This window comes from Vibrio wakamikoensis, assembly GCF_050337275.1.
Lineage (GTDB): Bacteria > Pseudomonadota > Gammaproteobacteria > Enterobacterales > Vibrionaceae > Vibrio > Vibrio chaetopteri.
In genome coordinates this window covers 1-57,671 of sequence record NZ_JAKJST010000036.1, presented here as the reverse complement: position 1 = coordinate 57,671, position 57,671 = coordinate 1, and the positions used below count along the sequence as shown (strand labels likewise).

Here is a 57,671-nt window from a genome sequence, read left to right as displayed (position 1 = left end):
ATCGTCTGAACTGATTGGTGCTATGCGGTCTAATCGATATATTGAATGCCTATTGTATAGCGTGAAAATTAGGAACAAGTATGGAAATAAGAAAAGCATATATTTACTACAGAGCATCACCTATTGGCTAATGACTCCCAGAGATAGGAGTGAAGTTGAGTACTATCTGGTGCTATCTCGGGATGAACAAGCAGTAGACTTTAAGTTCATTTCGAAAGAATGGGCTGACTTTTTGCTAGAAAAGTGGAGATAGTGCTTCTTTGTAAGTCTTCTGCGTGACGAGGATACATAAGCTGATTAGGAACGACCTCGCAAGCGCAATATGGTAGATCACCACATGGGATAGGGAGTTTCTTTTGTTATGAAGGCAGTAAAGACAATACATTGATTTATACTAATATAATAATGTTAGTTCTATGTTGCTCAGTCCAGCGTTACATGTTTTGCTTACTTAGAGTTTGGTTGGAGACCATTATGAAAAAGATGATCGTGTTATGCTTGCTCTTTCTCTCTATGGATGGAGAAACGTCTGAAAAGCAACTGGTTTATCTTGTTTCAGATTTGAGAATACCCTTTTGGGAAATTATGAGGAGAGGAGTTACTTCGAAAGCAAACGTCTATGATTACGACGTGCTTGTCCTCTCTGCCAACAATGATGCTAAACAAGAATTAGAAAATCTTGTATTGGCCATCGATATGAAGGCTGATGCCATTATCATGTCTCCAACGAATTCTTCTGCCGCGGTGACCTTGCTTAATTTGGCAAAACAAGCCCAGATCCCTGTTGTCATTGCCGATATTGGAGCAGAGAGTGGCGACTACTTGTCCTACATAAAATCAAACAATCTCCAAGGAGCCTATGATTTAGGAAAAATGCTTGCAGCTAAGATGGAGCGTAGCTCAAGTGTTGACGGCACCGTAGGTATTATCGCTATTCCCCAGATGAGAGTGAATGGTCAACAGAGAACACAAGGTTTCATTGCTGCTCTTGATGAAAGTGGTATAGATGTTAATGGTCTTTATCAGCAAGTGGATTTTAGTTATCAGGAAACATTTGATTATACAATCGAAATCTTAACAAAAAATCCTAGAACGCGTGCTATTTGGCTACAAGGTTCGAACAGGTATCAAGCTGCTCTTGATGGTATCGCGAAAATGGGTAAAGGGAAGGAGGTTTTGTTGATTTGTTTTGATGCAGAGCCAGAGTTTCTGGAGTTGCTCAGAACGGGTGTTATTGTTGGAGCTGCGATGCAACAACCTTTTAAAATAGGAGAGCGTTCAGTCGAGACTGTTTATGAGTTTTGGCAAGGGACGAAGATTGAATCAACACAAGAACTTAAGGTGCTTGCTGTGGACAAAAACTCCCTTGATAGCCAAGAAGAAGAAATTAAAAGAAATGTCCTCGGTTTGGATTAGAAAGGAACCTGATGGGGAAAATGAACGCTTCTTCCAAGTCCGTCGCTCTCATTAGAGTGACCATGCTAGTTATCATGCTTAGCATCAGTCTCGTGATAGCTATCTATACAACGATTGCTCTTTCAATTGAAAAACAAGCACTCTCAAAGCACATCAATAAACAAGTTGAAATGAGCTTAATTACACTGAGTAATAATATTGCTCCTTTGATGCAAGCGTATGCTATTAATGAATATAAAAAAATCATCTTAAATGAAGCAAGAGAAAGAAATTACCAAGCTATTGTGGTTTATGACAATCAGTTCGCCAAAATTATTAACCGAGATAACTATGTTTCGGGTGTAACAAAAGTTAATGGTGAAATTTCAGAGTGTGACGAGGAAAAGGGCTATTTGTTTGGTGATGAGTTTGTCATAACAAGCATGCCTATTGAATCACCAAACGGTGAGGAGATTGGCAAAGTAAAGATCAGTGTTTCTGATAGCATTATTAAGGATAAGATGTATGAGTCGCTTTTTCATGCCGTACTCTCAGGTCTAATACTTAACGCTGTTATCTTATCGATATTATATTTTCTTTTACAACGGTTTGTATCGAAACCCTTAGCGAGTTTAAAGCTTCAGTTAGAAGTTGATGAAGTCAATACCATTCCCAATCAGGAGTTGAAGCTCAGTGGGTATAATGAAATTGATGGTTTTATTCGGGTTGTAAACCAGATGTTTTCAACAATCAAAGCAACGCGAATGAAGCTGCTGGAAGAACAGAGAGATTTGAATAGTGTTATTGCAGCAACCAAAATTGGCACTTGGTACTGGAATATAAAGTCGGGTGAAGTTAAATTTAATGAAAGATGGGCAGAGATGCTCGGCTATCGCTTAGCAGAGCTTGAACCACTCACTTTCAAGACTTGGGAAAAGCTCTGTCACCCAGAAGATTTTGTTCAATCAGAAGAACAATTAAAGCGCCACTTTGAAGGTTCTCTTGAAGTTTATGAATGTCAATGTCGTGTTCAACATAAATCTGGACAATGGCTTTGGATACTCGCTCGAGGACAGGTGGTGAAATGGGAAAAGACTGGTGAACCGATAGAGATGTTTGGGACATATCTAGACGTAACGGAAAAGAGCCATGCAGAAGAAGAATTGAGAATGTCAGCGAGTGTTTTTGACAACACGAGAGAAGGTATTTTAATTCTTGATAATTTGGGGTTAGTTCGAAGAGTTAATGAAGCGTTTATTTCAGCTAATGACTACAGTAGAGAAGAACTATTGGGTCACTCTTTAGAGTCAATGATAGATGAAAGTGAATCTCAGGTTCGCTATGCCGAACTTAAACAAAAAGTGTTAAGAAGTGGGTTTTGGCGTGGTGAATTATGGCTCGTAAGAAAAGATGGTAAAGCTCATCCTGAACTTGTTAGCCTAACAGCAGTTAAGGATTCTCAAGATAAGCTATCTAACGTTGTTGCCCTGTTTACAGATATATCACGCCTGAAAGAGCAAGAAAAGCAACTAGAGTTACTTGCACTCTATGATCCCCTCACGAAACTGCCTAATCGTAACTTATTGGTGACCAAAGTCAGTGAGTTACTAAAATTCAATGAATTCGGTCGATATATGGCAGTTCTGTTTATTGACCTCGATGAGTTTAAAAAGATTAATGATTCTTTTGGACATGAAGTTGGCGATGAGGCACTAAAGTTACTCGCTTCTACCTTGAGTAAAAATATTCCTTCAAACGATATTCTAGTAAGGTGGGGGGGAGATGAATTTATTATTATCCTTAATAATGTTCGGAATAAAACTAAAGTAAAATCGTACGCTTCAAAGCTACTCAATATAATTTCTACGATGAGATTTAAAACAGATTTGATTCACCCTCAGCCCTTCTCTGCGAGTATTGGTGTGACTATGACGGAGGCGGATAGTGTCACAGATATAGAGCACCTTATTCGACAAGCTGACCTAGCTATGTATGAATCGAAACTGCAGGGGGGGAATAGTATGTCATTCTTTAACCCTGAGCATGATAGAAGTAAGCGAAAACGACATGCTAAAAAGCGACAGTTGGAACAAGCCGTTTCTGAAAATGAGCTGGAACTATACTTTCAGCCAAAAATGAACCTGAGAAGCAATGAGCTGATAGGAGCAGAAGCCCTTCTTCGTTGGAATCACCCCGATAAAGGAGTGTTAACCCCCGAGCAATTTTTGTTTGATATAGAAACTCCCGCGCTACAATGTGAGATTGGTGACTGGGTAATGACTCAAGCCGTTCATCAAGTGTCCGAGTGGATGAAATGTGGCATGGATATACAATTGTCTATTAACGTATCTAGCTATCAATTGGATGATATCAATTTTACCAGTCGCCTAAGAGCGCTATTGTATCAATATAAGGTTCCTCCAAGCTATGTGCAGATAGAAATTCTTGAATCGAGTGCTCTAGAACTGGTAGAAAGAGCTCAGGCGGTGATTGAGCGTTGTCAGTCGTTTGGGGTGAGTGTGGCAATTGATGATTTTGGAACTGGCTATTCAACCCTCTCTTATTTAAGAGATCTTCCCGCTGACGTGTTGAAAGTCGATAGGAGCTTTATTATTGGCTTGCAAAAAGATAGTAAGAATTGGGGGCTTTTGAAGGCTGTGATGAGTTTGGCCTCAACCTTCGACAAAACGGTTGTGGCAGAAGGTTTAGAAGATTGGGAAGCAAAGGAGTTGTTATTGGAAGTAGGATGTGAAATTGCCCAAGGTTATGCGATAGCGCGGCCAATGAAGATAGAGCAATTTAACCGTTGGTATCGACAAGAACAGGTAGCGGTATGAGAAAGAAGAGCCATTGTTGCGTATGACTAAATGGAGAAATGATTTCGAGTTGCCTTTCTGCACCCTATTTCGCAATTTTCATTACTTTAGATATTTTGAAAATATCCATTTTGAGTTGGTGCTCTAACTGACTTCTGTCCAATAACGAGCTAGAAGCTACGCTCAGACGCTGACTTTGAACCTTGAAGGTTAGGAGTGCGCGTTGGGTAGATTCCGCATCGAGTGCGGAATGACGAAAACTGGGACCTAGCGTACTAACGTCCAATCAACTGACATTACTCAATGCCGAAGTATCATGAAAGTACTTTCGGCTTCAAAAAACGCCTCAATAGATCCAGAGAGACTGTCTATTGAGGCGCTTGAGTTCATTTGTTAGTTCAAAACCGCAGAAAAGGACAAGGCCAACCTAGCTTCGTTTCTACGCTTATTAGAGACCACTACTTACCAAAATAAGCAACAATCACCTTGTCTTTATCAAGCTCTCTAGAGAACACATAAGCCTTGTCGTTAGCAATCTCAGTATGTTTACCTGCACCAACAGCCGGATGACGGTCTCTGAATTGACCAACAGTTCGCCAATGTTCGAGCAACGCTTTCTTATCATCACTTAGTGTCCACACCATGTCTGAGCGGGTGCCTTGGTGGAAGTCGTCGGCATATGGGCCAATATTTCGACCTACTTCGTCACCGTAATACACCTGAATCGCACCTGGGCTTAGAAGTAGAGCATTCGCCGCGTTTTTCTGCATGGTGTAGTCTTTGAAACGGCTGAAGAAAAGCTCGGTATCATGAGAAGACATGTAGCTTACTGGGTTAAAGTCTTCCGACTCTTGAATTGAGTTGGCGTAACTTTGGTAGGTGTCCGCCATTTGGCTGAAACACGCGGCGCCTTTATCCAGCTTCTTCTGCATATCAAAGTTGATGAGTGCATTGAAGCCGTCGTCAAAATATGGGCTGCGATACGCACTGTGTCCCCAGACTTCACCCATCATCCAGAAAGGTTGCCCGGATTGATTGTTGTCTTTTCGCCATTGCTCTAGGCTGTGCGTGGCTTGTGCTTTTAGCCTCTTCCAAATTTCGCCTTCTACGTGTTTCACGGTATCGACACGATAGCCGTCAACACCAAATCGTTTTACCCAATCCGTTTGCCATTCAATCAGATAATCGGCGACGGTGTAATTATCGTGTTTGGCAACACGAGTTCCGGGATTATCAAGCAGCCACTGCGGAGGGGTTACTGCTTTAGTGGACTCGGTTTTAAAGTCAGGAAGGCCTGCGAGCGATAGGGTAATGTCACTCGAACCTGGTTTTTCGTAGCCTGGCAAACCGGTACGAACCCAATCCGCTCCCCACCATTGACTCCATTCTTCGCTTTGGTAGTCGATATTGCTGTGATAGCTGTGCCAGTTTTCAGAGGGTTTGGGTTGCCACTTGGCAAACATCGTTGGTAACTGGTGCTCTGGCTTGAGTACATTTAGGTCATCATATTGAAGGTCGGCGAGTGTTGAATAGCCAGGGTGGTTAATGACTGCATCCAGCAACACTTTGATGCCGCGTTTGTGTGCTTCATCAATGAGGCGTTTTAAGTCATCGTCGTTACCGAAGCTTTCATCGATCTTGGTGAAGTCACGAGTCCAGTAGCCATGGTAGCCATAGAATGGGAATGAACCGCTGTCGCCGCCGCCAACAAATCCATGCACTTGCTCCACAATCGGTGATAGCCAAATTACATTGGTGCCAAGAGATTGGATGTAATCGAGTTTTTCGGTGATGCCATTTAGATCCCCGCCGTGAAAAGTGCCGATGTTGTCTTTACCATCAGATTGACGCCCATATGGCTGCGGCTCACCCGGATTGGAATTGTTGAATCTATCTACCATCACAAAGTAGATGTTGGCATTGCGATAGTTTAGGGCATCAGACTGGTCAATCGTTTCGACAGGCTCTAGTAGAGTCAAACCACCGGATACCGCGTTTGGCACAACCGTCACTTTGCCGCCATTTACCGTGACTATATCTCCAGTGAAGACATCTTTTAGCTTAGTACCATCGGCATAGGTATCACCGACAGCAATGGTCTGTGCCTCGTTTGGTAATGCTTCGCATTGAACATTAGGAATGGGGCGTTTGAACTCTTTCTTAGCGACTTTCTTGGGTTGTCTTTTGAAGACTAAAGACTTCGTTTCTTCGTCGTAGCTAAAAGAGTAATCTCCGGTAAAGCGGATGTTGAGAGGCAGAACCGAGTCTTCGCCACACAACAGAGGAATCGGTGTATTGAACTTAATTTTGCTAGGCAGTTGATGATCGCAAGTGCCATCAATGCCCGACACTTTTAATTGGTATTTATCTTTGGTTAGTGGTATCACCAACGGCTCATCTGCCGTAATAGGATAGTCACGGCTGGTGGTTGAAGTTGAAACCGTGATATTAGGTGATGCTAGCAGCCCAGGCGAGGCTAGTAGCATGCAAGCAAGTAGGGTCTTTTGTTTCATGCTCATTCCATTTTTTGTAGTTTTCCGAGGCTAATATAAAACGTATCCATGTCAGTCACATCCTTCTCATCGCCTACGCCTTAGAATTTGCGCCTGCTCACAAAATGACCTTAGTGTGGGCGTAATTCAGGGGGAGGAGGGGAGCAGCGGAATATCTTGCTAGTCTTGGGTATCAGAGTTAACCCCGTGAGATTGAAATGAAGCCATTGTTCGCCTTACTGCTGCTTGCCTTTAGCCATAACGTCCTCGCTATTGAGCTTTGGCCGAGTCAATATGTTGCGGGTCTACAGCCCATCAAGACGCTTGCTGATGTTGAGAGTCTTACAGAGCTTTATGACTGTGGAGAAGTAGAGCGGGAGACGTTTTGTGCTTTTGAGCAAAGCTATCGTGGCATTGAGCTTGATGTGGTTATTGCGGTCGATTCAGAAGGTAAAGTCACCGAGGTTAACTACTCTTTTCCTTTTAGCGTTTATCACTTTACGTATGTTCAAACTGCTTTGCGCAAAGACAGCTATCACTTGGTTGAGGTCAAAATTGGTGATGAAATACTCACTGTCGAAGAATTGATCAATCAGGGCACGGCTCAAACTGCGGATAAGAAACTGGTTGAATTTTTGAACTTACATCCCACTTTTGTGTCCCAACAGTTTACCTGGATCAGGAAAAATGAGATTCAGAATACGTTAGCAACAAAGACGCTATTAATGACCAGTGACGCTGAGCGCATTCATTTGATTTGGAATCGTTAGCCGAGCAAGTGTGTTCAACACAACAAGCTCATCGATGTTACTCACAGAGTGTCACACAACGGTCTTACGGTTGTCATTTCACTGTTACATAAGAAACGTAACGTGAGATGCGTAAAGTTTAGAAGGAGTTAACCATGAAAAAGATGAGACGTGCACAACTGCATCGTTGTCGTATTCAGTACTGGAAAGAAACGAACCAGAAAGCGACGAGCAAAGATAAAGCATAATCAATACTTTACATACCAAGACGTGAAGCCAGCATCCTTAATTATGCTGGCTTTTTCGTTTTTTGGGTTTTTCTTATAGACAGCATTCTCATCTCACCCTACAATCGCCTCGTTTTGGGGAGTAGTCACCCGTTTATTTGTCGTCATCTCGTTAAGTTAGTGCTGTTATAGCAATCAACTTATCCGGCAAATATAAGTGTTTTCATAACGCTTTGACGAGACCAACGCAATCAAAGGCTCAGTGCATTCGTGTGCTGGTGTGTTATTGGTTTGCGGAAGGTCGTCTAAAACAGTCCCGTCTTTCCGCCCGGAGGACTTATGAGCCCATCTATCTATCTTGGCTTCCTGCTGCTGACTCTTGTGTTAGTCGCATTGGATATCTATCAGACTCGCGGCGGTCAAATTACCATTCGCAAAGCGGCGATTTGGAGCGGTTTTTGGTTTGTCTTGGCATTCGTGTTTGCTGCAACCATCTATCTATTTTGGCATGTGTACGCGCCAGACAACGATTACAGCGCAGAAAAAGCAATGGTATCGTTTCTAACTGGCTATTTGCTTGAAAAATCGCTCAGCGTCGACAACCTATTTGTATTCGCTATCATCTTTCACCAGTACTCTGTACCTCAGCACTTGCGTCCGCGTGCGCTACTGTGGGGTGTGATTGGTGCGTTGGTATTGCGTGCCATCATGATCAGTGTCGGTGCTCAGTTGCTTGCTCAGTTCCACTGGGTCATGTATCTGTTTGCCGCTTTCTTGATTTGGACGGGTATTCAACTAGCGCGTGACCATGGTGACGATGAGATCAATCCACTTCCAGAGCGATTGATTAGAAAACTGTTGCCGGTGACGGACTCGTATCATGGCAATAGCTTGTCGATTGTTGAAAATGGCAAGCGAGTGTTTACCCCTATGCTGGTGGTAATAGGTGTGATTGCCTTTATGGATATTTTGTTCGCGCTCGACTCTATCCCGGCGATCTTTGCTGTGACCCGTGAACCATTCTTGGTGTTCGCAGCAAACGTGTTTGCTCTGCTTGGGCTGCGTTCGCTCTATTTTGTTCTTGAAGGGATGATGAATCGATTTGTGTATCTCAAACCTGCTCTGTCGTTCATTATGATATTCATCGGTATCAAGATGGCATTGGTAGGATCGCCTTGGGAAATTCCAACTTGGTTCTCCTTGTGTGTGATTTTATTCACCATGACAGCGGCATCAATTGCATCACTGTACAAAGAAAAACAACAGCTCAAGCTTGTTAATAAATAGAGCTAACGGTAAATGCGTAAAGCCTCCCATTTTTTGGGAGGTTTTCGTTTATCATTTTTCTAACAAATTATACTTATAGAGTGCTGTATGGAATTTTTATTCACCAAATCGTTTGTTTTGGGTATAAAAATTCACCACAAATAAATAGGTGCATATAGAGGTTGTTAAAGATTTGTTTTATTAGAAAATCTAATCTGAAATACCAAATTTTGTCATTTTTTAAACAGCGTTTTTTTGCCTAATATTGTCACCAACAACAACGAGTTACCAAATTTCAAGAGAGGCAATCATGGCACAAGCAGTGAACATCGAAACCATCGCTATCGCACCCTCTATGGATAAGAAGACCTACGCGGTAAACTTCAAAGGATTGATTGCACACTTACTAGATATTCTGTTCGGCAAAGGTGAAGTTGAAACAACTTACTACGCGAACGAGCTATCTGGCCACATGCAGCGTGATATCGGCATTAACCGATAAAACAAGCATGATAAAAAGCACCTTTGACAGGTGCTTTTTTTGTATCTGGCGTAAGCAAAACTAAGCGCTGAAGCCACCACGTTGCTGTCGTTGTTTAACTAATGCGACTCGCTCACGCTCGAGCGGACTTGCTAGCGTTGTTTGGGTTGCCAGGCCACTCTTGGTAGCTGTTGTCACTTTTTTATCAGCGACTAGAGCTGAAACAAAAATAGGCGTGGAAACAAAATGTGGACGCTTCATAGTGTCTAATCTCATCTTCTCTACGTTAACTTAACATCATTATTTCAGGCTGGACTATCAATCACATCCCCCTTAATTTGAATCGGTGGGGCGTAGTGTATTGGGCGTATCCCTTTGTTTCAGGGCTAGCTACGGATTAGTGTTTGGGCTTATATTGACCTTACAAAATGCTCGTCAAATCAGATAAAACTGATTCATCGCAACATTCCACTGGCTTCGATCCGTATTATGAGATGACTTGGGTTCACAACCACTATAAAGGTGAAAATTATGACAGGTCTTATCGACAGGTTTCTCAAATATGTCACGTTCGACACGCAATCTAACCCGTCGCAGGCAACATGCCCGAGCACACCAGGCCAAACTGAGTTTGCTCGATTTCTGCAACAAGAACTGATCGAATTGGGTTTATCCGATGTCACGCTGGATGCTAATGGTTATATCATGGCGACCTTGCCATCGAATGTAGAGGCTGATATCCCAGCGATTGGTTTTATCGCCCATATGGATACGGCGCCAGACGCTTCTGGCAAAGATGTTAAACCTCAGTTGGTAGAAAACTATCAAGGCGGTGATATTGCGCTTGGAAAGGGTGATGTGGTGCTTTCACCAATTCAGTATCGCGATCTGCACGCTTTGCATGGTCACGATATTATTACGACCGATGGCACTACATTGCTTGGAGCAGACAATAAAGCGGGAATAGCCGAGATCATCTCTGCGGTTGAGTTCCTGATGGCAAACCCAGAGATCCCCCATGGTGACATTAAAATAGGTTTCACTCCTGATGAAGAAATCGGTCGCGGTGCTGATTTGTTTGATGTCGATAAGTTTGCTGCTAAATGGGCGTACACCGTAGATGGCGGTCCGGTAGGTGAGCTTGAATATGAAAACTTCAATGCAGCGGCGGCGCTCGTTGAGTTTAAAGGAGTGTCTGTCCACCCAGGTACAGCAAAAGGTAAAATGGTCAATGCTATGACCGCAGCAGCACGATTCCACGCGGATATGCCGCTTGAGGAAACACCAGAGTGCACGTCTGGTTATGAAGGTTTCTATCACCTTCATAATGCACAAATGTCTTTGACGGACTCATCACTGCACTACATTTTGCGTGATTTTGACAAAGACGAATTGGCACGCAAAAAAGCCTACCTAGAAGATAAGGTGGCCACGTTTAATGCTCAGGGTAATAAGGTGAGTTTAACCATCACAGATAACTATTCGAACATGCGCGAAATGGTAGAGCCACATCCACACATTATCGAGATTGCTAAGCAGGCTATGGAACGCTGCGAGGTGAAGCCAAACATTAAGCCAATTCGTGGTGGTACCGACGGCGCTCGTTTGTCGTTCATGGGCTTACCTTGTCCAAACCTGTTTACAGGTGGTTATAATTTCCACGGTATTCATGAATTTATTACTGTTCAAGGCATGGAGTTAGCGGTAAAAGTGATCGTGCAAATTGCGAAAGACACCGCGATTCGTTATCGTTAATACTCATTCTTAATGCAGTAGTAGGCGACCATGGAAGATGTTCAAAAAATCATCGCGTTTTTAATTGAAAACAAACTGTTATTGAGCGTCCTGGTCATCACACTGATTTTGATAATACGCCGCATCACACTCTCGGGAATTCGAGGGGATGTGGCGTTTTTGTCTGAAGATCAGCGTAAATGGATGTCGCGAACTAAAAACGGCTCGTTCGCGATCATTGTTATCACTCTGTTTCTGGTTTGGAAATCAGAAATCAGTGAGTTCGCACTGTCAGTAACCGCTATCGCCGTTGCTATCGTTGTAGCCTCCAAAGAGATCATCCTCTGTTTTACTGGTTCAATCCAGCGAGCGAGTTCGCGTTCTTTTCGTATCGGTGACTGGATTGAGGTAGGAAAGACCAGCGGCGAAGTGATTGAGCACAATCTAATGGCCACTGTGATACAAGAAATTGACCTGTACCACGGTCAATATCATTTCACAGGAAAAACTATCACACTGCCTAACAGCATGTTTTTTACCTACGCTGTTAAGAACCTCAACTTCATGAAACGCTACGTTTACCACAGCTTTTCTATAGTGGTTCCTGGCTTCAAAAACCTATTTCCATTACTCCCTGAGTTGACTATCCGAATAGAGAAGCACAGTGAAGACTTTATCGATGTTGCTAGGCGCTATAACGGAGTCATCGAAAAACATGCCGGTGTAGATTTGCCTGGCTCTGAGCCGCATATCCACATAGCAAGTGGCGTGACAGGTGAGCAAATAGTGCACGTGATGATTTTTTGCCCGACTGAACTTGCGACTCATTTGGAGCAAGAAATTCGCGCTGACTTTATGATGCTTCACGATTTGTCGTTTCCAGAAGAAAATTCGAAAGATTGATATAAATCAATTCGTTATATTTTGAAACACTTTCGCCATAACTATTAATACTTTTCGGACATTCAGCTGACTTGTGATTTGTTAGTCTGCCAAAGCTTGTTCCAATCAGAAGAGAATAGGGTGTTTCAATGCCTAGAAAAATAATCGTTGCCAGCGTTATCTCTGCACTATTTTTAGCAGGATGCGGCGAAGCAACAAAATCCAACCAAAATGCACCAGCGCCTCTTGTGCAAACTACTGCTGTAGAGGTCGTCCCACATCAACAAAGTAAGTCTTACATTGGACGCATGGATGCGGTTGAAGATACAGCCATTACTGCACAAGTAACGGGCTATTTGATGGAACGCCATTTCCAAGAAGGGCAGATCGTCGAAAAAGGTCAAAAGCTCTACTCTATCGAGCCATCATCATTTGAAGCTCAAGTCGCGAGTGCCAAAGCCAAAGTGTCAGAAGCGGAGGCAGCACTGAAAAAAGCCGAGCTTGATTTTGAGCGTGGCAAAAACCTTGTTAAATCGAACAACATTTCTCAAGCAGAATTTGATGCGTTGACTGCGACACTGATGAGTGCCCGCGCTCAACTGGAAGCGGGCAAAGCTCAGCTTAAAGTGGCTGACGTTAACCTGTCTTACACCACCATTCTTGCGCCGTTTACCGGTCGAATTTCTGACAGTAAGGTCAGCCAAGGCGATCTTCTTTCTCCATCTTCTGGTGTATTAACGACACTGGTTAGCATGGATCCTATTTACGCGTCATTCAGTATCAGTGAGCGTGAGCGTTTAGCTCTAGGCATGGATACTATTGAAGGCAACGGATCGGATGAGTCAAATGGCGTGGCGGTGAACATCATTCTAGAAGATGGCCGAGTGTTCGAACAGCAAGGCAAAATCGACTTCTTAGGTAACCGAATTAACCTCAACACGGGTACACTGGCGATGCGTGCTGTCGTTGATAACCCACAACAGCGCTTACTTCCGGGTCAGCACGTGCGTGTTGAGCTTATGGAAAAAGAAGCAATCGACGTAGTGACGGTACCGCGTCGCGCTGTTCAAACCGATCTCGAAGGCGACTTTGTTATGGTCGTGACTGAAGGTAATGTGGCGGAGCGACGTAATGTTGCACTAGGTACACAAGTAGAAACTGGCGTCATCATCCAATCAGGATTGAAACCGACTGATGTTGTCATCACTCAAGGCTTGCAGCGTGTAAGGAATGGCGTGCCTGTTCGAATCGATGAGTCGAAGCCAGCAGATCAAGGTGCGTAATAGATGCTAAGTCGTTTCTTCATTCAAAGACCAAAGTTTGCTTTGGTCATTTCAATAATACTCACGCTGGCAGGTGCCATCTCTTTGATGGTGTTGCCGGTTGCTGAGTATCCTAAAATCAGCCCGCCATCGGTCAGTGTCACGGCATTCTATACAGGTGCGAGTGCAGAGGTCGTAGAGGAGGCGATAGCCGACCCGATAGAAACCTCGGTGAACGGAGTTGAAGACATGATTTATATGTCTTCAAAGAGTGCAAATGACGGTTCATACAACCTCAATGTGACATTTGACATCGGTACCGACCCCGACATGGCTCAGGTCAACGTACAGAACCGCGTGTCACAAATTGAGTCGAAACTTCCGCAAGAAGTTCGTATGGTCGGTGTAACGGTGAAAAAACGTTCGCCAGATCTATTGATGGTGCTGAACTTCTACTCACCTGATGGTCGCTATGATGACAAGTTCCTGATTAACTACATCAACTTGAACGTTAAGGATCAACTTGCTCGTGTTAAAGGCATCAGTGAAGTTAACGTAATTGGTGGCGGTGAGTACGCGATGCGTGTTTGGTTAGACCCAGACAAGCTAGCCAACCTTAAGATGACCACTTCCGACGTTTACGCTGCTCTTGCGGAGCAAAACGTACAGGTTGCTGCCGGTCGTGTAGGCGCTGCGCCATATGCAAACCCACAAGAGGTACAGTTCAATCTAGTCACCAAAGGTCGTCTAGAGTCAATTGGTGAGTTTGAGAACGTCGTTCTTCGTGCGAATCCAGATGGTTCTACGGTATACCTTAAAGACGTCGCTCGCGTAGAGCTTGGCAAGAAGTTCTACGATGGCAGTGGTCAGTTCCGAGGTGAAGATGCTTCAATCGTTGCGCTTAACCTACAATCGGACGCCAACGCGCTCGAAAGTGGCAAGGCGGTGATGGATCTGCTTGAGCGCTTGAGTGTGAACTTCCCTGAAGGTATGGCATACGAAACCAGTTACGATACCACTGTGTTCGTTGCGGAGTCGATCAAAGGGGTAGTTAAGACTTTAATCGAGGCCATAATACTCGTTATCGCGGTAACGTACCTATTCCTTGGCAGTGCGCGTGCAACGCTTATTCCGGTTGTCGCGATTCCGGTATCGCTTATCGGTACCTTTGCTGTCATGAACATGACGGGCTTTACCGTGAACACGGTAACCCTGTTTGGTATTATCCTCGCGATTGGTATCGTGGTGGATGACGCGATTCTCGTTATCGAGAACGTTGACACCATCATGAAACGCAATCCGGATATGTCACCGAGAAAAGCGACCTTAATTGCGATGAAAGAGGTGACGGGACCAATCATCACCTCGACGTTAGTACTGCTTGCGGTATTTATCCCGGTAACGCTGCTACCAGGTATCACCGGCATTATGTATCGTCAGTTCGCTCTGACCATCTGTATTTCAGTTGTTATTTCTTCGATCAACGCACTGACGCTGTCTCCAGCACTGTGTTCGTTGGTTCTGAAGAAAGGTGGTGGCAATACAGCGCGCTGGTTCCAAACATTCAATCGCGCATTAGAGCGTATTACACTGCGCTACGGTCAAGTTGCTGGATTCCTGGTGAAAAAGGCACTGCTACTAGTTACCTTCTTTGTGATTGCGGTTGGTGCGGTAAGCTTCCTTGCGAAAAATACCTCTACGGCGTTTGTACCGCAGGAAGATAAAGGTATTTTGCTGGTTAACGTTCAGCTTCCAGATTCAGCGTCTCTTTCTCGTACTACCGAAACAACGGACAAGTTGGTTAACTTGGTTGAGCAAGAGCCTGGCATCGATGGCATTACCGTTGCTAACGGCTACGCGTTTATGACAGGTGCGGCGGCCTCAAATGGCGCTTCGCTGTTTATCAAGCTAAAAGATTGGGAGACCCGTAATGGCTTTGAAGGGGAGCACTCTTCGAACGCCATTGCGGCTCGTATCAATGGTATGGCGGCTCAACAAATCCCTGGCGCCGTTGTATTCGCCATGGGTCCTCCGGCGGTTCCTGGTATGGGTGCGGCTTCTGGTTTCGAATTTGTATTGGAAGATACACTTGGTCGAAGCCGAACAGACCTAGCATTGGTGATGCAGGATGTGATTCAAACTGCGAATCAACAGCCAGAGATCGCTTATACGTTTAGTACTTTCCGTGCCAATGTACCGCACTACTACGTAGACATTGACCGTGAGAAAGCTCAGCAACTGGGAATTCCACTGTCGTCGATTTTTCAAACGCTACAGGGTAACTTAGGCTCGTTGTACGTGAACGACTTCACCATGTTTGGTAAGAACTTCCGCGTAACAATGCAAGCAGACGCTGAATATCGTAGTGGTATGGACGATCTTCAACTGTTCCATGTTCGTTCGTCTAAAGGTGAGATGATTCCTCTGAGCACGCTAGTGTCTTACGAGCAAGTCTTTGAGCCAGATGTCGCATGGCGTTATAACATGTACCGTAGTGCGGTAATCCAAGGTCAACCAGCGCCTGGTTACTCTAGTGGTGATGCGATCGCAGCAATGGAGCGCGTAGCGGCGGAAGTTCTGCCAATGGGTTATCAGTACGAATGGACAGGTATGGCTTACCAAGAGATCTTGGCGGGTAACCAAGCGATTTATGCGTTTGCGCTGGCTCTGATCTTCATCTACCTATTCATGGTTGCTCAGTATGAAAGTTGGGGTATCCCACTTGCTATCATACTCGTGGTTCCGGTGGCGACACTTGGCTCATTTGTCGCGTTGAACCTAGCGGGCATTCCGCTGAACTTATACGCTCAGATAGGTCTCGTCCTACTCATAGCAATGGCGGCAAAGAACGCGATTCTTATCGTGGAATTTGCCAAGATTGAACGCGAGGAAAAAGATGTTCCGATTGATGATGCCGCCGTGCGCGGTGGTATGTTGCGCTTCCGAGCAGTAAACATGACATCTTGGTCGTTCATCTTAGGTATGATACCACTCATCTTTGCATCGGGAGCTGGCCACATCAGCCAAAACTCGCTGGGTATTTCGCTCGTTGGTGGTCTGTTGTGTGTACTTCTTGCGGGTACATTCTTGATTCCAGGCTTCTATGCTCTGATTCAGCATCGCCGCGAAAAAATCCGTGGTGGTAATACCAAGTTAGTACCGCTGGAAGATGACGAGTAACGGCTTTCGAGCCATTAATTGATGATCAAGCCCCTCCAAGCGAGGGGCTTTTTGTATGTCTTAAATTGTCACGACATCCTGACAAATCTCTACATTCCGCGTTTGAACTATCAAAGACAATTATTGAGGTTGATGTACGGTATGGATGCATAGCTAGCGTAGATTAACCATATGTTTAACAAGAGTAATTTGCCAGTTGTTAGCAGCTTGTAACAAAAGTCTCATTAGGAATACACCTACAAAAACATAATAATTTACGTTTGTAGTATTCTGTAAAATTATGTATCTTTGCGGCCGATTCGATAGATGTAGTGGATTGGACGATGGTAAACCAAAAACTGTTGATCGTAGAAGACGATGCAAAACTAAATGTAATGCTAGGTGACTATTTTAAGACCCAAGGCTTTGATGTAAAGACAGTTTACGATGGAGGAGAGTCTGTCGATTTAATTGAATCCTTCCAGCCTGATATCACCATTTTAGACCTTATGCTTCCGGGTCAAGATGGCCTATCTATTTGTCGCGATGTTCGTGACAGCTACAACGGCAAAATTCTGATGCTGACGGCAAGTGATGACGACTTTGATCATGTTGCCGCATTGGAAACAGGCGCTGATGATTTTGTCTCTAAGCCCATCAAACCTCGCGTATTACTTGCTCGTGTCAGAAACCTTCTAAGACGCCCTACCGAAGACGCGATTGCTATGGAAGCGAACAATATTCAAGTTGGCCGCTTAAAAGTGTGTCAAAACAGCCGCAGTTGTCGACTCGGTGAGTGTGACGTTTCTCTAACGGACAGTGAGTTTGATTTACTCTGGCTACTTGCTAAATCTGCAGGTGAAGTGTTATCTCGTGACTACCTCACCAGACAGCTTCGTGGCATCGACTACGATGGCATTGATCGTACTATCGACAACCGCATTGTTACCCTTCGCAAAAAACTATTTGATGACGCAACGAATCCCAAAGGGATTATTACGGTGCGTGGCAAGGGCTACCTGTTTGTCACTGATGGCTGGAAAGCATAGGACTGACTGGTTTGTGGAGACTATTTCTTGAATGCCTAATTGGTGTAATACTGCTCTTTACCGCAAGTATTTACGGCTACGAGTATGTGATTTACGGCAAAACTGATCCCGATTTGGTTGATGCTAATCTTAGAGTAGAAGCATTTCGTGACATCATGAATCATGTTGCGACTAATGAAAGTGACGAGCAGGCGATTGAGTTGCTTGAAGCATTTGCTGAGAAGACGCACCGTTTGCTAGATTCTCATACACCTTCTGATTTACCGGAAGAGGTTGCTAGCCACTTTGAAGAACAGCCAGAAGTCCATTTTCTACTCGATGAAAACGATCACTTATGGCTTAAGTTCGACAACAACGTCAATTACTTTCATCTCACTGACGACCCCGATTCTGAGCTCATTAAAGCGCTTGAGTTTGCCAATCAAGTGGTTTGGCTGTTCTTTTTTGCTGGCTTCGTCGCCTTTAGCTTTTTGTTGATTTGGTTCCTGAGCCGTCGCTTGCGCGTGCTGGAAAAAACGGCCAATGAGTTTGCGAGTGGTAACTTTGAAGCAAGAGCTTCTGACGGACAGTGGGTTCGCCTTGGCAAACTCAATAAATCTTTTAATCACATGGCAACGAAAATCGCCAATCTTATGGTGAGCAATAAGGCACTAACGAATGCCGTTGCTCATGAGTTACGTACACCGATTTTCCGTATTCAATGGCAAAGTGAAGTGTTGATGGAGCAGCTTAGCGATCCGGAAGCCAAGCAGCAGCTAGCCAGCATCATTGAAGATACGGAAGAGATGGAACACCTCGTGGATGAGTTGCTCTACTACGCACGAGTAGAGCGCCCAGATGCCGCTATTGAGCTCGAGCAAATTGATATTGCATCCTGGCTAAAAGAGCATCACGTGAAATGGCAAACGCACATTGGTCATACGTTCGACTTACAAGTAGCGAGTGAAAGCGTCAATGTGAACATGGATCGCTTCCTGTTATGCCGAGCCTTAGTGAACTTGATCAGTAACGCAAAACGCTACACTGAACAGCGTATTGTCGTTAAGCTCGTGGAAGGTGGCGATCATATTGCTATTGAAGTGCACGATGATGGCATTGGCGTTGACCCAGAGCATTGGGATCGTTTGTTTGATCCATTTTACCGCGTCGATAAGTCTCGAGACCGAGCGTCTGGTGGCTATGGTTTAGGGCTCGCTATTGTTAAGCACATCATGTTGCGTCATGGCGGTAACGTCGACGTTAGCCATAGCGAACTTGGTGGCGCTTGTTTTACCTTGGTGTTGCCTCACTTCTCTCAGTCTTAAGTTCCCTTTTGTTAGTTTGTTGCCGCTTCGTCTGCTTGAATGCAGACGAGCGTCGGTGTCCAGTGATATACTTCGCGCTATGGATTAGACATAACAAACTGAACTGAATGAAATTTATCCACACTTCTGATTGGCACCTCGGCCGGCAATTTCACAATGTGTCTCTGCTAGAAGACCAGCAGCACGTTCTTGAGCAAATCACACATTACCTTTCTGAGAATGACATCGATGCCTTGTTGATAGCAGGTGATGTTTATGACCGCTCTGTGCCGCCAACTGCTGCAATCGAAGTACTTGATGAGTTTCTTAATCACGTTATTCAGCAGCTTGGTATTCCTGTGATTATGATTTCAGGAAACCATGATGGCGCGAAACGCTTAGGCTTCGGCTCAAGGCAATTTGGTCAAGCTGGGCTGCACATTATCAGTTCGTTAGAACAGATTACCACGCCAATTGAGATTCAAGACAAAAAGGGCGAATCGGTGTTGTTTTATGGTCTTCCGTACACCGATCCAGAGCAAGTACGACATCACTATAAAGTCTCGGTGAGCAACCATGATGAAGCGCACCAACATCTTGCAGAGCAGTTGAACACGGTGTTAGACCCAACAAAGCGCAATGTCCTTCTTAGCCACTGCTTTATCGATGGGGCGCAAACCTGTGAGTCTGAACGTACTCTCTCTATCGGCGGAGCAGACCGCGTCAGTTATGAGCATTTTCAGCAGTTTGATTACGTTGCGTTGGGACATCTTCATCAAGCGCAAAAGCGCGGTGCGGAACATATTCGCTACTCTGGTTCTATCATGAAATACTCGTTCTCTGAGCAGTACCACAATAAAGCAATGACGCTCGTCGAGTTTTCTTCCGAAACATCTGAACCCGTCATCACAAGTGTTCCACTTACAAGTCCACATGATATGCGAATCATCGAAGGTGACTTGGCGGACCTATTGGAGCAAGGTAAAAACGATCCAAAAGCTGACGATTACTTGCTCGTTCGCCTTACCGACAAACACGCGATACTCGATCCTATGGCAAAGCTTCGTGAGGTATACCCAAATGTATTGCACCTAGAGAAGCCGGGTATGTTAATTGGTGTCGAAACCGAAATGGGGCATGCTCGATTGGGTCGTTCGGAACTTGATATGTTTCAGGACTTCTTTTTAGAAGTGCAGGGTGACGAAATGACTGAGAACCAGACCGAGATGATCTCAGATGTGCTAAACACCCTTCAGACAGCGAAACAGGAGCAGTAATTCGATGAAACCGTTAACGTTGACTCTACAAGCTTTTGGTCCCTTTTCTGGTGTTGAACATATCGACTTTCGCACTTTGGGCGACTCGCCGCTATTTTTGATCAACGGCCCGACTGGCTCAGGCAAGAGCTCTATTTTAGATGCTATCTGTTATGCGCTCTATGGTGAAACGACAGGCAGTGAGCGTACTGGCGATCAGATGCGTTGTGACTACGCTGATGCCAAGCTTTTAACCAACATTACGTTTGAGTTTGAATTGGCCGGGGTTCGTTACCAAATCACACGAAGCCCAGATCAAGAGGTACCAAAGCAGCGTGGCGAAGGGATGACAAAAAGATCCCATACAGCGCAGCTTATTAACCTTGATAACGACGAGCTTATTGCCAACAAACCTAAACCAGTGGCGACAGCTATCCAGGAACTCATGGGGCTAGACGTAAAACAGTTTCGTCAGGTTATGGTTATTCCACAAGGTAAGTTTCGCGAGCTATTAACGGCAAGTTCGAAAGAGCGTGAAGCGATTTTCGGCCAACTATTCCAAACTCAAATCTACACCACGATTGAGCGAGTGCTGTTTGAGCGGGCTGCGGGCATTAGAAAGGCTAAAGAAGAATTCGATAACCAAATCAAAGGCGCGCTGGATGTCGCCTCGGTGGAGTCGGAGTCGCAGCTTTCGCAAGCGCTCACTGAGTTAGCACCGCAGCTAGAACGGGTAGAGAGCGAACTTAATCAAGCAGAAAGCGTGAGAACCAAAGCGCAGCAAGAGCTAGATAATGCGCTTGAACTAAGCAAAAAGTTTTCGGCCAAAGCAGAGCTTGAACAGGCGCAGCTAAAACATCAACAAGGTAGTGAATCCATTGAATTGGTTAAGGCCCAGCTTAATGCTCATAAGGCGGCAGCTGCTATCCAATCGGAGTATGATAGCCAACTGCGCTTGACCAAAGAGTCCGCTACATTGGCAGAGCGCTTGAAAACTGGGCAAGGCAAAATTGCCGCTGCGAAGCAAAACCAGTTACAGGCTCAGGCTGCGTATGATGAAGCGAAGAAAGCGAGTGATAATGCTGAGCCGTTAAAGCAAGAGCGTTTTGAGTTAAACGCCTTAGTTGAGCGCCTAAAACAACTCGACAGTAAGAAAGTCGAGCTACAACAGGCAAATCAAAACCTCAGTAGCATTAGTGCAACTCAAACCACACTTGCCGATCAAATCAAAGCGATGACGCAACAAGAAGAGTCGTTGCATGTAGCTGTCGTCGATGCTGAAAAACAGAAGTCACAGCTTAGCGAATTCACTTTGTCCTTGGATCTAGAGAACAAGAAGCAGCAGGCGCTGCAGGCAATCGCGCAGATAGATGCGCAGCTAGAGAGCAAACACAAACAGCGAACGGAGTTAACGGGTACCATTACCTCAAAAGAATCCGTTGTGAGCAAGGCTCGTCAAACGCGTACTGAAGCAGAAATAGCTTGGCACAGTGGGCAAGCGGCTTTGCTCGCTGCTTCCCTAGAGCAAGATGCACCATGTCCGGTATGCGGTAGTGTAGAGCATCCGAATGTTGCCACGTTCTCGGGTGAAGTGGTGACGCTTGAGCAGGTTAATCGGTTAAGAGAAATAGAAACCGCTGCGAAAGATGAACTCACTCGCCATCAACAGTTATTCGCTGAGTTGGACAGTCAAATCGCTACGCTAATCACACGCAAACAGGAGTGGATGGATTCCCTGGGTGTTGATCATCAGCAGAATCTTGGCCAGTTTGCTCAAGATGTGCAGCGGACGATTGCCGATTTATCTGCGCGCATTGCCACTTTGCAAGCACTGAACATCGAGTTATTGCAGACACAATATCAACAAGCAGTAGCGAAGCGTGTAGAGCTATCTCAACAGCTCGAACAAACGACGACTCTAGTCAATGAGGCTACTAACCAAATTCAGCAGTTGAGTGGTGTAGTTGGCGCTTTAGAGTCGAGCAATAATACTGGTTATGCGACCGCACAAGCGGTACTTGGCCGTCAGCAAGCTATTGAGACAGAGCTTTCTCAAAAAGCATCAGCGTTAGAGCAGGCGCAACAAGTATTGAAACAGGCAAGTGAAACGCTTGCTAAGTTTGAATCTCATCTCGACACGTTGCAAAAACAGTTCGAAGAGTTAGAGCTTGCTCGTGAGAGCGCTTCGGCAACGTGGAACGTGGCGCTTGATGGGAGTGTCTTTGAGTCAAAACAGGCGTTCTTAACTGCCAAACTCAGCTCAGAAAGTGCCGAGCAAATGGCAAAACAAATTGAGCACTATCAGCATGAAGGCATTCGACTATCAGAGCAACTGAATCTACTGACAGCGCAGCTCAGTGAACAGTCAATGCCAGCAATAGACCAAGTCACCGAGAATAAACAGCAAGCTGATGTGGTTTATCAAGCTGCGCTCAAGCAGTATCAAACCTGTCAGTCTCAGCAGAACAGTTTGGAGCAGGTGCGCAAACGAATCGAAACCCTGCGAGCGCAAAATGAAGAGCTCGACAAGCAGTACCAAGTGGTAGGCACCTTGAGTGACGTTGCCAATGGGCGCACTGGCAATAAAATCAGTCTTCACCGTTTTGTACTCGGTGTTTTACTCGATGATGTTCTGATCCAAGCGTCGCAACGACTAAGATTAATGAGCAAAGGGCGCTACGATTTGAAACGTAAAGAGTCGCGTACTAAGGGTAATGCGGGCTCTGGCCTTGACCTTATTGTTGAAGATGCCTATACCGGAAAATGGCGCGATGTCGCAACGCTTTCAGGAGGCGAGTCCTTCATGGCCGCACTATCACTGGCATTAGGCCTGTCTGACGTTGTGCAGTCGTACAGTGGTGGTATAAGGCTCGATACTCTGTTTATTGACGAAGGCTTCGGTAGCCTCGACCCCGAATCTCTTGATCTAGCGGTACAAACGCTGGTCGAGCTTCAACAATCAGGCCGTACGATTGGGATCATTTCCCACGTGTCTGAGCTTAAAGAACAAATGCCGCTCCGATTAGATGTGCATGCATCACGCGTCGGTAGTACGGTTAGTTTGGTCAACTAGGAGAAAAACATAATGCGCGACCAAATCACTTTTTTTGAACGCTTCGAAGCCGATATCATGGCGGGGAAAAAGAACATCACGATTCGCGATAAATCAGAGATTGATTTCGAACTTGGCCGTACCATTCCGGTCGCCACATTTGAAGATGGACGAGTATTCGGTAACTTGAATATTCGCTCCATTACACCAATTTCATTCGATGACATCAACGCAACACACGCTGAGCAGGAGAACATGACTATCCCACAGTTGCGGGAGGTGATTAGCGAGATTTATCCGGGTGAGAGTGAGTTGTATGTGATTGAGTTTGTGGTGGAATAGCGCCTCAAAGACAAACTCCCCGCTAGCGCGATGCTGCGGGGTGTTCGATATAGGTTTGATTCTTCCTACCTGACGCTCTATTTATTTTCCAAACAATAGTCGCTGACACGCCAACAGCGATTTAGGCAGTGATACCTTCAGTTCCCAAGCTCTTGGGATGTCTTGCTCAGTTCCTTGGTAACACGCTGCCAATACAGCACCGAGCAGTATCGCGCGGCCGCAGTTGTCTCCACCACACAGTATATTTTCGCGAATGCTGGCTTCGTAGCTAGTGGCATTCAGTAGCAAATGAACAGTCACTGGAAATGATGCTTCTAAACCGCAGTGCATGCCTAGCTCTGTAGCCACTTCACTAGAGGGTTTTAAAACTCGCTCTTCGGCGCGCTTAATCGCTTCGTCTGTTAGATCTGACAGGCCTTTAGCACTATGCACGCATTCTATTGGCGTTTTACCTGATAATGCAGCTTTCAAAATGGCCGCAGAGGCGAGGGCATAAGCGACTGCCGCGTCATTATTGTTGGTAACGCGCACTGCTGATTCAACAAGTTGGTTTAGGTTTTTATCCTCGTGATGAAGGGCTAGCAATGGTGGCAGCTTGGAAATCGCGGGGTTTTGTGTATCGTCTGCTCCCAGGTTCGACAATGGCTTATCTTCAGCTTCAAGTGCATGAGCGTTAAGCAGAGTGAGTTTGGTCGGCTTATCTATGTAACCACGCCATTTGCCTCCCATATCAAACCACTCTCGAAACGCTTGAATGTACTGCGCTTCGTCGTATTGCCCATGCTTTGCGATAGCATCTAGCATCGCTATCATTTGGACTCCATATTGTGAGTAGTCACCGGGCTTTTTACCTTCGTGGGCGTAATAGCCTTTATCTATGTAGTCTTTGGCATTTGGCGCGTGGAACTCTGGAGTGCCATTTGAGAGGGTTTTGATGGCGACTTGGTCATATAACCAATGAAAGCCCATAGACGCAGCATCGGCGACCAAGGCGCCAATCACGGAATTTAATGCTCGATTATTTTCACTATTCATCTCGTGTCCATACATCACAGAAGTAATCCTTGAGTCTGTTATTGTAGGCGCTTTGGGGTAGACTTTTTTTGGGCTAACGCAAATTTCTGCGCTACGGCCTTAGTGTTCGAATAAGGCTACGGGCCTCATGAGATTTATTCAGTACGGAACTTATGTGAAAGGAAGAGCGATGAAAGACGAGACTTTATCAATACATCACGGCTACGAAACGGATCCAACCACCAAATCGGTTGCAACACCTATTTATCAAACAGTGGCGTATGAGTTTGACAGTGCCCAACATGGTGCTGACCTCTTTAACCTCGAAGTTCCGGGAAATATCTACACTCGTATTATGAACCCGACTAACGACGTGCTTGAACAAAGAATGGCTGCGCTCGAAGGTGGTATTGCAGGGCTTGTCGTGAGCGCGGGTAGTGCGGCTATTAACTACGCTATTTTGACGCTGGCAGAGGCGGGAGACAATATTGTATCGACGCCACAGCTCTATGGCGGAACCTATACTCTGTTTGCACACATGCTGCCAAAGCAGGGGATTCAGGTGAAGTTTGCTAAAGATGATAGCCCTGAGTCGATTGCAGAGCTTATTGATGAGAATACCAAAGCCGTTTATTGCGAATCGATTGGTAACCCCGCGGGCAATATCGTTGATATCGAAGGTATCTCGACAGTCGCACATCAGGCGGGTGTGCCTGTTATCGTTGATAATACGGTTGCGACGCCAGTACTTTGTAAGCCGATTGAGTTTGGCGCAGATATCGTTGTCCACTCGTTAACTAAGTATGTTGGCGGCCATGGAACCTCCTTGGGAGGCATTATCATTGATTCCGGTAAATTCCCTTGGGATAAACATAAAGATCGCTTCCCAGTGTTCAATCAGCCTGAACCTTCGTATCACGGCGTTGTTTACACCGAAGCTTTTGGACCAGCGGCATTTATCGGCCGTGCTCGAACGGTGCCACTTCGCAACACTGGCTCTGCATTGTCACCGATGAATGCATTTATGCTACTTCAAGGTTTAGAGACGTTATCGCTGCGAATGGAGCGCCATACAGAAAATGCCATTAAGGTCGCTGAGTTTTTGCAAAATCATGAGAAGGTGAGCTGGGTATCTTATGCTGGCCTAGAAAGCTCACCACACTTTGAGTTAGCGGCAAAGTATATGAAGGGAAAACCTTCTGCAATTTTGTCATTCGGTCTGAAAGACGGTTATGAAGCGGGCGTTCGTTTCTATGATGCCTTGGCCATTTTCAAGCGTTTAGTCAATATTGGAGATGCTAAATCCCTTGCTTGTCACCCTGCATCCACTACGCATCGCCAAATGAGCGAAACTGAGCAGCGTGAAGCCGGAGTGCGGCCTGAGATGATTCGCTTGTCTGTGGGTATTGAACATATTGATGACATTCTTGCCGACCTTGAACAAGCTTTGAAAGCATAAGTTTGTTCAATAAAAAATCGGGCCTTTAGTTTGGCCCGATTTTTAGTTAAGTCTTGCTATGACTTATTGTGTCTTTTCTACCATTTCTTCAACAGTGTACTCAAACTCTGGAACCGTGATTTCAACGCGGCGGTTTTGCGCACGGCCCTCTTTAGTAGAGTTGTCCGCAATTGGGTTCGCTTCACCCATACCGCTTACAGACATTCTCGAACGGTCGATACCCTGAGACTCTAGATAAGCTGCAATAGACTCTGCACGTTCTTCAGAAATGCGTTGGTTTACTTCTTCAGGACCTGAAGAATCGGTGTAACCGACAATGGTAACTGTCGCTTCTGGGTGCTCATTCATTAGCGCGATGAGAGGATCAAAGTCAGACTTCTTACTCTCTTCTAGCTCTGAGCTATTGAAGGCGAACGTTTCTTGACCTTGAACTTGCTCGAAGGTCTTGGTCAAAATGACCGCTTCAACAACAGGTGGTTGCTCTTCCACCGGAGCTTGTGTTGCCGCCGCTGCTGCCGCTGCTGCGGCCGCTGCATTGCCAAATGAGTAAGACACGCCTAGCCAGAAAGTATCGACATCTGTGTCAAACCAACCATCTTTGACACCATTGATTCGTTGATACTCAAGACGGCCAGACCATGCTGTAGCGAAGTCATACTCAACACCTACACCGCCCATAAGTGCAGTATTCGTGCGGTCCCCATAAGTTGTGTATGCACCACCAATCTTACCAAATACAGCCCAGTCATCGGTAAATGGATAAGAGAACTTAGGTGCTAAAGTGAATGCACTCATGTTTGCATCTTGGCGATAACCTGTAGACCCGTCGATGAACGACGTTTCGTAGCTACCTAGCCAGTCATAAGCAAACTCAAGTGCGATATAGTCATTCCAATCGTATCCGCCAAAGAAACCTGCACTAAAACCACTATCTGTACAAGGTGCTCCGGAGATGTTACAAGCGTCGGAGAGTTGCGAACCCCCTAAACGAGCGCCTATATATGTACCTTCGTCGGCGAAGACGGGTGCTGTTGCCGTCAGTGCGCCTAATATTGATGCTGCTACCACTGTTTTTCTCATAATGACGTCCTTTTAATCGTTAACGATGCGATTAGATACATCACCAGTAAAAATAGGTTAGCTTTTGTGTATTTTCAAAAATAAACAAATAAGTTTCATATTGTTGTAGGCTAAATCGCGTCTATAGACCGTTTTAGTATGCTATTTGACAGAAACCGCTGAAGTTTGAGAGTAAGAGAGGGGTTTGTATTGACGTAAGATGGGATCGATTATTGAGATTAGCCATTGTATCTTATGTTCATTCTTACGAGAGGCTTTGGTGAGTATTGCTAAGTCGAGCTGTACTGGCGCTTTTTCTGGTACTTCTGTGGTTTGGTAACGCACTGTGTAGCAGTCATCCAGAAGTTGTGTCATTAATGCGTGGTTATCGACGAAAATTGTCGCCTCAGCGTCACTTTTTAATAATTTGTAGAGATCGATATGCTCATTTAAATCGGCAATGAGGTATTTAACATACTCACCTTTCTTATTGCCAAACAACTCGCCTGTACCAGTGTGTATGTACTTTTGATAGATGGATTGTGGTTTGTCTGTCAACGCATGCACGGCAAGATCGACTTCTTCTGTGAGAAGTAGAGACTCAGAGATTTTGGTCCATTGTCTTATCTCAATGGGCGCTTCGGTCTGCTTTCGAATTGCCTGAATGATTTCCTTGCCACAGGAAATGAGGTACGGCTCTATGAGGTGAAGGGTGATCTTGTCTAGTGCCGAAGGTGAGAAGTGATCAGGGGCAAGTGCTTCGCTGATTTGGTTGAGCGCGTGTTTTATCTTGGGTTCTAAAGCAATCGCATAGCTAGTTGGAGTTAGACCTTGGGCATTGCGTATAAAAAGTGGATCATCGAGTTCATCTCTAAGTTGCGCCAGCACTTTAGACACATAGGATTGAGATCGACCTAACGCCAATCCAGCTTTAGAGGTCGAGCCGGCCTCCATGATCGCTAAGAAGACACGTAGGGCATTGAGATCGTTCATATCAGTTTACACCAGTGAGTTTTGAGCATAACTAAAACGTAAACGAAATAGACTGATTTCTCAATGCCTTGTATCTATAAAGGCGGTCTATTACTAATTAAGAACAACGTAACCACGGTTTGTCATACAGTTTTTAATAACGCTTTGCTGATCTTGCTTATACTGTTCGGCATTGTCTCGGTTCGCTCGACCTCGACCTAATACGCCTGCTGCAAGGCCTACCGCAGCGCCTTTTTTAGCACCCTCAGTACCTGAACCGCCAGCTATCGCAACACCGGCAGAACCTAATGCTGCGCCTTTCGCTGCGCCGCTAACTGCACCGCCAGAGGCTTGTTGTTTTTGTACTTGTCCAGCCATTTCTTCACATTTATGCAAATCGTAGACGTAATCCTTTTCATCCACACCTTCCATATCGACAATGATGTTCGCGAAACTTGGCATTGATGCGAACAGAGTTAGCGCCAAGGTATAGACAGTTTTTTTCATAATCGTGCTCCAATTGGTTAGAGCACCATGGTAAACCATTGAAAAACTGAGTTTGGAATATCCTTTATTACCTCTGGAATTTTGCTGTTATGACGAAGGGAGATAGGCCATAAAGTGCCCGTTGTAGATAGTATTTACAGTGTGAATTTTCAAAATGAGTCACAAAATCAAACTGCATTTTTGCAGTTAGCGTTACGGGTGAAGAAACTTGATTTTAATCAACTAATTGCGTAAAGATTTTGTTTGTTAATTGTGATTTTAGAACTATCACTAATGCTGGGTGTTGTTGTAAATACGAGGCATATAACTGCATATGGGTTTTAATATTCCTTTTTTTCATCATCTCAATCGAGTTTTTGCATTATATAAAATGTAAGTTGTTAAATATTATTTCCGAGCCCAAGTAAGCGTTAAGCTAAATAATTATTAAAGGCTGGCGAGTTATTACAATTCGTTATGGTTACCGTATGCTTGCTAAATATTTATTGAATACATAAAAGGAAGTCGTATGAAGAAAATGTTGATCGTATCGCTGATTGCGGTAGCGTCATGCAGTAGTTATGCAGCGCGTCAAAGTAGTGAGCCAATTAAAGTGATTGAACCTATTGTGGGTCTTGATACAGCAAAGGTTGAGTTAGGAAAAACGCTTTGGTTCGAACCAAGGCTTTCAGCATCAAACACTATTTCTTGTAACTCTTGCCATAACGTTGCTACGGGTGGTGTTGATAATTTGCCAACTTCAATTGGTCACAAATGGGCAGTGGGTGGAATTAATTCACCAACCGTACTTAATTCAGATTTAAACTTCGTTCAATTTTGGAATGGTCGTGCTAAAGATCTTCAAGAACAAGCTGCTGGGCCAATTGAGAATCCGATTGAAATGGCATTTTCTCATGAGTTAGCGATTGGGACATTAAAGTCGATTCCACAGTATCGTGAGTGGTTTAAAGAAGCTTACGGTAAAGAAGAGTTCACGATTACTGAAGTGACGGATGCGATCGCGACGTTTGAGAAAACGCTTCGTACACCCAACTCAAAGTTTGATAAGTGGCTAAAAGGCGATGATTCAGCGTTAACCAAAGAGCAAGTGGAAGGCTACGCACTGTTTAAGCAAAAAGGTTGTACAGCCTGTCACAGTGGTCCATTAGCAGGTGGTCAAATGTATCAGAAAATGGGTTTAGTGAAGGCGTTTAAGACCGACAATCCAGATGTCGGTCGCAAAGCTGTGACCGGCAACGATTTTGATAAATACGTGTTTAAGGTTCCAACGCTTCGCAACGTTGAACTGACATACCCTTACTTCCATGACGGTTCAGAGTGGGATCTACAAAAAGCAGTTGAAATCATGGCTGACATTCAGCTAGGTCAAACGCTTACCCCACAGGAATCTAAGAAGATCACGGCATTCTTGACAACGTTAACAGGTGAGCAGCCTCAAGTGACATTACCACACTTGCCGCCATCAACTCATGGTACAGCGCGTCCTCAGATCTAATCTATTTAGATTTGTTTACTTATTGATAAGCCCCTAGCTGGGGCCTTATTGGTTCTAATTGATGCTTCTTTTTGTGACATAGGTATAATGCGCAGTTCAGCGTAATGACAACTAATATCAATAAGGAATTCAGTTTGAATTTATTCGTCAGAGACCTCACCGTTATCGACTCTTCTTACCTATGCGAACAGCGTGGTATGGTCGGAGAGAGTTGGATTGTGGATGTAGTTTTGTCCGGTGAACTCAATGAGATGAGCATGGTGCTCGACTTTGGCAAAGTAAAGAAACAGATTAAACACTTAATTGATGAGCATGTTGACCATCGCTTACTCGTTCCTATGAAAAGCGGCGCTGTACGCCACCAAGCTTCAAAACCAGGCTACGCCAAGTTAGATTTCCTAAGAGGCGAGCGAAGCATACATCTTCACAGCCCTGATCAAGCGTTTTGCTTGATTGATACTGACGAGATAACCATAAAGTCAGTCACGGACTATATTTATGAGATCTTAAAAGGCAACTTACCAGGCAATGTACAAGGGCTTGAGATTACACTGCGCCACGAGATGATTAATGGCGCGTTTTATCATTACACCCATGGCCTTAAAAAACACGATGGTAACTGTCAGCGTATTGCACATGGCCATCGCTCTCCGATCGAGCTTGTAGTTAACGGGCAGCGTGATGTGGAGCGTGAAGCCGCGTTTGCTGCGCGTTGGCAGGATATCTATCTTGGTTCATTAGAAGATAAAGTATATCTTGCTGAGCTTAGTTTAAGTGACAATGCCACCGATATTACCGACGATACGCACTACGGCTTTCGCTATACAGCACCACAAGGTGAATTTGAGCTTGCTATTTCTAAGCTAGAGACGGAAATTCTTGATACCGATACAACCGTTGAGCTTCTAGCAAACTGTATTGCGGATGAGGTGAGCAAAACCTTGACTGACAATCAAACACTGCAGGTGATCGCTTACGAAGGGGTCGGCAAAGGTGCCATGGCATTTCGCACTTAAAGAGTGACTTTTTTTCTTAAAAAACGCCCTAAAATGGGCGTTTTTTGTATTTTCAATCTAATCTTGATGTATCGTGCGTATAACGGAATTGAGTTTATCTGCGTTCGACATGGAGAGAAAAGTGTTCAGGAAATCAAGACTATGGCTGGTGGGATTGCTGTTGGTAATCACCGGATGCACAACAAAATTTCTTTATAGTAACCTTGATTGGTTACTAGTTGAGTATATTGATGATTACGTCACGCTCAGTGACGGTCAGGAAGACATCCTAAGTGAGCGGATTTTGTTACTCGGCCAATGGCACAAAGAGAACGAGCTTCCTCAATACGTAAAACAACTGGAGGCGATTCGCGCGAAAGATCCCAAGCAGGTCGATAGCGCTTATGTGCTGCAACAAATGAATGATGTGAGGACACATACTAAGAGACTTGTCGAGCAGGTTACTCCAGAACTGTATGCGTTGACTCAGCAAATGAGCGATGAGCAAGTAAAGGAGCTTATCGAAAACTTTGAAGAGAAGAACCGTGAGTTCGTAAATAAATATCAAGATATGAATGACGATGATGTTCGAGAAATCTATCAAGAGCGTATTGAAGAGAACTTTGAACGCTGGTTCGGGACGGTCACGAATGAGCAAAAAGGTTTTGCTAGAGAATGGGCGTCTAATATGCAAGTGACGGTGTTCGACTGGCAGGAGCATCGCAGGCAGATGAATTATTATATGCGACAGCTTCTTAATCGGCGTAATGACCTCGCTTACTATCAGCCAGAGTTTCAACGCTTCCTCAATGACTCAGACAGCTATTACTCACCAGAGCTTCAAGCGAAAATCGATCACAATCAGCAGCTCGCCGGAAAATATATCGCTCTCGCGATCAACAGCATTAACGCCAAACAGCAGGCGCATTTGGCCTCTGAGATTGATGATTGGCGTGATATCGCAAAAGACTTAATGACCTCAATGACATTAGACCATAGTCCAAGAGAAATTCTTGCACTTACCGCATACACTAAACGGGTACTAATATAAAGGAGTGAGTATCCCTATGATGGAGTTAGGACTATTCTGGACGGAAAAAGCACTAATGGTAGTCGGTGCGTTGTTTATTTTGACTGGCATTGTGCAATACGGACGCCGCAGCCACGACTGGAAAGGTGTGGTGACCATGTTTTATAAACGTGTTCCAATGAGTGTCGCTGAATACAAGCGTTACAGGCTCGGAGTCGCGTTGATCATCTTTGCTATCGTCCTTCGTTTTGCTCTTCATATATTCTGGCCTCAGTATTAGCTAATTCTTACTATGAGATGTGTGCAGCGAGCGTTTCTAATTTCGCGTTCACTCACTCTAGTTCACAGTTACAGCGCGGACTCTCTGATACGCTTGTTGATGCAAGCACAGAAAAGGGACGCGCTATGATTTCAACACCCTCAAGTCATTCATCTCTCCCAGAGAACCTCTATACCTCCAATCAAGTTCGTGAAGGCGAAGTGCTTGCAGCGCGAGCATGTCATGTTGACATGTATTCCCTGATGCTGCGCGCAGGCCAAGCTGTTTTTGATGAGCTACTTCATCGATACCCAAACGTTAAACACATCCTGATTTGCTGTGGAAAGGGCAATAACGGCGGGGATGGTTATGTTGTCGGTAAGCTTGCTCTTGAGCGTGATCTTGCAGTGACTCTTTGGCAGGTAGGCTCTGAAAAGGAGTTGAAAGGGGATGCTGCTACTGCGCATGATGCGTTCGTTAAAGCGGGCGGGGTGATGAGCTCTGAGCAAAATACGGTTCCGAGTTCGGTGGATGTGATTGTTGATGGACTGCTAGGCACCGGGATTAAAGGCGAGGTCAGGCCTTATTTTGCTCACCTTATCGAACGCCTTAATCAAGCGAAAGTGCCAATAGTCGCGATAGACACACCAAGTGGGTTAAACACGGATACTGGCGCAGTGTCGGGTAGCGCGATTGTCGCTGACTACACGGTCACCTTTATTGGTGTGAAGCAAGGTTTAGTGACAGGGAGTGCAAGAGCTCACACTGGTGTGCTGAGCTTTGCAGGTCTAGGTGTCGATGAGGTATTTGCAAAGCAAAACACAGCAAACGCGTTACTAGCGCAATCGCCTTGGCTTGAGATATTGAAAGCAAAAGCGCGTGATACCCACAAGGGAAGACAAGGTAGTGTGCTTGTCGTTGGGGGAAACGATGGAATGAGCGGCGCAGCCTATCTTGCTTCTTGTGCGGCTTTAAAATCAGGAGCGGGCTTAGCAGCAACCTATGTGCATCCGGAGAGTTGTTTGGCTATTCGTGCTTTGCTTCCTGAGGCTATGGTTAGTGGCAGCGCGGCGGATTCTGTTTTGCTTGAGCAGCGATCGCATTGGGCGAGCGCGCTATGCATAGGTCCAGGCCTTGGACGGAATCATTGGGGAGAGAGTGTTTATAAATCCGCCATGCAACTTAGCACCAAGTTCAATAAGCCAATGGTTGTCGATGCCGATGGTCTTTATTGGTTAAGTGTTGCCCTAGAGCATATGGACAACCGAGTATTAACGCCCCACCCAGGTGAAGCCGCAAGACTATTAGGTATCACAAGCACCCAGATTGAACACGATCGTTTTTCTGCCGCGCGCCACTTGCAGCAAAAGTTTGGTGGCGTTGTTGTGCTCAAAGGTGCTGGAACCATTATTTGCGATGGCTCAACGACCGTTGTTTGCCATGCTGGGAATCCGGGAATGGCAACGGGAGGAATGGGAGATGTGCTTGCGGGTGTCATCGCTTCACTCTTGGCTCAGGGCTACCCTGTTTTTAAAGCTGCAGTTCTTGGAACACTCGTTCATAGCTGCGCGGCGGATAGAAATGCGCGGATGAAAGGAGAAGTTGGCATGTTGGCTTCTGATGTGCTGAATGATATTCGTTACGTTTGTAGTGCGAAAAAGTGGTGGGATTGAGAAATTCAGCAAGATTTTTTCAAAAAAACGATCTTTTTAAAGAGGCTTTGAGTGATTTTTGAGCGCTAAAATGACAGGTTTTTGCTTGGATTTGTGTTGAACGATGAGATTTTCATCAATAGATAAACGTTTGCTTTGGAAGTTTAGAGTGGGAATATGTAGGGTGGTTTTTCTTAACTGCCTGATTTATGGGAAAATTGATGGTTTATTTGAGAGGGCGGGAGATTTTGCTGCGGGCGAATTTGTAGCTTTTCGGAATAGTACCACAAAAAAAATTGTAATATCAGTCTTGCGAGAAAGTTTTCGCGACCTATAATGCTGAAAACCGGAGCGTCTGCCAACGCTCCGGTTTTTTTGTGTCCGAAGAAAGGTGAACCGTCTGCCAACGGAAAGCCAACGCATTATGTTTAGACATATGCCCACTGGAACATGTACTAATAAATCGAGGAATTTTTACAATGCGTATCGAACAAGAACTTAAGTTAGGCTTTAAAGATGTACTGTTTCGCCCTAAGCGTTCAACACTGAAAAGTCGTTCTCAAGTAAATTTAACGCGCGATTTTACATTCAAGCACAGTGGTCGTCAATGGTCTGGTACACCAGTTATCGCTGCAAATATGGATTCAGTGGGTAGTTTTGAAATGGCAACGGCTCTTGCGCAGCACGGCGTAATGACAGCTATGCACAAACACTACACTGTTGAGCAGTGGGCAGAGTTCGTTAAAGGCGCATCAAAAGAGACGCTAAACAAAGTATTCGTATCAACGGGTACGTCTGAGCGTGATTTCGAGAAAACTAAAGAAATCCTAGCGCTTAGCGAAGATCTAGAGTTTATCTGTATCGACATCGCGAACGGTTACTCAGAGCACCTTGTTGAGTACGTACAAAAAGTTCGTGCAGAGTTCCCAAACAAGACTATCTCTGCAGGTAACGTTGTCACTGGCGACATGTGTGAAGAGCTAATCCTAGCGGGTGCTGATATCGTTAAAGTTGGTATTGGCCCAGGCTCTGTATGTACTACACGTGTTAAAACTGGTGTTGGTTACCCTCAGCTTTCTGCAATCATTGAATGTGCAGACGCAGCACACGGCCTTGGCGGCATGATCATCGGTGACGGTGGCTGTGCATGTGCGGGTGACGTCGCTAAAGCATTTGGTGGCGGTGCAGATTTCGTCATGCTTGGCGGTATGCTAGCAGGCCACGAGCAATCTGGCGGCGAAGTGTTTGAAAAAGACAGCGAGAAATTCATGAAGTTCTACGGCATGTCTTCTCAATCAGCAATGGACAAGCACTCTGGCGGCGTTGCTCAGTACCGCGCGGCAGAAGGTAAAACTGTACTACTTCCATACCGTGGTGATGTAAACGACACCATCTCCGATATTCTTGGTGGTGTGCGCTCTACTTGTACTTACGTAGGTGCAGCTAAGCTTAAAGAGCTTACTAAGCGTACCACGTTCATCCGTGTACAAGAGCAAGAGAACAACGTATTTGGTAAAGAGTAAATAGCTATTGGCTAGCAACTACTCTTAGTTAGATATCTAAAAAGAGCCGCTGATTAGCGGCTCTTTTTTTTGCTTAAATTCTTGTTGAACAAACGCAATAGAACATCTTTAGAAATGCTTAATCAAACTAGGCGTCTTTGAACAAAACCACCGATTAAAGACCGATTTGTACTCCCAGCCAAGCGAAAGAAGCTTTTTAGCCAGGCATTGGTTTTCGATAATCTCTACTTCTACCCCTTGGTAGTGGTAGGGGTTATTTTTAATGTAGTGAATAAACTGCGTGAGCACACCTTGTCCTCTAGCTGAAGGGACAAAATTCACTGAAACAATACTAAAACGGTGACTTCCCGCTGGGCTTCTCACTAAGCAATGACCATATTCACTTTCAAATGTTTCGGCAAAAACCGGAAATGGTTCTGACTGATATTTTGTTGAAATATGGTCGTATTGAGAACAAAGATGCTGTAGGAGTTGCTGAGCTTTATAGTTCATGGTTAGTTATAGGTCTTGTTAATGTTATGTTTTACGATTTGTCACATCATCATTGTAGGTATAAATGCGGTTCTTAATAAGGTTAATGTTGGTATGAAAAGTTGCCGTATTTAGCGGGCGAAAACTAACAGCCTCTTATGAACAGCTATCGTACGTTTTAGCTTTTTGCACTCTTTCATAAGGATTTGGTGAAGTTTGGTTGTGACTTCAACATTTTCATTTCAGATTTACTCTATTGTTTAATCAGGTGATGGAAGCGTAGGGGAAAACTATGAACACACAACGTCACGGAATTACGATTGGAATAGAGCGCATTGAAGGCGAATCACTGCTAATTCTCAAGGCAACAGGCAAGCTTACTCATGAAGACTACCAAGCGATAACGCCAGTACTTGAGTCGAGTTTGCAGGGGATATCTGCCAAGCACATGAAAATGCTGGTCGACATTACCGAGTTTTCTGGCTGGGAGTTAAGAGCCGCCTGGGATGATTTTCAGTTAGGGTTAAAACTAGGCTTCAACATAGAAAAGATCGCGATTTACGGTGACAAAAACTGGCAGGAACTCGCGAGTAAAATAGGTAGCTGGTTTATTGCTGGAGACATGGCATCTTTTGGCAACTACCAAGACGCCATTGAATGGTTAACGGATTGAGGTTTAGAAGCCGAATGAGCGGCATCGATTGCCGTTTGAAGGGTATTCTTGATTATCTTTGGGTGCATATATGGTCGACCGCGTGTTGAACAATAGTATGTGAGCTCAACATGGCGTTCTTCACTTGTATGATTTTATCTTCATTGCCAAACCTACAGTTGTTAAATAGTACATAGGCAAGGCCGATGTCTTTGAGGACGCTACGAAGTCTGGTCTCACTTTGCAGAACCAACTTTTTTGCTGGCAAGTTTGCCAGCAGCCCATTGGCTGCCTTTTTTGACGCCTACTCCGGTTCCACTAACACCTTGCTTGATTGCGTAGCCCGCCAAATGGTTACCAACGCCATTTGCGACGGGTTTGAGAGCCATGCTACCATATGACGTACCGACACCGACACCAAACCCTACAGCTTGTTTAGCGACTGCTTTTGCTTTTGCTTTGGCTGCGTTTTTGTTCACCATAGTGGCGTAATCGGTCAGCGATTTGACCGACCTTTCAGCAAGTTCAAGAGCCATACCCAGGTTTGCACATTCTGCAATGAGTTTGTTCTCACCCATGTCGTGTCGAAGTATGTCGAAGTTAGGTGATTGTGCGATGAGCTTATAAACAGCTTGAGCATGAGAGGGGAGGCTCTCCCAAGCATCGGGATCGAAGCCATCAGGCACTTTCGCTCGTTGCATCACGTTGGTTGTTGGAGTGTGTGGTTGGGAACTTTGTTTAGAATGGTGTTGGATGGGAGAGTTCGCAGCGTGGAGTAGACGATTATCTTGGAGGTTGGGTTGACGCTGAGCTACGTTGGGTTGTTCAGAATTGCTGCGCTGATCCGACAAAGCCTTCGTGGAAGCCGCACGTCGCTGGGTGATCGATGGTTGATGTTGTTTCTTTTTCTGCTGCGGCTGAGGTTCAAGCAAATCTGAATACATTGTATAACGTCTCCCTAACGACTTGTTATGAATTGATGTTGTTATCACGATATGCAACAACATCACTCAAAATAGGTTAGGAGAGATTTGCTCAGAATCTAGGTTTTACCGAACAGTTGATGTTTAGTTTTCAGTGTTGATCTCTGCGTAAGAGTGCAACAAGTCATTCAGTTCCTTTACCCAGCCTAGTACGTCTTTAGGTCGGTTATTCAGCAACACTTCGACGTGGTTACAGTGGGTCTGCAACGGGATCGCTTTTTCAAGGTTGAATGACACGGAGTAGAAGTGCCATAAGACGAGACGCGTCATACGCTCACTGTTCTGGATAGCATTGTCTGAATCGTCAAATGCTTGTTGAATCTCACACAGAGCAATCGCGGTCATTCTTAAAATGGCGTCAAGCTGGGTTGCTAGCATACGTTCTTCGTTATCCACTTCTTCTTGCTCGAAGGTGAACAGCTCGGTCATTACGTCCTCGGGTACCATGCGGCTTATCATACGCGCAGCAAATTCTTCAAGCTCTTGTCGTGGCATGGTGTTGAGGGTATCGAATGTGTAATCAGGAATCATGGTGAGTCATCTAGCTATGTATTTGATGGTGCATTGTAAGCTTTGTAACTCGATTTGCCATCCATTGTTCGTCTTTTAGTGTCGAAATTATCGAAGCAAGGTGCTTGATATGATCATCAAGCACCTTAGTGGCTGTGTTTAGTCTCTAGAGGTTGAGATGGCTAAAATAATACGGCCGCACCGAGGAAGATGTGAGTTGCGTTACCGCGAAAATCAGACGGAGCAGCACCTGATTGCCAATCTAGGGTTTGATTTAGCGTGACATCATCGTGGTAGGCTTCCATGTACAGCTCCCCCCAAGGCACCGGAGCCCAAGCTGCCCCGACGTTGATCATACTCACTTTAGTATTTGTGGTTTGCGTTAGGTTGTTCTTATCGAGTGCCCACTCATAGCTGCCGTAAACTCGCACGGCATCGGTGATAAACCAGTTGGCACCAACACCAATATTGTCGGTAGTACCATCGAAACTGGGTGCCGCAGTGCCATCTTGCGCGTTGAAGCGCTCATAGCGTCCGGATACAGAAAGCTGACCGTCAAAGAAGTGATGCTCTAACGCCAGAGCGTACTGTTGTACTTTGGCATCGCTCGCGACAAGGCTAAATGATGGATCAGGGATGCCCAGTAAGTCGATGAATTTACCATTAATATTATTTGCTTGGTTATAGGCAAGCGCCACATAGGTACCAAAATCGAATGTGTAGGTAGCGGCAACACCAAAGCCGTTGTCTATTGAGATATTTGGCGTGTCTTCAGTTGGTTGAAAAACAGAACCAAAATTGAGCCCGTTACCGAAAGAAATTTGTTCAACATTCCTACTCGCCTGGTATTGAAGCCCCAAATAAAAGCTATCGGTCTGTTTTGACCAAACCACGGTATTAGCAGTGCGACGACTGCCAAGTTCATCTGATTGCATCATGTTAAGTCCGCCAGCCCAATAAGCGTAATAGCCCTTATCGGTTTTCATGTAGGGACTCTCTTGTCTACCGATGGTCACTTGGCCGTAATCGTCATGCGCAAACCCAACGTAGGTTTGACGTTGTTGTAGTGCCTCGTCAGATGTATCGGACTGTGTACCGAAGTTCACATCCCACTCGAGTTTTACAAGTCCACGCATTGAACCCACTTGGTGAGAGAGGTCGATACCGACGTAAGAACCTGGATCCTCAATGTGAACAATATCGCTGTTGTAGTTATAACCTTCAGGACTTCCCATCGCAGAGGATTGGTCATAATCATATTGGCTCACTTGCGCGGCAATAGCGCCGTAAACGGAAAGCTCTGTACCTTCTTGGTTATACAGTTCGACAGCGGCAAGGGCGGGAAAACACGTCAATGTAAATGAAAACGTTAAAAGTCTAATGCAATGTCTGTTCATATGTATTCGTTCTAGTGGTAGTTGATTGGTTGGATTGCTTATGGGTAGTACGTAGTTAATGAATGAGGTCTATTAACAGTGTCTATTCTTGTTTTGTGCTGAATTGCTTCCTTTTCAGATTATTTTGATGTGGATTCTATGGATAAAATGGTGATGAATATCGGGTTGAAATCACAGTTTATATTTTTATTAATTTTTATTTGTTGGGGTTATACATGGTTTGTGGTCTGAACTATTGGATATTTGTATGATTGGTAATTGAGGGATAATGTGTGCTCATTTATTGAGCTGAAAGCTTCTTTGTTGATCGAGTCGCTGAGAGAAGTGATTAGGGGGATAAATAAAAGCCCTTTGCACAGAAATGTACAAAGGGCTTTAAAGGAAACTTACTAGTTAGTGTCTAACTCAAGATGGCATTAGAAGAATACTGCAGCACCTAGGAAGAAGTGAGTGCCTTTGGATTCAACGCCAACAGAAGTAAAGTCATTGAAGTTCAGACCATCGTTAAGTTTAAGATCGTCCGTATAGCTTTCTAGGTAAACTTCACCCCAAGGCACGGGAGCGTATGCCGCACCTAGGTTAAACGAAGTCATTTCAGTCTTAGTACGACCAAGTTTTTCGTCTTTCTCTTCGGCCATTTCGTAGCCACCGTAAATACGGACTGTTTCAGACACGTACATGTTTGCGCCAAGGCCAAATGTAGTCGTTTTTGAGTCAAATGAATTTAGGCCGTCTTTTGCTGTAAATTCTTCGTAACGCGCAGAAAGTGATAATGCGCCATCTAGCAAGTGTTGCTCAAGTGCTAGTGCGTACTGCTTAACTTCTGCGTCAGTAGCTGTAATTGCCGCTGCAGCATCAGGGATTCCAAGAAGGTCAATGAAAGAACCGTTGATATCGTTAGCTTGGTTGTAAGCTGCCGCTAAATATGTGCCAGTTTGCTCGATAGTATAGGCAACTGCTGCGCCATAACCGCCTTTGATTGTTACAGGATCACCATTAACTTCTAGCAATGAGCCAAAGTTCAGGCCGTTACCACCAAAGGTAATTAGGTCATCTACGCTGCGGCGAGCTTGATATTGTAGGCCTATATAAAGGTTATCAAAATCATTCTGCCAAACTACTGTGTTTTGAGAACGGCGACTACCAAGTTCGTCAGATTGCATCATGTTAAGACCACCAACCCAGTATGCGTAGTAGCCCTTGTCCGTTTTCATGTAGGGGCTCTCTTGGCGACCAATAGTAATTGAACCAAAATCATCGTGGCCGAAACCAGCAAATGTCTGACGTGCGGTTAGCGCGCGGCGACTATCAAGGTCTGTCGATGTTGAAAAGTCTACATCCCATTCAATTTTTGCAAGACCATACACTTTACCCATTTGGTGTTTGATATCAAAACCAAACCATGAGCCTGGATCTTCAATATGAGTTTGGTCTGAGTTATAAGCAAAGCCTGCGTCATTGCCGATAATCGTTGATTCGTCATAATCATATGCGCTGACTTGTGCTGCAATACCGCCGTACATGTTTGCGCTAGTACCTTCAGAATTATACAACTCAATTGCAGCAACTTGCGATGCTGCAAACACACTTACTGCCAAAGTAGAAAGCTTGAATAGACTTTTCATATGTATTCCTTTTTATATTTATTCCGTTTTTCGGATATAAGAACCCCCTTCAAAAATATTTCAATTTTCGAATACCACTATTGGGGGACATTATTGGAGAGTTGGTTATATTCGGTTTGTGGAATATTCCGTTGCTCTTAATAAATCTGTTTGTTGATATTAGTGTAAGGTATTTTATTCAAACATGCGTTTAATCTTGGTCACATTTATCAAAGGAGTGAATGTTGAACTATTTGTAATGCGAATACATGGGGCGGTATAATCTATGTGTCACAGATGGATGTTACGATTTTGTTGCGCGGGTTTGAGTTGGTGTAAATGCTCTGGGGTTTTTAGTGGGTAATTTATTAGTTAGTGATGCTAGCAAGCACCTTTTCATACCATGAGCATCTAAATGCCCATCACTTTTCTTAGTCGCACGTAAGTATTGATAAGCGATGATGAGTTTGCGATGAGTGAGGGTGTCACTTTCAGCGAGCTTATTACCTAGTACGGTTTCGTGAGCGAGTTGGTAGGCGGGCATATCAACCACTTCTGCTTGACGATATAAATAGCCGCAGCCAGTGGCTAGCCACTCAAGTGAGCAGTTGGCTTTCATCGCGATTTGATTAGCTTTTGCTAAGCTTGGTTCACTGCCTTTAAGATATTTGCGTATAAGTGCTTCAGAGAGTTCAACGCGGCGAGCGAAGCCACTGACGCTTTCTTGTCCAATCAATTCTTTAAGTCTTTCAGCAAAGCTCACAACTTCGTACTCCAGTTCGTTTTTTCGAATTTTACCCGTTGTGAGCCTTGGTAAACAAGCTTAGGATGTGGGCAGATTTAAATAAGGAGATAACCCATGGTTTCTAAAGTAACGATGGCGCCAAATGGGCCGGAATTTTCCGAGCTGGTTCAGGGGTATTGGCGTTTGGCTGATTGGGGGATGACACCGCAAGAACGTTTGACCTTCCTTAAACAGCATATCGAACTGGGTGTGACGACCGTTGATCACGCCGATATTTATGGCAACTATGAGTGTGAGACACTATTTGGTGAAGCGCTGGCACTGGATCCATCAGTCCGTGAGGAAATCCAGATCGTTTCAAAGTGCGATATTAAGCTATGTAGTGACAAGTTCTCAGATCGCAAGATCAACCATTATGACACCAGTGCAAAGCACATTTATGAATCGGTAGATAACTCTCTACAGAGACTGGGTGTGAATGAGCTTGATGTTCTGCTGATTCACCGTCCAGACGTTTTAATGGATGCTGACGAAGTCGCCGATGCATTTAACGAGTTGTATAAAATCGGTAAAGTGAAACACTTTGGTGTATCTAACTTCACGCCGCGTCAGTATGAGTTACTGCAATCGCGCTTAAGCAAGTCTCTGGTCACTAACCAAGTTGAAATCAACCCAATTAACTTTGAAGTTGCTCACGATGGTACTTTAGATCAGCTACAGCAACTAAGAGTGAAGCCAATGGCTTGGTCTACTCTTGCTGGTGGTGAGATCTTTAATGGTCAATCTGAACAAGCCCAGCGTGTTCGCAGTGAACTTGAAGCGATTCGAGCAGAAGTCGGCGCGACAAGCATCGACCAAGTGATTTACGCTTGGGTGAAACGTCTGCCATCTAACCCGCTTCCTATCATTGGCTCTGGTAAGATTGAGCGTGTAAAAGCCGCTATTTCGGCGTTAGACATTGAGCTAACTCGTGAGCAGTGGTATCGAGTTTGGGTAGCATCTAAAGGTCATGGTGTGCCATAGACCGTCCTGATACTTTGAACCAAGAAACGCCATAAAATTGAAAGATTTTGTGGTGTTTTTCTTTTGTGATTAGGTTTTATAGTATGATGGCGTAGTTTTCTGCTCACCGTTTGATACAAAGTTGGGCAATAGTTATGTTTTCTTTACTTGATGGGAGATGTTATAACATAACAATTGTTTGTTTTTCGTATCACCATTATGAAGCTTCTTCGTCCTATCTTGATGACTACTGCTGTCATCGCTCTCTCTATTGCTTCTTTAATTAGCTTTCTGCCTGAACCGACACCAGAGTCTGTTGAAATAAAGGTGACTCCTTATCTAGGAGAGACAGTTTTGGATTCTTTTTCGAATCTAGACCAGCCAAAAGACCATTCAACTCGAGTTCACTACTTTGTCAAAGTAGGGGATACCTTAAGTTCCGTTTTCTCATCATGGAACCTTGGTTACTCAACTCTTCAGCATGTTCTAGAAGCTGACCTGAATGTATTAAAACTCGACACTATCAAACCAGGCGATCATCTCGAGCTTATTATCGACTCACAATCAAAACAGTTACAGTCGATGATCTTCCATCAGAGCTTGGTAGAACGCGCTATCTATAGTAAAGAATCAGATGGGTCGTTTGAGTATCGCTTTGAAGAGGAGCAGGGTGACTGGAAAGAAACCTTGTATTCCGGAGAGGTTCACGGCAGCTTTTCTACTTCTGCGCATCGAGCTGGTCTTTCGACAAGGCAGATTGCAAATATTACTCAAGTGTTGAGGGACAAAGTTAACTTCGCCAGAGAATTACGTGCGGGTGATCGTTTCGAGATTTTGGTTAATCACCAATACTTGGGTAATCACCCAACGGGTAACGCTGAAGTTCAAGGTATTTCCATTGCATTGGGTAATCGAGAGGTTGCAGCGTTCTTAGCTGATGACGGTCGCTTCTATGACCGTGATGGCAATAGCTTAGAACAAGCTTTTGACCGCTACCCTATAGGCAAGGCCTATCGCCGAGTAACCTCCCACTTTAACCCTAAGCGTAAGCATCCGGTAACAGGAAGAATATCTCCCCACAACGGCACCGACTTCGCGACACCTGTGGGTGCACCGGTCTATTCAACTGGTGATGGTAAGGTAATAGCTATCCGCAACCATCCTTACGCTGGCAAGTATGTGGTCATTGAACACAACAGTGTTTACACCACACGTTACTTACATTTGTCTAAATTTTTGGTGAGACAAGGACAACAAGTGAAACGCGGCCAGAAGATTGCGCTTGCGGGTGCAACAGGTCGATTGACAGGTCCACACCTCCATTTTAAAGTGCTGGTTCGAAATCGTGCCGTAAACCCACTTACGGCAGACGTTCCTTTGGCGACATCTATTTCAAAGGAGGAAAAGAGCCAGTTCTTAGCGCGTATTTCAGATTTTGATCGCCGAGTTGCCAATAAACGCATGGCAAACCAAGAGCAACCAATGAAAGACAGTGATGTTTAGTGTCTTGGACTTTTTTAATAGCGCTTGAAATAGTTTGATGTACTGGTGTTTGAAAATTAGCCAAAAACTGTTCTTGAATATGCTACCTGGTTAACATAGTTTGTGGTTTGCTTGAATTACAATCGACCCCAAATCAATGGTTTGATTATCAGGAGTGCCTTCATGCAAAGGATTGAAAACTGTGTATGCAGTGTTTGTTGCGCTGAAACGAAACACATTGTGGTACTGGTTGAAAAACCGGCTTTAGCGGAAGGTGAACATTCACAAGACAATAGTGCATTTTTGGCTAACCTATTAAAAGGCTGGGTGTTTGGCGGACTGATGACGTCCAACCACGCCTATTCCTGTCACCGCGTCTGCGAGGTATGCGGTACTAAGATCATCGAGGATTACGTGGAATAACTTGTTTTACTGGGTTGTTAATTGTCCAATTGATGGGCAAACGATCAGTGTTGTAGAGATTGTACGTGAAAATAGCGTGACATCGTCAGAGACTAGTTGAGCAGGTGGAATGTATTGACTACAATGAGCCACTTTTCACTAACTCATTCAGGTTATCACCATGAGCGACAACGCAAAGCCAGAATTACCAGATCATCTATCAGGCAACCCTCGTAGCCCACATCACGTGGCTGAGTGTTTTGAACACCAAATTGGCATTCGCCTAAACGGTAAAGAGCGCACAGACGTTGAAGAATACTGCATCAGCGAAGGATGGGTTAAAATCCCTTCTCCAAAAGCAAAAGACCGTTGGGGTCAACCTATGCTGATCAAACTTAAAGGTACAGTTGACGCGTTTTACGTTTAATTGACACCTAAGAGAAAAGGCCAGTCACTTTCGAAGTGGCTGGCCTTTTTTATAGCGCTTGTTTATAGCGCTTGGTTTAGCTTGCTTGTTCCAAACGAAGCGTTATTTCATTTGCTCAACTTGTTTCTGAAGTTGATCAAGCTGTTGCATTTTGCCTTTTAGGCCCAGTGACTGGTAATCAATTGCTGCTGGGTTCATCATCTGACCTTGCTGCATTGGGTAGTCTGGCAATGTTTTGAAGAAGTCACCTAGCACGTCTTGAATCGGTACGAATAGCCACATGTTGTCAGCCATCCAGCGAAGGTACATGCCCGACTCGTGTGGTGCTTTTTCAAATGGGTCTGCACGCAGGTGAATAATTTGTGGCCAGTTTGGCGAGAAACGGATAGCGTTCGAGATATCACCCTCAAGAACAGCAAAGTTTAGCTTCCAATCATTCCAACGAACAGCGTTAAGCTCACCATTTGCGGTGAAGTAAAGCAACGAATCACGTGGTGCCTCGTCCGTTTTACCTTCAAAGAATGGTTTAAAGTTGTAACCGTCGATGTGAACACGCCAGTCTTTGCCATTTGCTTTGTAGCCTTTGGCAAGTTGCTCTTTCACGTCAGGAACGCCTGCAGCATCAAGAAGTGTTGGTAGCCAGTCTTGATGAGCCATCATTTCGTTGATCTTCGTTCCAGGTTCAATGACCCCAGGCCAGCGAACAAGTTGAGGAACACGCATACCGCCTTCCCATGTTGTCCCTTTCTCACCGTGGAAAGGTGTTGCACCACCATCAGGCCATGTCACAGTTTCTGCACCATTGTCCGTCGAGTAGATAACAATGGTATTGTCAGCGATCTTTAACTCATCGAGTTTGTCTAGCAAGATACCAACATGGTCATCGTGCTCTAACATACCGTCAGCGTAGATAGATACTCCAGACTTACCTTGATATTTCTCTTGTAGGCGCGTCCAAACGTGCATACGTGTTGTGTTGTGCCAGATAAAGAAAGGTTTGTCGGCTTTTACTGCTTTTTCCATGAATGCCAACGATGTTTCTAGGAACTCCTCGTCCGCGTGCTCCATACGTTTACGAGTCATAGGTCCGGTATCTTCAATCTTGCCATCTGCGTATGACTTGATTACACCACGTGGACCGTAGTTCTTACGGAATTCTGGGTCTTTCGGGTAGTAGTAAGTCTCTGGCTCTTCTTCAGCGTTTAGGTGGTAAAGGTTACCAAAGAACTCGTCGAAACCGTGTTTTGTAGGTAGGTGTTGATCTTGGTCACCCAGGTGGTTTTTACCAAACTGAGCCGTCATGTAGCCTTGATCTTTCAACAAGTCTGCAATAGTAGGAGCCCAGTCTGGAATGCCGTGCGTCGAACCTGGCATACCGATGGTAAGAAGACCTGTACGGAAAGGCTCTTGACCCGTAATAAATGCTGCACGACCAGCAGTACATGATTGCTGACCATAGTGATCGGTAAACAAGGCACCTTCATTAGCAATACGGTCGATGTTTGGGGTTTCATAACCCATCATGCCCTGGTTGTAGGCACTAATGTTCCAGTAACCAACATCATCGCCAAAAATCGCTAGGATATTTGGTTGGTCTGCTGCGATAGCTGCGGAAGATGTAGCAACAAGGCCTACGCCCATTGCGATCTTACTTAAGTGGTTCGCCATTCTAGACTCCATCGTTTTTTAACTTATTGGATTTGAACGAGACACCCAAAGGTATCCGGATGTTTGGCACTTTAGGCGAGTCGCAGGCGGAAGTCGTCTTATAGAGACTATAAAGAAAAGTTATAACCATTCTTATCTAACTGATATCTAATAGCTTTAGCTATATATGGAAACAAAAAAGCTTACCGAATGGTATGTGATTAGTGTCGAATAATTCAGCTTTATAACCTGATGACATTTTCAAGAAAAACCGTTGTGTTAGTGGTAGTTATGCATGTTAGCGACTATATGTTAATGGGCGGGATGCAACCAACTAACGTAGAGGTTTACATGACAACGACAACAAGGTTTAAGCGGAGCTTAGCTGTATTGGCTACCGCGTTAATTGGTGTTTCAGCAAGTGCGTATGCCGAGGATAAACCCAATATCCTCGTAATCTGGGGCGATGACATTGGTCAATCCAACGTCAGTGCATACACATTTGGTTTAATGGGTTACAAGACGCCTAACATCGATTCCATTGCTAAAGGTGGAATGATGTTCACCGATTATTATGGCGAGCAGTCGTGTACGGCTGGGCGTTCGACATTTATAACAGGTCAAAGCGTACTTCGAACAGGCTTAAGCAAAGTGGGTCTTCCTGGTGCAGATTTAGGTTTGCAAGCGGAAGATGCCACGATTGCAGAGCTACTTAAGCCTCACGGTTATATGACCGGGCAGTTTGGTAAAAACCATTTGGGTGATAAAGATGAGTTTTTACCCACCGCCCATGGCTTTGATGAGTTCTTTGGTAACCTTTATCACTTGAACGCTGAAGAAGAGCCAGAAAACATCGATTATCCGAAAGATCCAGAATTTCGTAAACAGTTTGGTCCTCGCGGCGTCATCAAATCATTTGCTGACGGTAAAATTGAGGACACAGGACCTTTAACGCGTAAACGTATGGAAACGGTGGATGAAGAAACCTTGTCAGCTGCGCTCGATTTTATGGATCGTGCTGTCGCGGCGAAAAAACCGTTCTTTGTTTGGTGGAACGCGACGCGCATGCACTTCCGTACCCATGTTAAAGACGGCAACCTAGGCAAATCAGGTATCAGTTATTATGCAGATGGCATGATTGAACACGATAACCATGTTGGAGAGCTGCTTAAGAAAGTTGACGAGCTAGGTATTGAAGACAATACCATTGTGTTTTATTCCACAGATAATGGCCCTCACATGAACACCTGGCCAGATGCGGGTCTCACTCCTTTCCGTGGCGAGAAAAACACCAACTGGGAGGGTGCTTACCGAGTGCCTGCAATGGTTAAGTGGCCAGGCAAAATCGAAGCGGGTAGTGTGTCTAACAACATCATGCACCACATGGATTGGTTACCAACCTTCCTAGCAGCAGCGGGTGAGCCAGATGTAAAAGAGAAGCTACTTAAAGGGCACCAAGCCGGTAACAAGAGCTTCAAAGTTCACTTAGATGGTTATAACTTCTTACCGTATTTAACGGGGGAAACTGAAGAGTCTCCACGTGCGGAAATTTTCTACTTCTCTGATGATGGCGATCTCACCGCACTGCGTTATAACAATTGGAAAGTGGTGTTTATGGAGCAACGCGTAGAAGGAACACTGCGTATTTGGGCAGAACCGTTTGTTACGCTTCGTGTACCGAAAATCTTCAACCTGAGAATGGATCCTTATGAAGTCGCTGACGTGACGTCCAACACTTACTATGACTGGATGATCGATAGGGTTTATCTACTGGTACCGGCGCAAGTATATGTAGGTAAGTTCCTAGAGACCTTCAAAGAATTTCCGCCAAGGCAAAAAGCAGCGAGCTTTAACTTGGATGATGTGATGGAGAAGCTACAGACACCGACCAACAAGTAAATTGATGCTAAAAAGCGCTCCCAACGGCTGGGAGCGTTTTTATTTGGATTCTTTTTCACACTTATTACATAAACTTGGATGGATTTAGCGAGTTGATACAGTAGACTGACTACTATAACTCACAATGAATACCACGTTATCTCGATTTATCATGCTGCTAACCGCCACTCCGACCGCTGAAATCTTTACTCAACATGAGTTCCGAACCATTGAATTGCAACCGCACTGCTTAGTACTGCATTCTGTTCGAGCGGAGGTACGAATACCTTTCTGTGAATGGAGCGGCAAGCTTAGCGTTAAGCGGGGCTTAATTTGGTCTTCGATTACGGTTCATGCTCATGAGAGTGACGATAAGCAGGTATGCTGGGTCGTACAAGGTTTGCCATGGCAAGAAGTGCAACGATTTGCCAAGAATGCTGTATCGGTGTACCAAAACTGGCATCGAGAACAAAGTGCCATGCTTAAAACCTACTTGCCAAAGTGGGAGCAGGAGTTGACAAGACTGCGTACATTACCTCAGTTCCTGCCGCATTCATTGATGACAGGGTGGGTAGATGAGGTAAACAGTCAGTTTCTGGAGATGAACATGTCAATCTCCGAGGCAATGCGTACTATGCCGAATCGAATCCAAAAGTTGCTGCCATGGCTAGATGAGACTCAACACGCACTGGAAGAACGCAACACCAACTGGTTGGTTGATGAGCGCGAAAACTGGCAGGTGCTGTTTACGCAATCAGAATCGTCGCCAATGAACTATTCGCAGCAAATGGCCGTTTTGCATAACAATGATCAGAATTTGATTCTAGCTGGAGCAGGTTCAGGCAAAACCAGTGTGTTAATGGCAAGGGTTTCGTACTTGTTGCAAAGTCATTTAGCACATCCAGAGCAGATACTCCTTGTCGCTTTTGGTCGTGATGCCGCCAATGAAATGCGTGAGCGATTAGAGAGAAAGCTTGGTAAAACCGCTGATGACATTGCGGTACTGACTTTTCATCAGCTTGGCCTGCAAATCCTCAAAGAGACAGAAATTCAACCGCCGAAACTTACCCCGCTCGCCACAGAGTCAGCACAGAAAAATGGGTGGTGTATTGATTGGCTGAAAAAACACTGGATGACGCCCACCAACTTCAAGCGTTGGCAAAAGCACTTATCCAAATGGCCTATTGCTTACCTAAAAGGCGATGAAGAACTTGGCAGTCAGAGTGAAAACCCTAAGTTGATTGCTTGGCTTGAGCAGCAACTCGACCAGTTGATCGCAACAGGGCTGAGCAAAAAAGCGATTCAAGAACGGCTTATCGATGATGCCGAATACACACGTTTGAATAGTGAGCTAGCATTGTGCTGGCCTTGCTATCAAGCTTGGCAAAAGATGCTTAAAGACAATGACCAGATTGACTTTACCTCGATGATTACCAACGCAACTAAGCGAGTGAGTTCGAAGAAGTTTACTTCACCGTGGAAGTTCATCATGGTTGATGAGTATCAGGATATCTCACCCGATCGCCTAGCCTTAGTGCAGTCTTTATGTGAACAGCCTGACAATAAAGCGTCGCTGTTTGCTGTTGGGGATGATTGGCAGTCAATCTATCAGTTTACTGGCTCCGATGTAGATTTGACCACCGAGTTTAGCGACCGTTTCCCTCATTCATCGGTGCATTTACTGGATACCACTTATCGCTTCAGTGACAAACTCAGTGAAGTGGCGTCTGATTTTATTCAGGCCAACCCTGCGCAAATCAGTAAAGAGATAAAAAGCCACAAAGCTGTGAAGCAAAAAGCGGTTGTGATTGAACATGGTAATCGAGTAGAAAAAATTCTCGATGATATCAACAGCAAGGCAAAGAGTGCCAAATCGGTGCTACTGCTTGGCCGTAATCATTATCACAAACCAGAGCTGTTTCATGATTGGCAGAAGCTATTTACTAATCTGTCATTAGAGTTTATGACCTGTCACTCGAGTAAGGGTAAAGAGGCCGATTTTGTTATAATCGTCAATGCCGATGAAGGGCAGTTCCCGGCTAAGCGTAAGTTTATTCACTTAAGTGATGCACTAACGAAAGGCTCAGATGAATATCCTCATGCAGAAGAGCGACGCCTATTTTATGTGGCGATGACCCGTTCGAAAAGTCGAGTGTGGATTACTTATCAATCGTCACCGTCACCGTTTGTTAAAGAACTGATGGATCATGATTTGGTCATGGTGAAAAAATAACTTTGTGGATTATTGGCTATGAACATCGATTATCTACGTTTATTTATTCGTCTAGCAAGTACCCATAACATCAGCCAAGCAGGGCAAGAACTTGGCTTGTCGCCCGCCGTGGCGAGTGCTCATATCAATAAACTTGAGGAAAGTGTTGGCGCCCGTCTTGTCCATCGCACCACTCGAAAAGTATCTCTAACGCAGGAGGGGGAGGCGTTTTTGCCTCATGCAGAAAATGTGGTTGATAGTGTTGAACTCGCCAAAGCTTCTATTGGCGGGCAGGGCGCATTGGCTTCCGGCACGTTGCGAGTGACAGCGCCTTCGTCTTTTGGCCGTATGCATTTACTGCCAGCTATGAATGCATTTATGGAGCAAAATCCAGAGCTTTCAGTCGACCTGCGCTTTTCTGATTCGATTGTTGATTTAGTGGATGGCGGTTTTGATGTAGCCATTCGTAACGCTGAACTAAAAGACTCCAGTTTGATTGCCAAAAAATTAGCGCCAGATCATCGTATCATCTGTGCTTCACCCGATTATCTGGCTAAATATGGAACGCCCGATTCGCCACAGGCTTTAAAAGATCATCAGTGCATCAGAATTACCGGTATCGATCATTGGGATTTCAAAACTGCGAATGGTGATGTCAGCATTAAGATTGCGGGCAAAATTCGTTCAGATAATGGTGATGCGATACGTGAGCTTTGTATGGCAGGTCATGGAATTACGATGAGCAGTACATGGAGTGTGTATCAGCAAATAAAAAATGGGGAGCTGGTGGAAATTTTACAGCAAACCCCTTACCAATCGGATACCGCTATCTGGGTGTTGTACCCAAGTTCAAGGCTCGTTGCCCCGAAAGTCCGAGCTTTTATTGATTTCTTTAGCGACTATTTTGGTACGCCGCCATATTGGGATTTATGACACAGATCCTCTTTGAGCGAATGCTCATAGGTAATGATCAAGAGCAGACATGACTGCTGCAACCTTTTCGGTGTTCTGCGCGTCGTTGTGCGGTTTCGCAAACTTGCCGATGTCGTTATCAAAATAAAGACCGCTGGCATTTTCAAACTGATCAGCCAAAGCGGCTCTGACGAGAATGTCTGCACCAATATTCAGATCGTTACCAGCTACGCCGTACGCCTCTTTAACCATTTTGCTGCCCAAGAAGGATGCCGGATTGACGGCAACAAACACAGGTCCGCTTGGATACTCAGCCGCCATGGCTTGTGTCCACATGGTGATAGCCAGTTTTGACTGCGCGTATGCGTCATTGTCAGAAAGTACCGGACGACCAACCATAGCTTGAACATCAACAGGTGCTTGTGCCGCTGATGATAAGTTCACTACGCGGCCATCACTATTTAATAGCGGTAATAACTGACGAGTCAGAATATATGGGGCGATGGTATTTACTGCAAAACGTACGTCTAGGCCGTCGTTTGTCAGAGTGTTTGGTGTGGCAAACACGCCTGCGTTGTTGATAATCACATCAAGTTTGCCATGCATCTCAGAGACTTGAGTGGCCAGCTGGCTGACTTCGCTCAGAACAGACAGATCGGCGACATAGCTTTCAATCTTGGCATTGCGATTTAACGCCGCTACTTCTTCTACTGCTGCTTTAAGTTTCGCTTCATTGCGCCCATGCATTAGGATGTGGTGACCCTGTAGAGCGAGTTTTTTTGCTGTCTCTAAGCCAATACCATCGGTCGCGCCAGTTAATAAAAGTGTTTTTTGCATGGGGGTCGTCTCCTGATGAATGAACAGCTATAGATTAGACAACGGAAGGCAACTCACCAAGAAGCTAGGCTAGTAAACAGTTTTTAGTTTTTGTTGATAATAAAAAAAAGCCTTTGCGCAGGGCAAAGGCTGATTAGGTAAATCTGTGTTTGAGTCAGGACTAAATTTTATAGCCCGATACAACATCATCCATATGTTGAGTTTGCCCTGAAACCTTTTGAACCTCTTCAATACAAGCATTGGCATTGCTCATATTGTCAGTGGAGATCTCATTCAGTTCGGTAATCGACTCGCCAACTTGATTCATAACTATGCCTTGTTCTTCAATGGCGGCAGCGATTTGCTCTGAGTTTGCTTGGATCTCAGACATATCAGTAGAGATTTGTTGCAGTGCTGTATCTAACTTGGCTGAGGCGGATAGCGTTGCAGCGCCTTGTGTGTTGCACTGCTCAATATCATCAACGACCGTGGTCATCTGAGATTGAATAGCGGTCACCAAATTGGTGATTTCTTCTGTGGATTGGTGAGTTCGGCTTGCTAGCGCGCGAACTTCATCTGCAACTACGGCAAAACCTCGGCCTTGCTCACCCGCGCGCGCCGCTTCGATGGCTGCATTGAGCGCCAAGAGGTTGGTTTGCTCAGCAATATCTTGAATGATATGTACGGCACCTCCAATTTTGCCTACATGGTCACTCAATGAACGTATTTCATCATTACTTTCAGCTAGCACAGCAGACAAGGATTGAATATTACTTACGGTGTCATCAACAAAAGTACGGCTTTGCTGAGAATTGTCTGCTGCTTGGTTAACGACATCCGCAGCTTTGTGCGTCGTTTGAGAGATCTCATCGATAGTGGTCACCATTTGCTGAACGGAAGCCGCCATTGAATTGGTGTGATCGCTTTGGCTGTGGAACTGTTCTACCACAAGTTGCAGCTCGGAGCTCATGTTGCTGCTACTGTGTTTTAGCTGACTAGATTGCTGCTGTGTATCGGCGACCAGCGCTCTAAAGCTGTCGAGTAGGCTATTGACCGCGCGACCAATCGAAGCGATTTCGTTTTTACCTTCCGACGGCACATGCGTTGTAAGGTCGTTTGTGCGAGCAATAGTGGAAATATTGGTCTGCAACGTATCAACGTCACGGCTGATGGAGCGAAGGATAATGCCAATTAATGCGACGATCGCAAAGATAAGCCCACCAGAAATAACCCATTTGATTGTTGTTAGTGTGGCAATCGCTTGATCCAACGCGTTGTGAACGGTTTGATTAAAGGCTTTGAAATCTGATTCAATACTGTGAGAGCGGCTGCGGGTTTCACCTAGCAAGCCTTGGTCGTATTTAAAACCAATGATGGAGCGTTGTGTTAACGTCTCTTGGCCTAGTCGATCTAGCGGCGCGATGCCACTTTTGTTCAAAGAGAGAGTAGAACCTGTAAGCACGGCATTTTCTAGTTCGATAAGCGATAGAGTTAGATTATTACGCTGGTGTCTATCTAACTCTTGCTTGAACTGCCCCATAATGCCGTCATTAGGCGTCAAGCCTAATGTTTTATAGGCCGCGACCAAGTTAGTAAATGCACTACGATAATCAGCCAACTCTCGATCGAGTTGATTCGGTAGTGGAACATTGGATGCTTCGAGAGTTTGTTCTAACGCGCTTTTTTGCTCATTGAACAAACCAGCATTAGTGTTGAACTTATCTAAGTACTTTTCATCTTTACGGAGTAAGAAGTCTTTTTCATTACGGCGAAGGTTGAGAAGTGTGACTTCTAGTTGTCCAAGTTGCGTAACGGCATTGGAAAGGTTATCGGTAGTGCGGGCGAAGTAGGTACTGGTTCCGAGTACCGCAAGTATCGCCAACAGTGACAGCGATCCTAAGAGTAGAAGTTGATGCTTAATCTTCATAGTGAGCCTTAACTAATTATCTATCCGTATTGAAACGCCTTGACTGAAGTGGGATCAGTAGACGCAAAGTTTTGTTATTATTTGAACTTGGAACCGTTTCGGGTGCGCAATATAGCAAGTTATTGATTTTTAGTCTTCATTTGCAATAGCAAGAAAAAGAAATGGAATCGAGTGCATATAAATCGACCTGATGGAACTCTTTGTTGATATTTATATCGGTAATAGTATGCCGTTCTTTAGCGAACGGTGTAGGCTTTAGAGCACAAAAATGAACATAAGAGGTTAACGTCTTGTTACAGCTAGAAAAATACGATGCAATTATTTTTGATATGGATGGTACGCTTTTGGATACCATGCCGAACCACGTAAAAGCATGGGAGTTAACTGCGGAATACTTTGCGTTTCCATTTGATCGGACTTGGCTGCATTCACTTGGAGGCATGCCGAGCTATAAGATTGCAGGTGAGGTAAACCAGCGCTACGGCCTGAGTTTGGATCAGCAAACCGTGTCGGCTTTCAAAATGGAGATGTTTGCTACGTTGCCATTTCATGGTGCCCCAATTCCACATACTTATGAAGTATTCAAACAATACCGAGGTCAGAAGCCGATGGCGATTGGTACCGGCAGCCAGCGCGACTCTGCAATAAAGTTGCTCACGGAAGCAGGTGTGTTGGAGGCGTTTGACTGTGTCGTGTCTGCAACCGAGGTGAACAGCCATAAACCGAATCCAGATACTTTCTTAATGGCAGCGGAGAAAATGGGTAAGCAAGCTTCACGCTGTGTCGTTTTTGAAGACACGAAACTGGGACTGCAAGCTGCCCGCGCGGCAGGCATGGACTGCTATTTAGTGACTGAAACCAGCTTTGAATTCTATCCTGTGTAATGAAAAAACGCCCTATCAATGATGATAGGGCGTTTAATTAGGGTGTTTCTCAATCTTTCATTAGAGCGCGAGTTTATTGAATCTCGATTAACTCAACATCAAAAATCAATACTGCTGCAGGTGGAATTGGACCGCTACCGCCTTTTCCGTAACCTAGCGTGCTAGGAATGTACAGGCGGAATTTGTCGCCTTCTGACATGTATTGCAAGCCTTCTTGCCAGCCCTTGATCACTTGGTTAAGACCAAAGCTGATTGGTGTTCCACGATCAACGGAGCTATCAAAAACAGTGCCATCGATTAGCGTACCGTGATAGTGCACTTTTACTTTGCTCTTAGCCGTTGGCGTTTCAGTATTGTCGCCTTTATGAAGGATCTCATATTGAAGGCCACTTTCAGTGCTGATCACACCTTCTTTCTTGGCATTCTCTAGTAAAAATGCCTGACCTTGTTGGAAGTTCTCTTCACCTGCTTTGCTGTTGTTCCAAGTGCGATAAATCATGAAAGCTGCCAGCAGCAGAACGATAACAGGGATAAGAATTTTAGACACAATCTTTCCTTTTATTTTGTTTTTAGATAATTAATGGTTTCAGCGATTTCATCGATTCCCTGATGACCAGAGACCATGACTTCATACTTGCCGTTAACAATAAATGTCGGTACCGCATTAATTTGCGCTTCAACAGAGACTGACTCCGCGACTTCTAGATAACGAAATAGCTGCTCTTGTTGCGTTTTATCGAGTTCGTATGGGCTTACCATGTCGCGAGAGTGGAAAATACGATCAAGTTCCGCTTTTTTTGCTTCTCCATCAAGGTCGCGATCTTGAACCAAAGCAAAAAGGCTATCTTTCATATCAGCTGGCACTTTACCGTTTTCGGATTGCATTACCGCAGTGTAGAAAATCATTGCGGCAATTTTAGCACTGTCATTGAACATGACGTGCAGTTTGCCCAGTTTTTCACCTGTCTGTTCTTCTAGAGCGGGTAACATTGGTTCTAGGTTACGACAGTGGCCACAGCTTAAAGAAAAGATTTCAGTGACTTGTGGAAGACGATACGTCGCTAAATTGGTGTCGAGCGTGCGGTATTGTTTGCCTTCAGCTGGAGTAGATGACTCGCTGCAAGCAGCAACAGCCACAACCAGCGCTAATATAGATAATGACTTAGAAAGTGTTTTTAACATAATAATGCTTCTAAATGAATTTAACCCAAAGAGTGTAACGTTGAATGAGTGAACCACACAAGAGGGGAAAAGACGAAAGATTTATTGTAAAGCTTTGACTATTTCGGTCGATAAAAGAGTAAGTTCAAAAGTGAGGAGTGGGTGATGTTGAAACTGAAAAAAATCGTAGCTGTTGCTGTAACGGGCGCTGCTGCGATCATTTTGTCAGGGTGCAGTTCGATGTCCGCAACCACCAGTAAAATGTTCCCAGCAATGCTAGAGACTGCGCCGCGTGGTGAAAGCGATGTGATGCACGCCGATTGGGCCGAGGCGCAGATCATGTCGAGTGCGAGAGTCGGTGGACCTAATGGTCAATATCGAACTCAGTCATGGGATGAGTTGGAGACGTATTTGGTGAATCACGGATTGGATTATGAATTGATCCCCGGTGATTATGTGATGATTCGCCTTAAGCAAAAAATCCATTTTAATACGGGCTCTGCCAACGTTGCAGACGGCTCTGCTCAGTGGTTAAGTCAGCTCGCTAGCTTTTTGTCAAATCAAAACGGGGTGGATGTTGTCATTGGTGGTCATACCGACAATACCGGTACAGTGAAACTCAATGACTCCTTGGCAGATAAGCGAGCGGAATCGGTTAAACGAGCACTGGTTGGCAATAAGGTCCCACAACAGATGATCTACACTCGCGGTTACGGAGAATACGTTCCGGCGTGTACCAACTCTACACAGTTTGGTAAAGCCTGCAATCGTCGAGTGGAACTGACATTGATTGTTGCTCAGTAATCTCGAAACATTAAAAAAAGCGACGGATAATCCGTAATGCCGATCAGTTAACAACTAAATGATCGGTTGAACGATCCATTCAAAGTGTCAAAATCCGAGTGTATTCAATGCACTCGGATTTTTTTTATGTTTTTAAGACAGGCTCTTAACCAAGTTCATCAATTCTCTGCAGAGCAACTTTCGGGTTTATCTGATCTGCTTTCTCCAGAACTCATTTCCCAGTGTTTGGAAGATACAGGAATTACGACTATTCGCAGACGAAGGTTACCAATGGAAATGATGGTTTGGAGTGTTGTTGGGATGTCTCTGTATCGCCATTTGTCCATGTATCGCCATTTGTCCATG

The 57,671-nt window shown here is 44.9% G+C and carries 47 protein-coding genes and 2 pseudogenes; 33 read left to right on the top strand and 16 right to left on the bottom strand.

Annotated features, from left to right (window positions below):
• Window positions 1–474 precede the first annotated feature (474 nt).
• Together L4C42_RS20230 and L4C42_RS20225 are read left to right on the top strand one after the other, a co-directional pair.
• Window positions 475–1,416, top strand: coding sequence for a substrate-binding domain-containing protein (locus L4C42_RS20230; protein ID WP_353499453.1), 942 nt, complete (start codon window positions 475–477; stop codon window positions 1,414–1,416).
• An 11-nt stretch (window positions 1,417–1,427) separates the two neighbouring features.
• On the top strand, window positions 1,428–4,232 hold the full coding sequence (locus L4C42_RS20225) for a sensor domain-containing protein (protein WP_429761670.1): 2,805 nt from the start codon (window positions 1,428–1,430) through the stop codon (window positions 4,230–4,232).
• A 437-nt stretch (window positions 4,233–4,669) separates the two neighbouring features.
• On the opposite strand, the gene L4C42_RS20220 is transcribed toward L4C42_RS20225, so the two are convergent.
• Complete coding sequence (locus L4C42_RS20220; protein ID WP_429761669.1) at window positions 4,670–6,724, bottom strand: alpha-amylase; 2,055 nt, start codon at window positions 6,722–6,724, stop codon at window positions 4,670–4,672.
• A gap of 197 nt (window positions 6,725–6,921) precedes the next feature.
• Here L4C42_RS20220 and L4C42_RS20215 point away from each other — a divergent pair, with 197 nt between their 5' ends.
• The 13 genes and pseudogenes from L4C42_RS20215 to yqfB all read left to right on the top strand — a co-directional run bounded on the left by L4C42_RS20215 (window position 6,922) and on the right by yqfB (window position 23,445).
• Complete coding sequence (locus tag L4C42_RS20215; RefSeq protein ID WP_353499449.1) at window positions 6,922–7,473, top strand: hypothetical protein; 552 nt, start codon at window positions 6,922–6,924, stop codon at window positions 7,471–7,473.
• A 545-nt stretch (window positions 7,474–8,018) separates the two neighbouring features.
• Window positions 8,019–8,966 carry a TerC/Alx family metal homeostasis membrane protein gene (locus L4C42_RS20210; RefSeq protein WP_429761668.1) on the top strand — a complete coding sequence of 316 codons (948 nt, stop codon included), beginning with the start codon at window positions 8,019–8,021 and terminating at the stop codon, window positions 8,964–8,966.
• Between the two features lie 289 nt (window positions 8,967–9,255).
• Entirely contained in the window at window positions 9,256–9,447 is a 192-nt protein-coding gene (locus L4C42_RS20205) for a hypothetical protein (RefSeq protein WP_353499447.1), read from the top strand.
• A gap of 510 nt (window positions 9,448–9,957) precedes the next feature.
• The gene (pepT, locus tag L4C42_RS20200; protein WP_353499445.1) at window positions 9,958–11,181 is read left to right on the top strand and encodes a peptidase T; all 1,224 of its coding nucleotides are present in this window, start codon (window positions 9,958–9,960) and stop codon (window positions 11,179–11,181) included.
• 30 nt (window positions 11,182–11,211) lie between these two features.
• Entirely contained in the window at window positions 11,212–12,063 is an 852-nt protein-coding gene (locus tag L4C42_RS20195) for a mechanosensitive ion channel family protein (protein ID WP_353499444.1), read from the top strand.
• A gap of 128 nt (window positions 12,064–12,191) precedes the next feature.
• Window positions 12,192–13,325 (top strand): efflux RND transporter periplasmic adaptor subunit, encoded by a 1,134-nt coding sequence (locus L4C42_RS20190; protein WP_353499443.1) that lies wholly within the window; start codon window positions 12,192–12,194, stop codon window positions 13,323–13,325.
• A 3-nt stretch (window positions 13,326–13,328) separates the two neighbouring features.
• Window positions 13,329–16,484, top strand: a complete 3,156-nt coding sequence (locus tag L4C42_RS20185; protein WP_353499442.1) for an efflux RND transporter permease subunit — start codon at window positions 13,329–13,331, stop codon at window positions 16,482–16,484.
• 323 nt (window positions 16,485–16,807) lie between these two features.
• Window positions 16,808–17,512, top strand: a complete 705-nt coding sequence (locus tag L4C42_RS20180; RefSeq protein WP_353499441.1) for a response regulator — start codon at window positions 16,808–16,810, stop codon at window positions 17,510–17,512.
• A gap of 11 nt (window positions 17,513–17,523) precedes the next feature.
• The gene (locus tag L4C42_RS20175; RefSeq protein ID WP_353499440.1) at window positions 17,524–18,816 is read left to right on the top strand and encodes an ATP-binding protein; all 1,293 of its coding nucleotides are present in this window, start codon (window positions 17,524–17,526) and stop codon (window positions 18,814–18,816) included.
• A gap of 107 nt (window positions 18,817–18,923) precedes the next feature.
• A complete protein-coding gene (locus L4C42_RS20170; protein ID WP_429761667.1) occupies window positions 18,924–20,072 on the top strand; it encodes an exonuclease SbcCD subunit D in 1,149 nt (382 codons plus the stop codon).
• A 4-nt stretch (window positions 20,073–20,076) separates the two neighbouring features.
• A pseudogene (locus L4C42_RS20165) lies at window positions 20,077–20,779 on the top strand (AAA family ATPase); the annotation flags it as partial.
• Between the two features lie 1,799 nt (window positions 20,780–22,578).
• Window positions 22,579–23,124 (top strand): annotated as a pseudogene (locus L4C42_RS20160) (SbcC/MukB-like Walker B domain-containing protein); the annotation flags it as partial.
• Between the two features lie 12 nt (window positions 23,125–23,136).
• Entirely contained in the window at window positions 23,137–23,445 is a 309-nt protein-coding gene (gene yqfB / locus L4C42_RS20155; protein ID WP_429761666.1) for a N(4)-acetylcytidine aminohydrolase, read from the top strand.
• A gap of 81 nt (window positions 23,446–23,526) precedes the next feature.
• Here the strand turns inward: yqfB and L4C42_RS20150 are convergent, their stop codons facing one another.
• On the bottom strand, window positions 23,527–24,480 hold the full coding sequence (locus tag L4C42_RS20150) for an ADP-ribosylglycohydrolase family protein (RefSeq protein WP_353500209.1): 954 nt from the start codon (window positions 24,478–24,480) through the stop codon (window positions 23,527–23,529).
• 169 nt (window positions 24,481–24,649) lie between these two features.
• Here L4C42_RS20150 and L4C42_RS20145 point away from each other — a divergent pair, with 169 nt between their 5' ends.
• Window positions 24,650–25,918: an O-acetylhomoserine aminocarboxypropyltransferase/cysteine synthase family protein gene (locus L4C42_RS20145; RefSeq protein ID WP_353499436.1), complete on the top strand. Its 1,269-nt coding sequence runs from the start codon at window positions 24,650–24,652 to the stop codon at window positions 25,916–25,918.
• A gap of 63 nt (window positions 25,919–25,981) precedes the next feature.
• On the opposite strand, the gene L4C42_RS20140 is transcribed toward L4C42_RS20145, so the two are convergent.
• From L4C42_RS20140 to L4C42_RS20130, 3 genes are all read right to left on the bottom strand, one after another.
• The gene (locus L4C42_RS20140) at window positions 25,982–26,998 is read right to left on the bottom strand and encodes an OmpA family protein (RefSeq protein ID WP_353499435.1); all 1,017 of its coding nucleotides are present in this window, start codon (window positions 26,996–26,998) and stop codon (window positions 25,982–25,984) included.
• Window positions 26,999–27,139: 141 nt separating this feature from the next.
• Entirely contained in the window at window positions 27,140–27,970 is an 831-nt protein-coding gene (locus L4C42_RS20135; RefSeq protein WP_353499434.1) for a LysR family transcriptional regulator, read from the bottom strand.
• A 93-nt stretch (window positions 27,971–28,063) separates the two neighbouring features.
• Window positions 28,064–28,456 (bottom strand): glycine zipper family protein, encoded by a 393-nt coding sequence (locus L4C42_RS20130; protein ID WP_353499433.1) that lies wholly within the window; start codon window positions 28,454–28,456, stop codon window positions 28,064–28,066.
• 508 nt (window positions 28,457–28,964) lie between these two features.
• Here L4C42_RS20130 and L4C42_RS20125 point away from each other — a divergent pair.
• The 6 genes from L4C42_RS20125 (at window position 28,965) to L4C42_RS20100 (ending at window position 35,410) form a co-directional block, all read left to right on the top strand.
• Window positions 28,965–29,951, top strand: a complete 987-nt coding sequence (locus tag L4C42_RS20125; protein WP_353499432.1) for a cytochrome-c peroxidase — start codon at window positions 28,965–28,967, stop codon at window positions 29,949–29,951.
• Window positions 29,952–30,085: 134 nt separating this feature from the next.
• Complete coding sequence (locus tag L4C42_RS20120; protein WP_353499431.1) at window positions 30,086–30,967, top strand: 6-pyruvoyl trahydropterin synthase family protein; 882 nt, start codon at window positions 30,086–30,088, stop codon at window positions 30,965–30,967.
• Between the two features lie 121 nt (window positions 30,968–31,088).
• Entirely contained in the window at window positions 31,089–31,997 is a 909-nt protein-coding gene (locus tag L4C42_RS20115; protein ID WP_353499430.1) for a DUF6279 family lipoprotein, read from the top strand.
• A gap of 19 nt (window positions 31,998–32,016) precedes the next feature.
• Entirely contained in the window at window positions 32,017–32,256 is a 240-nt protein-coding gene (locus L4C42_RS20110; protein WP_353500208.1) for a hypothetical protein, read from the top strand.
• A gap of 125 nt (window positions 32,257–32,381) precedes the next feature.
• Window positions 32,382–33,908, top strand: coding sequence for an NAD(P)H-hydrate dehydratase (locus L4C42_RS20105; protein WP_353499429.1), 1,527 nt, complete (start codon window positions 32,382–32,384; stop codon window positions 33,906–33,908).
• 458 nt (window positions 33,909–34,366) lie between these two features.
• The gene (locus L4C42_RS20100; protein WP_429761665.1) at window positions 34,367–35,410 is read left to right on the top strand and encodes a GMP reductase; all 1,044 of its coding nucleotides are present in this window, start codon (window positions 34,367–34,369) and stop codon (window positions 35,408–35,410) included.
• Window positions 35,411–35,518: 108 nt separating this feature from the next.
• Here the strand turns inward: L4C42_RS20100 and L4C42_RS20095 are convergent, their stop codons facing one another.
• Complete coding sequence (locus L4C42_RS20095) at window positions 35,519–35,902, bottom strand: hypothetical protein (RefSeq protein ID WP_418642930.1); 384 nt, start codon at window positions 35,900–35,902, stop codon at window positions 35,519–35,521.
• 271 nt (window positions 35,903–36,173) lie between these two features.
• Between L4C42_RS20095 and L4C42_RS20090 the strand changes: the two genes are divergently transcribed.
• Window positions 36,174–36,554 carry a SpoIIAA family protein gene (locus L4C42_RS20090; protein ID WP_353499426.1) on the top strand — a complete coding sequence of 127 codons (381 nt, stop codon included), beginning with the start codon at window positions 36,174–36,176 and terminating at the stop codon, window positions 36,552–36,554.
• A gap of 215 nt (window positions 36,555–36,769) precedes the next feature.
• On the opposite strand, the gene L4C42_RS20085 is transcribed toward L4C42_RS20090, so the two are convergent.
• The 5 genes from L4C42_RS20085 to L4C42_RS20065 form a co-directional block, all read right to left on the bottom strand.
• Window positions 36,770–37,477 (bottom strand): hypothetical protein, encoded by a 708-nt coding sequence (locus tag L4C42_RS20085; protein ID WP_353499425.1) that lies wholly within the window; start codon window positions 37,475–37,477, stop codon window positions 36,770–36,772.
• Window positions 37,478–37,600: 123 nt separating this feature from the next.
• Window positions 37,601–38,047: an exoribonuclease R gene (locus L4C42_RS20080; RefSeq protein WP_353499424.1), complete on the bottom strand. Its 447-nt coding sequence runs from the start codon at window positions 38,045–38,047 to the stop codon at window positions 37,601–37,603.
• A 161-nt stretch (window positions 38,048–38,208) separates the two neighbouring features.
• Window positions 38,209–39,423, bottom strand: coding sequence for a porin (locus L4C42_RS20075; RefSeq protein ID WP_353499423.1), 1,215 nt, complete (start codon window positions 39,421–39,423; stop codon window positions 38,209–38,211).
• A 416-nt stretch (window positions 39,424–39,839) separates the two neighbouring features.
• On the bottom strand, window positions 39,840–41,048 hold the full coding sequence (locus L4C42_RS20070) for a porin (RefSeq protein WP_353499422.1): 1,209 nt from the start codon (window positions 41,046–41,048) through the stop codon (window positions 39,840–39,842).
• Between the two features lie 283 nt (window positions 41,049–41,331).
• Window positions 41,332–41,790, bottom strand: coding sequence for an XRE family transcriptional regulator (locus tag L4C42_RS20065; protein WP_353499421.1), 459 nt, complete (start codon window positions 41,788–41,790; stop codon window positions 41,332–41,334).
• 96 nt (window positions 41,791–41,886) lie between these two features.
• Here L4C42_RS20065 and L4C42_RS20060 point away from each other — a divergent pair, with 96 nt between their 5' ends.
• The 4 genes from L4C42_RS20060 to L4C42_RS20045 all read left to right on the top strand — a co-directional run bounded on the left by L4C42_RS20060 (window position 41,887) and on the right by L4C42_RS20045 (window position 45,085).
• Window positions 41,887–42,795 (top strand): aldo/keto reductase, encoded by a 909-nt coding sequence (locus tag L4C42_RS20060; RefSeq protein WP_418642931.1) that lies wholly within the window; start codon window positions 41,887–41,889, stop codon window positions 42,793–42,795.
• Between the two features lie 198 nt (window positions 42,796–42,993).
• The gene (locus L4C42_RS20055; protein ID WP_429761664.1) at window positions 42,994–44,277 is read left to right on the top strand and encodes a peptidoglycan DD-metalloendopeptidase family protein; all 1,284 of its coding nucleotides are present in this window, start codon (window positions 42,994–42,996) and stop codon (window positions 44,275–44,277) included.
• Window positions 44,278–44,439: 162 nt separating this feature from the next.
• Entirely contained in the window at window positions 44,440–44,679 is a 240-nt protein-coding gene (locus L4C42_RS20050) for a hypothetical protein (RefSeq protein WP_429761663.1), read from the top strand.
• A gap of 160 nt (window positions 44,680–44,839) precedes the next feature.
• A complete protein-coding gene (locus L4C42_RS20045; protein WP_353499417.1) occupies window positions 44,840–45,085 on the top strand; it encodes a DUF3297 family protein in 246 nt (81 codons plus the stop codon).
• A 102-nt stretch (window positions 45,086–45,187) separates the two neighbouring features.
• Here the strand turns inward: L4C42_RS20045 and L4C42_RS20040 are convergent, their stop codons facing one another.
• Window positions 45,188–46,753 carry an arylsulfatase gene (locus L4C42_RS20040; RefSeq protein ID WP_353499416.1) on the bottom strand — a complete coding sequence of 522 codons (1,566 nt, stop codon included), beginning with the start codon at window positions 46,751–46,753 and terminating at the stop codon, window positions 45,188–45,190.
• A gap of 303 nt (window positions 46,754–47,056) precedes the next feature.
• Here L4C42_RS20040 and L4C42_RS20035 point away from each other — a divergent pair, with 303 nt between their 5' ends.
• The 3 genes from L4C42_RS20035 (at window position 47,057) to L4C42_RS20025 (ending at window position 51,755) form a co-directional block, all read left to right on the top strand.
• Window positions 47,057–48,631, top strand: coding sequence for an arylsulfatase (locus L4C42_RS20035; protein WP_418643006.1), 1,575 nt, complete (start codon window positions 47,057–47,059; stop codon window positions 48,629–48,631).
• Between the two features lie 151 nt (window positions 48,632–48,782).
• Window positions 48,783–50,843: a DNA helicase IV gene (gene helD / locus L4C42_RS20030; RefSeq protein WP_429761671.1), complete on the top strand. Its 2,061-nt coding sequence runs from the start codon at window positions 48,783–48,785 to the stop codon at window positions 50,841–50,843.
• An 18-nt stretch (window positions 50,844–50,861) separates the two neighbouring features.
• Window positions 50,862–51,755, top strand: coding sequence for a LysR family transcriptional regulator (locus tag L4C42_RS20025; protein WP_353499414.1), 894 nt, complete (start codon window positions 50,862–50,864; stop codon window positions 51,753–51,755).
• Window positions 51,756–51,779: 24 nt separating this feature from the next.
• On the opposite strand, the gene L4C42_RS20020 is transcribed toward L4C42_RS20025, so the two are convergent.
• Entirely contained in the window at window positions 51,780–52,571 is a 792-nt protein-coding gene (locus L4C42_RS20020) for an SDR family NAD(P)-dependent oxidoreductase (RefSeq protein WP_418642933.1), read from the bottom strand.
• Between the two features lie 160 nt (window positions 52,572–52,731).
• On the bottom strand, window positions 52,732–54,477 hold the full coding sequence (locus tag L4C42_RS20015; protein ID WP_353499412.1) for a methyl-accepting chemotaxis protein: 1,746 nt from the start codon (window positions 54,475–54,477) through the stop codon (window positions 52,732–52,734).
• Between the two features lie 290 nt (window positions 54,478–54,767).
• On the opposite strand from L4C42_RS20015, the gene L4C42_RS20010 reads away from it, so the two are divergent.
• Window positions 54,768–55,361, top strand: coding sequence for a beta-phosphoglucomutase family hydrolase (locus L4C42_RS20010; protein WP_353499411.1), 594 nt, complete (start codon window positions 54,768–54,770; stop codon window positions 55,359–55,361).
• A gap of 73 nt (window positions 55,362–55,434) precedes the next feature.
• Here L4C42_RS20010 and bamJ read toward each other — a convergent pair whose 3' ends face one another.
• Both bamJ and L4C42_RS20000 read right to left on the bottom strand, forming a co-directional pair.
• Complete coding sequence (bamJ, locus tag L4C42_RS20005) at window positions 55,435–55,908, bottom strand: BamJ family beta-barrel-assembly machinery protein (RefSeq protein ID WP_353499410.1); 474 nt, start codon at window positions 55,906–55,908, stop codon at window positions 55,435–55,437.
• An 11-nt stretch (window positions 55,909–55,919) separates the two neighbouring features.
• Window positions 55,920–56,543 (bottom strand): thiol:disulfide interchange protein DsbA/DsbL, encoded by a 624-nt coding sequence (locus tag L4C42_RS20000; RefSeq protein ID WP_429761662.1) that lies wholly within the window; start codon window positions 56,541–56,543, stop codon window positions 55,920–55,922.
• A gap of 144 nt (window positions 56,544–56,687) precedes the next feature.
• Here L4C42_RS20000 and L4C42_RS19995 point away from each other — a divergent pair, with 144 nt between their 5' ends.
• Together L4C42_RS19995 and L4C42_RS19990 are read left to right on the top strand one after the other, a co-directional pair.
• Window positions 56,688–57,326: an OmpA family protein gene (locus L4C42_RS19995; protein ID WP_353499408.1), complete on the top strand. Its 639-nt coding sequence runs from the start codon at window positions 56,688–56,690 to the stop codon at window positions 57,324–57,326.
• A 126-nt stretch (window positions 57,327–57,452) separates the two neighbouring features.
• Window positions 57,453–57,671: transposase domain-containing protein (locus L4C42_RS19990; protein ID WP_429761661.1), on the top strand; the 219-nt coding region annotated here is incomplete at its 3' end.

Excerpts from the sequence above, each read along its gene's own strand:
- L4C42_RS20230 (WP_353499453.1), top strand. The coding sequence starts at position 475 with ATGAAAAAGATGATCGTGTTATGCTTGCTCTTTCTCTCTATGGATGGA.
- L4C42_RS20225 (WP_429761670.1), top strand. The coding sequence starts at position 1,428 with ATGGGGAAAATGAACGCTTCTTCCAAGTCCGTCGCTCTCATTAGAGTG.
- L4C42_RS20220 (WP_429761669.1), bottom strand. The coding sequence starts at position 6,724 with ATGAAACAAAAGACCCTACTTGCTTGCATGCTACTAGCCTCGCCTGGG.
- L4C42_RS20215 (WP_353499449.1), top strand. The coding sequence starts at position 6,922 with ATGAAGCCATTGTTCGCCTTACTGCTGCTTGCCTTTAGCCATAACGTC.
- L4C42_RS20210 (WP_429761668.1), top strand. The coding sequence starts at position 8,019 with ATGAGCCCATCTATCTATCTTGGCTTCCTGCTGCTGACTCTTGTGTTA.
- L4C42_RS20205 (WP_353499447.1), top strand. The coding sequence starts at position 9,256 with ATGGCACAAGCAGTGAACATCGAAACCATCGCTATCGCACCCTCTATG.
- pepT (WP_353499445.1), top strand. The coding sequence starts at position 9,958 with ATGACAGGTCTTATCGACAGGTTTCTCAAATATGTCACGTTCGACACG.
- L4C42_RS20195 (WP_353499444.1), top strand. The coding sequence starts at position 11,212 with ATGGAAGATGTTCAAAAAATCATCGCGTTTTTAATTGAAAACAAACTG.
- L4C42_RS20190 (WP_353499443.1), top strand. The coding sequence starts at position 12,192 with ATGCCTAGAAAAATAATCGTTGCCAGCGTTATCTCTGCACTATTTTTA.
- L4C42_RS20185 (WP_353499442.1), top strand. The coding sequence starts at position 13,329 with ATGCTAAGTCGTTTCTTCATTCAAAGACCAAAGTTTGCTTTGGTCATT.
- L4C42_RS20180 (WP_353499441.1), top strand. The coding sequence starts at position 16,808 with ATGGTAAACCAAAAACTGTTGATCGTAGAAGACGATGCAAAACTAAAT.
- L4C42_RS20170 (WP_429761667.1), top strand. The coding sequence starts at position 18,924 with ATGAAATTTATCCACACTTCTGATTGGCACCTCGGCCGGCAATTTCAC.
- yqfB (WP_429761666.1), top strand. The coding sequence starts at position 23,137 with ATGCGCGACCAAATCACTTTTTTTGAACGCTTCGAAGCCGATATCATG.
- L4C42_RS20150 (WP_353500209.1), bottom strand. The coding sequence starts at position 24,480 with ATGAATAGTGAAAATAATCGAGCATTAAATTCCGTGATTGGCGCCTTG.
- L4C42_RS20145 (WP_353499436.1), top strand. The coding sequence starts at position 24,650 with ATGAAAGACGAGACTTTATCAATACATCACGGCTACGAAACGGATCCA.
- L4C42_RS20140 (WP_353499435.1), bottom strand. The coding sequence starts at position 26,998 with ATGAGAAAAACAGTGGTAGCAGCATCAATATTAGGCGCACTGACGGCA.
- L4C42_RS20135 (WP_353499434.1), bottom strand. The coding sequence starts at position 27,970 with ATGAACGATCTCAATGCCCTACGTGTCTTCTTAGCGATCATGGAGGCC.
- L4C42_RS20130 (WP_353499433.1), bottom strand. The coding sequence starts at position 28,456 with ATGAAAAAAACTGTCTATACCTTGGCGCTAACTCTGTTCGCATCAATG.
- L4C42_RS20125 (WP_353499432.1), top strand. The coding sequence starts at position 28,965 with ATGAAGAAAATGTTGATCGTATCGCTGATTGCGGTAGCGTCATGCAGT.
- L4C42_RS20110 (WP_353500208.1), top strand. The coding sequence starts at position 32,017 with ATGGAGTTAGGACTATTCTGGACGGAAAAAGCACTAATGGTAGTCGGT.
- L4C42_RS20105 (WP_353499429.1), top strand. The coding sequence starts at position 32,382 with ATGATTTCAACACCCTCAAGTCATTCATCTCTCCCAGAGAACCTCTAT.
- L4C42_RS20100 (WP_429761665.1), top strand. The coding sequence starts at position 34,367 with ATGCGTATCGAACAAGAACTTAAGTTAGGCTTTAAAGATGTACTGTTT.
- L4C42_RS20095 (WP_418642930.1), bottom strand. The coding sequence starts at position 35,902 with ATGAACTATAAAGCTCAGCAACTCCTACAGCATCTTTGTTCTCAATAC.
- L4C42_RS20090 (WP_353499426.1), top strand. The coding sequence starts at position 36,174 with ATGAACACACAACGTCACGGAATTACGATTGGAATAGAGCGCATTGAA.
- L4C42_RS20085 (WP_353499425.1), bottom strand. The coding sequence starts at position 37,477 with ATGTATTCAGATTTGCTTGAACCTCAGCCGCAGCAGAAAAAGAAACAA.
- L4C42_RS20080 (WP_353499424.1), bottom strand. The coding sequence starts at position 38,047 with ATGATTCCTGATTACACATTCGATACCCTCAACACCATGCCACGACAA.
- L4C42_RS20075 (WP_353499423.1), bottom strand. The coding sequence starts at position 39,423 with ATGAACAGACATTGCATTAGACTTTTAACGTTTTCATTTACATTGACG.
- L4C42_RS20070 (WP_353499422.1), bottom strand. The coding sequence starts at position 41,048 with ATGAAAAGTCTATTCAAGCTTTCTACTTTGGCAGTAAGTGTGTTTGCA.
- L4C42_RS20060 (WP_418642931.1), top strand. The coding sequence starts at position 41,887 with ATGGTTTCTAAAGTAACGATGGCGCCAAATGGGCCGGAATTTTCCGAG.
- L4C42_RS20055 (WP_429761664.1), top strand. The coding sequence starts at position 42,994 with ATGAAGCTTCTTCGTCCTATCTTGATGACTACTGCTGTCATCGCTCTC.
- L4C42_RS20050 (WP_429761663.1), top strand. The coding sequence starts at position 44,440 with ATGCAAAGGATTGAAAACTGTGTATGCAGTGTTTGTTGCGCTGAAACG.
- L4C42_RS20045 (WP_353499417.1), top strand. The coding sequence starts at position 44,840 with ATGAGCGACAACGCAAAGCCAGAATTACCAGATCATCTATCAGGCAAC.
- L4C42_RS20040 (WP_353499416.1), bottom strand. The coding sequence starts at position 46,753 with ATGGCGAACCACTTAAGTAAGATCGCAATGGGCGTAGGCCTTGTTGCT.
- L4C42_RS20035 (WP_418643006.1), top strand. The coding sequence starts at position 47,057 with ATGCAACCAACTAACGTAGAGGTTTACATGACAACGACAACAAGGTTT.
- helD (WP_429761671.1), top strand. The coding sequence starts at position 48,783 with ATGCTGCTAACCGCCACTCCGACCGCTGAAATCTTTACTCAACATGAG.
- L4C42_RS20025 (WP_353499414.1), top strand. The coding sequence starts at position 50,862 with ATGAACATCGATTATCTACGTTTATTTATTCGTCTAGCAAGTACCCAT.
- L4C42_RS20020 (WP_418642933.1), bottom strand. The coding sequence starts at position 52,571 with ATGCAAAAAACACTTTTATTAACTGGCGCGACCGATGGTATTGGCTTA.
- L4C42_RS20015 (WP_353499412.1), bottom strand. The coding sequence starts at position 54,477 with ATGAAGATTAAGCATCAACTTCTACTCTTAGGATCGCTGTCACTGTTG.
- L4C42_RS20000 (WP_429761662.1), bottom strand. The coding sequence starts at position 56,543 with ATGTTAAAAACACTTTCTAAGTCATTATCTATATTAGCGCTGGTTGTG.
- L4C42_RS19995 (WP_353499408.1), top strand. The coding sequence starts at position 56,688 with ATGTTGAAACTGAAAAAAATCGTAGCTGTTGCTGTAACGGGCGCTGCT.